This is a genomic window from Streptomyces sp. NPDC002886 (assembly GCF_042888445.1).
Lineage (GTDB): Bacteria > Actinomycetota > Actinomycetes > Streptomycetales > Streptomycetaceae > Streptomyces.
The window spans coordinates 869,573-924,335 of the sequence record NZ_JBIAPV010000003.1 but is presented as its reverse complement, the minus strand read 5'-3'; the positions used below and the strand labels follow the sequence as shown (position 1 = coordinate 924,335).

General features: G+C 71.3%; 56 protein-coding genes and 1 pseudogene (1 of these 57 only partly in view). 30 read left to right on the top strand and 27 right to left on the bottom strand.

The window, feature by feature from the left end; all coding sequences use genetic code 11:
* Positions 1 to 118 precede the first annotated feature (118 nt).
* Together ACFYYB_RS16515 and ACFYYB_RS16510 are read left to right on the top strand one after the other, a co-directional pair.
* The gene (locus ACFYYB_RS16515) at positions 119 to 742 is read left to right on the top strand and encodes a 2'-5' RNA ligase family protein (RefSeq protein ID WP_389435900.1); all 624 of its coding nucleotides are present in this window, start codon (positions 119 to 121) and stop codon (positions 740 to 742) included.
* Positions 743 to 887: 145 nt separating this feature from the next.
* Positions 888 to 1,889, top strand: a complete 1,002-nt coding sequence (locus ACFYYB_RS16510) for a YihY/virulence factor BrkB family protein (RefSeq protein WP_389435899.1) — start codon at positions 888 to 890, stop codon at positions 1,887 to 1,889.
* Here ACFYYB_RS16510 and ACFYYB_RS16505 read toward each other — a convergent pair.
* Complete coding sequence (locus ACFYYB_RS16505; protein ID WP_389435898.1) at positions 1,837 to 3,087, bottom strand: D-alanyl-D-alanine carboxypeptidase family protein; 1,251 nt, start codon at positions 3,085 to 3,087, stop codon at positions 1,837 to 1,839. The two genes, ACFYYB_RS16510 and ACFYYB_RS16505, sit on opposite strands and share 53 nt — an antisense overlap.
* A gap of 121 nt (positions 3,088 to 3,208) precedes the next feature.
* Between ACFYYB_RS16505 and ACFYYB_RS16500 the strand changes: the two genes are divergently transcribed.
* The 3 genes from ACFYYB_RS16500 to ACFYYB_RS16490 all read left to right on the top strand — a co-directional run bounded on the left by ACFYYB_RS16500 (position 3,209) and on the right by ACFYYB_RS16490 (position 6,586).
* Positions 3,209 to 3,469: an SCO4848 family membrane protein gene (locus tag ACFYYB_RS16500; RefSeq protein ID WP_389435897.1), complete on the top strand. Its 261-nt coding sequence runs from the start codon at positions 3,209 to 3,211 to the stop codon at positions 3,467 to 3,469.
* Positions 3,466 to 4,896 (top strand): metallophosphoesterase, encoded by a 1,431-nt coding sequence (locus ACFYYB_RS16495; protein WP_389435896.1) that lies wholly within the window; start codon positions 3,466 to 3,468, stop codon positions 4,894 to 4,896. Before ACFYYB_RS16500 ends, ACFYYB_RS16495 begins: the two co-directional genes overlap by 4 nt.
* Positions 4,897 to 5,029: 133 nt before the next feature.
* Positions 5,030 to 6,586: an ABC transporter substrate-binding protein gene (locus ACFYYB_RS16490; protein WP_389436228.1), complete on the top strand. Its 1,557-nt coding sequence runs from the start codon at positions 5,030 to 5,032 to the stop codon at positions 6,584 to 6,586.
* A 64-nt stretch (positions 6,587 to 6,650) separates the two neighbouring features.
* Here ACFYYB_RS16490 and ACFYYB_RS16485 read toward each other — a convergent pair whose 3' ends face one another.
* The 5 genes from ACFYYB_RS16485 to ACFYYB_RS16465 form a co-directional block, all read right to left on the bottom strand.
* Positions 6,651 to 7,409 (bottom strand): TetR family transcriptional regulator, encoded by a 759-nt coding sequence (locus ACFYYB_RS16485; RefSeq protein ID WP_389435895.1) that lies wholly within the window; start codon positions 7,407 to 7,409, stop codon positions 6,651 to 6,653.
* A gap of 10 nt (positions 7,410 to 7,419) precedes the next feature.
* The gene (locus tag ACFYYB_RS16480; protein WP_389436227.1) at positions 7,420 to 7,848 is read right to left on the bottom strand and encodes a thiol-disulfide oxidoreductase DCC family protein; all 429 of its coding nucleotides are present in this window, start codon (positions 7,846 to 7,848) and stop codon (positions 7,420 to 7,422) included.
* Entirely contained in the window at positions 7,845 to 8,249 is a 405-nt protein-coding gene (locus ACFYYB_RS16475) for a hypothetical protein (RefSeq protein WP_327304992.1), read from the bottom strand. Before ACFYYB_RS16475 ends, ACFYYB_RS16480 begins: the two co-directional genes overlap by 4 nt.
* A 119-nt stretch (positions 8,250 to 8,368) precedes the next feature.
* Complete coding sequence (locus ACFYYB_RS16470; protein WP_389435894.1) at positions 8,369 to 9,142, bottom strand: alpha/beta fold hydrolase; 774 nt, start codon at positions 9,140 to 9,142, stop codon at positions 8,369 to 8,371.
* A gap of 57 nt (positions 9,143 to 9,199) precedes the next feature.
* Entirely contained in the window at positions 9,200 to 9,796 is a 597-nt protein-coding gene (locus ACFYYB_RS16465) for a hypothetical protein (RefSeq protein WP_389435893.1), read from the bottom strand.
* 71 nt (positions 9,797 to 9,867) lie between these two features.
* On the opposite strand from ACFYYB_RS16465, the gene ACFYYB_RS16460 reads away from it, so the two are divergent.
* On the top strand, positions 9,868 to 10,011 hold the full coding sequence (locus ACFYYB_RS16460; RefSeq protein WP_389435892.1) for a hypothetical protein: 144 nt from the start codon (positions 9,868 to 9,870) through the stop codon (positions 10,009 to 10,011).
* 126 nt (positions 10,012 to 10,137) lie between these two features.
* Here ACFYYB_RS16460 and ACFYYB_RS16455 read toward each other — a convergent pair whose 3' ends face one another.
* From ACFYYB_RS16455 to ACFYYB_RS16435, 5 genes are all read right to left on the bottom strand, one after another.
* Positions 10,138 to 10,905, bottom strand: a complete 768-nt coding sequence (locus ACFYYB_RS16455) for a succinate dehydrogenase iron-sulfur subunit (protein ID WP_250744036.1) — start codon at positions 10,903 to 10,905, stop codon at positions 10,138 to 10,140.
* Positions 10,905 to 12,659 (bottom strand): succinate dehydrogenase flavoprotein subunit, encoded by a 1,755-nt coding sequence (gene sdhA, locus ACFYYB_RS16450; RefSeq protein WP_389435891.1) that lies wholly within the window; start codon positions 12,657 to 12,659, stop codon positions 10,905 to 10,907. The genes ACFYYB_RS16455 and sdhA overlap by 1 nt, the downstream gene beginning before the upstream one ends.
* A 23-nt stretch (positions 12,660 to 12,682) precedes the next feature.
* Positions 12,683 to 13,165 carry a succinate dehydrogenase hydrophobic membrane anchor subunit gene (locus tag ACFYYB_RS16445; RefSeq protein WP_250744034.1) on the bottom strand — a complete coding sequence of 161 codons (483 nt, stop codon included), beginning with the start codon at positions 13,163 to 13,165 and terminating at the stop codon, positions 12,683 to 12,685.
* Positions 13,166 to 13,170: 5 nt separating this feature from the next.
* On the bottom strand, positions 13,171 to 13,551 hold the full coding sequence (gene sdhC / locus ACFYYB_RS16440) for a succinate dehydrogenase, cytochrome b556 subunit (RefSeq protein ID WP_266880720.1): 381 nt from the start codon (positions 13,549 to 13,551) through the stop codon (positions 13,171 to 13,173).
* 152 nt (positions 13,552 to 13,703) lie between these two features.
* A complete protein-coding gene (locus ACFYYB_RS16435) occupies positions 13,704 to 14,345 on the bottom strand; it encodes a 2-oxo-4-hydroxy-4-carboxy-5-ureidoimidazoline decarboxylase (protein ID WP_389435890.1) in 642 nt (213 codons plus the stop codon).
* Positions 14,346 to 14,753: 408 nt separating this feature from the next.
* On the opposite strand from ACFYYB_RS16435, the gene ACFYYB_RS16430 reads away from it, so the two are divergent.
* Both ACFYYB_RS16430 and ACFYYB_RS16425 read left to right on the top strand, forming a co-directional pair.
* On the top strand, positions 14,754 to 15,527 hold the full coding sequence (locus ACFYYB_RS16430) for an RNA polymerase sigma factor (protein ID WP_389436226.1): 774 nt from the start codon (positions 14,754 to 14,756) through the stop codon (positions 15,525 to 15,527).
* Complete coding sequence (locus tag ACFYYB_RS16425; RefSeq protein WP_389435889.1) at positions 15,527 to 16,588, top strand: hypothetical protein; 1,062 nt, start codon at positions 15,527 to 15,529, stop codon at positions 16,586 to 16,588. The genes ACFYYB_RS16430 and ACFYYB_RS16425 overlap by 1 nt, the downstream gene beginning before the upstream one ends.
* A gap of 256 nt (positions 16,589 to 16,844) precedes the next feature.
* Here the strand turns inward: ACFYYB_RS16425 and ACFYYB_RS16420 are convergent, their stop codons facing one another.
* Complete coding sequence (locus tag ACFYYB_RS16420) at positions 16,845 to 17,723, bottom strand: peptidoglycan-binding protein (protein ID WP_389435888.1); 879 nt, start codon at positions 17,721 to 17,723, stop codon at positions 16,845 to 16,847.
* 178 nt (positions 17,724 to 17,901) lie between these two features.
* On the opposite strand from ACFYYB_RS16420, the gene ACFYYB_RS16415 reads away from it, so the two are divergent.
* Positions 17,902 to 19,485, top strand: coding sequence for a methylmalonyl-CoA mutase (locus ACFYYB_RS16415; protein ID WP_389435887.1), 1,584 nt, complete (start codon positions 17,902 to 17,904; stop codon positions 19,483 to 19,485).
* A gap of 89 nt (positions 19,486 to 19,574) precedes the next feature.
* The gene (gene leuE / locus ACFYYB_RS16410; protein WP_389435886.1) at positions 19,575 to 20,249 is read left to right on the top strand and encodes a leucine efflux protein LeuE; all 675 of its coding nucleotides are present in this window, start codon (positions 19,575 to 19,577) and stop codon (positions 20,247 to 20,249) included.
* A 45-nt stretch (positions 20,250 to 20,294) separates the two neighbouring features.
* Here leuE and ACFYYB_RS16405 read toward each other — a convergent pair whose 3' ends face one another.
* Together ACFYYB_RS16405 and ACFYYB_RS16400 are read right to left on the bottom strand one after the other, a co-directional pair.
* Positions 20,295 to 21,674 (bottom strand): polysialyltransferase family glycosyltransferase, encoded by a 1,380-nt coding sequence (locus ACFYYB_RS16405; protein WP_389435885.1) that lies wholly within the window; start codon positions 21,672 to 21,674, stop codon positions 20,295 to 20,297.
* Entirely contained in the window at positions 21,671 to 22,687 is a 1,017-nt protein-coding gene (locus ACFYYB_RS16400; protein WP_389436225.1) for a glycosyltransferase family 2 protein, read from the bottom strand. Before ACFYYB_RS16400 ends, ACFYYB_RS16405 begins: the two co-directional genes overlap by 4 nt.
* A 176-nt stretch (positions 22,688 to 22,863) precedes the next feature.
* Here ACFYYB_RS16400 and ACFYYB_RS16395 point away from each other — a divergent pair, with 176 nt between their 5' ends.
* The 13 genes and pseudogenes from ACFYYB_RS16395 to ACFYYB_RS16335 all read left to right on the top strand — a co-directional run bounded on the left by ACFYYB_RS16395 (position 22,864) and on the right by ACFYYB_RS16335 (position 37,140).
* Positions 22,864 to 24,297, top strand: coding sequence for a DUF6716 putative glycosyltransferase (locus ACFYYB_RS16395; protein WP_389435884.1), 1,434 nt, complete (start codon positions 22,864 to 22,866; stop codon positions 24,295 to 24,297).
* Positions 24,294 to 24,761: pseudogene (locus ACFYYB_RS16390) on the top strand (cytidylyltransferase domain-containing protein); the annotation flags it as partial. The gene ACFYYB_RS16395 and the pseudogene ACFYYB_RS16390, both read left to right, overlap by 4 nt.
* Positions 24,762 to 25,214: 453 nt before the next feature.
* Positions 25,215 to 26,123, top strand: a complete 909-nt coding sequence (locus ACFYYB_RS16385; protein ID WP_389436224.1) for an N-acetylneuraminate synthase family protein — start codon at positions 25,215 to 25,217, stop codon at positions 26,121 to 26,123.
* Positions 26,124 to 26,176: 53 nt separating this feature from the next.
* Positions 26,177 to 27,328 (top strand): hypothetical protein, encoded by a 1,152-nt coding sequence (locus tag ACFYYB_RS16380; RefSeq protein WP_389435883.1) that lies wholly within the window; start codon positions 26,177 to 26,179, stop codon positions 27,326 to 27,328.
* 149 nt (positions 27,329 to 27,477) lie between these two features.
* Positions 27,478 to 28,746: an amidohydrolase gene (locus ACFYYB_RS16375; protein WP_389436223.1), complete on the top strand. Its 1,269-nt coding sequence runs from the start codon at positions 27,478 to 27,480 to the stop codon at positions 28,744 to 28,746.
* 218 nt (positions 28,747 to 28,964) lie between these two features.
* Positions 28,965 to 30,023 (top strand): BMP family protein, encoded by a 1,059-nt coding sequence (locus ACFYYB_RS16370; RefSeq protein ID WP_389435882.1) that lies wholly within the window; start codon positions 28,965 to 28,967, stop codon positions 30,021 to 30,023.
* A 263-nt stretch (positions 30,024 to 30,286) separates the two neighbouring features.
* Positions 30,287 to 31,930, top strand: coding sequence for an ABC transporter ATP-binding protein (locus ACFYYB_RS16365; RefSeq protein ID WP_389436222.1), 1,644 nt, complete (start codon positions 30,287 to 30,289; stop codon positions 31,928 to 31,930).
* Positions 31,927 to 33,042, top strand: a complete 1,116-nt coding sequence (locus ACFYYB_RS16360; protein WP_389435881.1) for an ABC transporter permease — start codon at positions 31,927 to 31,929, stop codon at positions 33,040 to 33,042. Before ACFYYB_RS16365 ends, ACFYYB_RS16360 begins: the two co-directional genes overlap by 4 nt.
* On the top strand, positions 33,039 to 34,304 hold the full coding sequence (locus tag ACFYYB_RS16355; protein ID WP_389435880.1) for an ABC transporter permease: 1,266 nt from the start codon (positions 33,039 to 33,041) through the stop codon (positions 34,302 to 34,304). Before ACFYYB_RS16360 ends, ACFYYB_RS16355 begins: the two co-directional genes overlap by 4 nt.
* Complete coding sequence (locus tag ACFYYB_RS16350) at positions 34,301 to 34,693, top strand: cytidine deaminase (RefSeq protein WP_243333749.1); 393 nt, start codon at positions 34,301 to 34,303, stop codon at positions 34,691 to 34,693. The genes ACFYYB_RS16355 and ACFYYB_RS16350 overlap by 4 nt, the downstream gene beginning before the upstream one ends.
* Positions 34,694 to 34,788: 95 nt before the next feature.
* Entirely contained in the window at positions 34,789 to 36,066 is a 1,278-nt protein-coding gene (locus ACFYYB_RS16345; RefSeq protein ID WP_389435879.1) for a thymidine phosphorylase, read from the top strand.
* A gap of 96 nt (positions 36,067 to 36,162) precedes the next feature.
* The gene (locus tag ACFYYB_RS16340) at positions 36,163 to 36,759 is read left to right on the top strand and encodes a Uma2 family endonuclease (protein WP_389435878.1); all 597 of its coding nucleotides are present in this window, start codon (positions 36,163 to 36,165) and stop codon (positions 36,757 to 36,759) included.
* A 12-nt stretch (positions 36,760 to 36,771) separates the two neighbouring features.
* On the top strand, positions 36,772 to 37,140 hold the full coding sequence (locus ACFYYB_RS16335) for an STAS domain-containing protein (protein WP_389435877.1): 369 nt from the start codon (positions 36,772 to 36,774) through the stop codon (positions 37,138 to 37,140).
* On the opposite strand, the gene ACFYYB_RS16330 is transcribed toward ACFYYB_RS16335, so the two are convergent.
* The 4 genes from ACFYYB_RS16330 to ACFYYB_RS16315 form a co-directional block, all read right to left on the bottom strand.
* Positions 37,036 to 38,043, bottom strand: a complete 1,008-nt coding sequence (locus ACFYYB_RS16330; RefSeq protein ID WP_389435876.1) for a sigma-70 family RNA polymerase sigma factor — start codon at positions 38,041 to 38,043, stop codon at positions 37,036 to 37,038. The genes ACFYYB_RS16335 and ACFYYB_RS16330 overlap by 105 nt on opposite strands.
* A 103-nt stretch (positions 38,044 to 38,146) precedes the next feature.
* The gene (locus ACFYYB_RS16325; RefSeq protein ID WP_389435875.1) at positions 38,147 to 39,127 is read right to left on the bottom strand and encodes an RNA-binding protein; all 981 of its coding nucleotides are present in this window, start codon (positions 39,125 to 39,127) and stop codon (positions 38,147 to 38,149) included.
* Positions 39,120 to 39,740 (bottom strand): DUF402 domain-containing protein, encoded by a 621-nt coding sequence (locus ACFYYB_RS16320; protein ID WP_389435874.1) that lies wholly within the window; start codon positions 39,738 to 39,740, stop codon positions 39,120 to 39,122. The genes ACFYYB_RS16325 and ACFYYB_RS16320 overlap by 8 nt, the downstream gene beginning before the upstream one ends.
* A gap of 51 nt (positions 39,741 to 39,791) precedes the next feature.
* Complete coding sequence (locus ACFYYB_RS16315) at positions 39,792 to 41,072, bottom strand: MFS transporter (protein ID WP_389435873.1); 1,281 nt, start codon at positions 41,070 to 41,072, stop codon at positions 39,792 to 39,794.
* Between the two features lie 99 nt (positions 41,073 to 41,171).
* Here ACFYYB_RS16315 and ACFYYB_RS16310 point away from each other — a divergent pair, with 99 nt between their 5' ends.
* The gene (locus tag ACFYYB_RS16310) at positions 41,172 to 42,113 is read left to right on the top strand and encodes a LysR family transcriptional regulator (RefSeq protein WP_389435872.1); all 942 of its coding nucleotides are present in this window, start codon (positions 41,172 to 41,174) and stop codon (positions 42,111 to 42,113) included.
* On the opposite strand, the gene ACFYYB_RS16305 is transcribed toward ACFYYB_RS16310, so the two are convergent.
* Both ACFYYB_RS16305 and ACFYYB_RS16300 read right to left on the bottom strand, forming a co-directional pair.
* On the bottom strand, positions 42,049 to 43,212 hold the full coding sequence (locus tag ACFYYB_RS16305) for a LuxR C-terminal-related transcriptional regulator (protein WP_389435871.1): 1,164 nt from the start codon (positions 43,210 to 43,212) through the stop codon (positions 42,049 to 42,051). The genes ACFYYB_RS16310 and ACFYYB_RS16305 overlap by 65 nt on opposite strands.
* A 305-nt stretch (positions 43,213 to 43,517) precedes the next feature.
* A complete protein-coding gene (locus ACFYYB_RS16300) occupies positions 43,518 to 44,240 on the bottom strand; it encodes an alpha/beta hydrolase (RefSeq protein WP_389435870.1) in 723 nt (240 codons plus the stop codon).
* A gap of 114 nt (positions 44,241 to 44,354) precedes the next feature.
* Between ACFYYB_RS16300 and ACFYYB_RS16295 the strand changes: the two genes are divergently transcribed.
* From ACFYYB_RS16295 to ACFYYB_RS16285, 3 genes are all read left to right on the top strand, one after another.
* Positions 44,355 to 45,503, top strand: coding sequence for an adenosine deaminase (locus ACFYYB_RS16295; protein WP_327304966.1), 1,149 nt, complete (start codon positions 44,355 to 44,357; stop codon positions 45,501 to 45,503).
* Between the two features lie 139 nt (positions 45,504 to 45,642).
* The gene (locus ACFYYB_RS16290; RefSeq protein ID WP_389435869.1) at positions 45,643 to 45,915 is read left to right on the top strand and encodes a hypothetical protein; all 273 of its coding nucleotides are present in this window, start codon (positions 45,643 to 45,645) and stop codon (positions 45,913 to 45,915) included.
* A gap of 166 nt (positions 45,916 to 46,081) precedes the next feature.
* Positions 46,082 to 46,900, top strand: coding sequence for a sensor domain-containing protein (locus ACFYYB_RS16285; protein WP_389435868.1), 819 nt, complete (start codon positions 46,082 to 46,084; stop codon positions 46,898 to 46,900).
* 39 nt (positions 46,901 to 46,939) lie between these two features.
* Here the strand turns inward: ACFYYB_RS16285 and ACFYYB_RS16280 are convergent, their stop codons facing one another.
* The 7 genes from ACFYYB_RS16280 to ACFYYB_RS16250 all read right to left on the bottom strand — a co-directional run bounded on the left by ACFYYB_RS16280 (position 46,940) and on the right by ACFYYB_RS16250 (position 52,171).
* On the bottom strand, positions 46,940 to 47,152 hold the full coding sequence (locus ACFYYB_RS16280) for a PspC domain-containing protein (RefSeq protein ID WP_389435867.1): 213 nt from the start codon (positions 47,150 to 47,152) through the stop codon (positions 46,940 to 46,942).
* Between the two features lie 50 nt (positions 47,153 to 47,202).
* The gene (locus tag ACFYYB_RS16275) at positions 47,203 to 47,772 is read right to left on the bottom strand and encodes a VanZ family protein (RefSeq protein ID WP_389435866.1); all 570 of its coding nucleotides are present in this window, start codon (positions 47,770 to 47,772) and stop codon (positions 47,203 to 47,205) included.
* 50 nt (positions 47,773 to 47,822) lie between these two features.
* The gene (locus tag ACFYYB_RS16270; RefSeq protein WP_389435865.1) at positions 47,823 to 48,440 is read right to left on the bottom strand and encodes a PH domain-containing protein; all 618 of its coding nucleotides are present in this window, start codon (positions 48,438 to 48,440) and stop codon (positions 47,823 to 47,825) included.
* 25 nt (positions 48,441 to 48,465) lie between these two features.
* Positions 48,466 to 49,095, bottom strand: a complete 630-nt coding sequence (locus ACFYYB_RS16265; RefSeq protein ID WP_389435864.1) for a class F sortase — start codon at positions 49,093 to 49,095, stop codon at positions 48,466 to 48,468.
* Positions 49,096 to 49,177: 82 nt separating this feature from the next.
* Positions 49,178 to 50,110, bottom strand: a complete 933-nt coding sequence (locus tag ACFYYB_RS16260) for a hypothetical protein (protein ID WP_389435863.1) — start codon at positions 50,108 to 50,110, stop codon at positions 49,178 to 49,180.
* Between the two features lie 341 nt (positions 50,111 to 50,451).
* Positions 50,452 to 51,468, bottom strand: a complete 1,017-nt coding sequence (locus tag ACFYYB_RS16255) for a hypothetical protein (RefSeq protein WP_389435862.1) — start codon at positions 51,466 to 51,468, stop codon at positions 50,452 to 50,454.
* A 295-nt stretch (positions 51,469 to 51,763) separates the two neighbouring features.
* Positions 51,764 to 52,171: a hypothetical protein gene (locus tag ACFYYB_RS16250; RefSeq protein WP_389435861.1), complete on the bottom strand. Its 408-nt coding sequence runs from the start codon at positions 52,169 to 52,171 to the stop codon at positions 51,764 to 51,766.
* 158 nt (positions 52,172 to 52,329) lie between these two features.
* On the opposite strand from ACFYYB_RS16250, the gene deoC reads away from it, so the two are divergent.
* The 3 genes in view from deoC to ACFYYB_RS16235 are tightly spaced (at most 5 nt apart) and all read left to right on the top strand, a layout consistent with a single transcriptional unit that may run on beyond the window.
* Complete coding sequence (gene deoC / locus ACFYYB_RS16245; RefSeq protein ID WP_266912778.1) at positions 52,330 to 53,292, top strand: deoxyribose-phosphate aldolase; 963 nt, start codon at positions 52,330 to 52,332, stop codon at positions 53,290 to 53,292.
* 5 nt (positions 53,293 to 53,297) lie between these two features.
* On the top strand, positions 53,298 to 54,734 hold the full coding sequence (locus ACFYYB_RS16240) for an aldehyde dehydrogenase family protein (protein WP_389435860.1): 1,437 nt from the start codon (positions 53,298 to 53,300) through the stop codon (positions 54,732 to 54,734).
* On the top strand, positions 54,727 to 54,763 hold the 5' end (the start) of the coding sequence (locus ACFYYB_RS16235) for an aldehyde dehydrogenase family protein (RefSeq protein WP_389435859.1). It continues 872 nt past the right edge of the window; only the first 37 of its 909 coding nucleotides appear in the window; its start codon is at positions 54,727 to 54,729; the stop codon falls past the right edge of the window. Before ACFYYB_RS16240 ends, ACFYYB_RS16235 begins: the two co-directional genes overlap by 8 nt.

Below are 54,763 nucleotides of genomic sequence, written 5' to 3'. Positions count from 1 at the left end.
AGAGAAAGAGGGCCCTGGCGATCTGGGGGGTGCTGCCGCCACACTGGGGCGGCAGCACTCGTGCGACGCACACGCGGAGCACAGACCACGCACAGGACTACAGGCGGAGGAGAGCTACGTGGGGACCGTAACGCTCGGCGTTTCGATCGCGGTCCCGGAGCCGTACGGCAGCAGCCTTCAGGAGTTGCGCGCGGGCTTCGGGGACGCTGCCGCGCACGGCATTCCCACGCACGTCACCCTCGTACCGCCGACCGAGGTGGCCGCGGAGCGGCTGCCCGAGATCCGCGCCCACCTGGCCGAGGTCGCGGCCGCGGGCCGCTCCTTCGTGATGCGGCTGGCCGGCACGGGCACCTTCCGCCCCCTCTCGCCGGTCGTCTTCGTCCAGGTCGTCGAGGGCGGCCCCGGCTGCACCCGGCTGCAGGGCCAGGTCCGCGACCCGGACGGGCCGCTCAGCCGGGAGCTCTCCTTCCCGTACCACCCGCACGTCACGGTCGCCCACGGGATCTCCGAGGAGGCGATGGACCTGGCGTTCGGCGCCCTCGCCGACTACGAGGCGCAGTGGCTCTGCTCCGGGTTCGCCCTCTACGAGCAGGGCTCGGACGGGGTCTGGCGCAAGCTGCGCGAATATCCGTTCGGCAACGGGGCAAGCGGTGGAGCGAGCGCCGTCCCGGCGCAGCTCGGCTCGACCACGGACAACAGTGCGGCGGCCGCCGCGGGCGAGGCGACCGTACGCCGCTCCTGACGCAGGAACCGGAACCGGAAACCGATCCTTCGCAGGACCAGGGCATGGAACGGCCGAGCCGTCGGGCGAAAAGTCACAATCGACGACCGTAGTCCCCAAAAGCGGCAATCCCGGCTATTTACGACAGCTCATTTACGGTGACCGTATGGACTGGCTGACGAAACTCCCGCTGATCGGGCCCCTGGTGTCCGCCCTGATGCGGACCCACCTGTGGCGTTCGTACCAGCGGCTCGACCGCGTGCACTGGAGCAGGCTCGCCGCCGCCATCACCTTCATCAGCTTCTTGGCGCTCTTCCCGCTGATCACCGTGGCCGCCGCGATCGGCGCCGGACTGCTCACCCAGGACCAGCTCGACCGGCTCCAGAAGAATCTCGCCGAGCAGGTCCCCGGCATCTCCGACCAGCTCGACATCAACGCCCTCGTCGCGAACGCGAGCACCGTCGGCCTGATCGCCGCCGCCGTGCTCCTCTTCACCGGAATCGGCTGGATCACGTCGATGCGGGACTGCCTGCGCGCGGTGTGGGAGAAGGACGACGAGGACGAGGGCAACCCCTTCGTCCGCAAGGGCAAGGACGCGCTCGTCCTCATCGGCCTCGGCGGCGTCGGTCTCTGTTCGGCGGCCGCCTCGATCTTCGGCTCCAGCGCCGTCGGCAAGGCCGGGGACTGGCTGGGCGTACCGCGCGACGGCGCGGGCGGCGGGCTGCTGCGGGGCGGCGGCTTCCTCGTGGGCGTGGTGGCCGCCTTCCTGCTCCTGCTCTACGCCCTGACCCTGCTCCCGGGCGTCGAACCGCCCCGCCGCCGCCTGATCGAGGCGGCCCTCATCGGCGCGGCCGGCTTCGAACTGCTGAAGCTGCTGCTCAGCGGCTACATGCGGGAGGTCGCCACGAAGAGCATGTACGGGGCCTTCGGCGTGCCGATCGCGCTCTTGATCTGGATCAACCTCACGGCGAAGCTGCTGCTGTTCTGCGCGGCGTGGACCGCGAGCCGCGACGATGCCGACGGGGACGGCGTGGAGGACCCGGACCCGGGCCGGGAGCCCGCTCCGGAGCCGGGCGGCAGCGAGCCCGCCCCGAAGCCCGCCGGCTCGGCCACGCCTACGCCCGGCCGCGAGACCGGCGGCCGCGCCCCCGCGGCCAGCGCCGGTTGACGGCGTAGGCCCCGCCGGCCACCACGGCCAGCACCCCGCCCGCCACGCCGAAGGCGGTACCGATCCCGCCGCCGGAGCCCGCGCCGGACGCGGAGGGGTTGTTCTCGTGGGACTGGGCGGGGGAGCCGTGGGAGGTGGTGTCCGCGCTCTTCGGCGGCACCAGCTCGCCCACCGGCTTGACCTTCCCGCTCGCCGCGAAGCCCCAGTCGAGCAGGTCGGCGGTCTCCTCGTAGACGGAGTTGGCGCCGCCGCCGCCCGGGTTCATCACCGTGACCAGCAGCTTCTTGTTCCCCTGCTGGGCCGCGCCGGTGAAGGTGGAGCCCGCCATCGTGGTGTTGCCGTTCTTCACCCCGGCGATGCCCTTGTACGGGGAGAGGCCGCCGGCGCCGGTCATCAGCCGGTTGGTGTTCTGGATCTCGAAGGTCTCGCGCGGCTTCCCCGCCTCCTGCCGGCCGGGGAACTTCGCGCTGGCCGTGCCGCAGTACTCCCGGAAGTCCTGCTTCTGCAGGCCGGAGCGGGCGATGAGGGTGAGGTCGTAGGCGCTGGAGACCTGGCCCGGGGCGTCGTACCCGTCCGGGGACACCACGTGCGTGTCCAGGGCCTGGAGCTCCTCGGCGTGCGCCTGCATGTCCTTGACGGTCTTCTCGACGCCGCCGTTCATGGCCGAGAGCACGTGCACGGCGTCGTTCCCGGAGCGCAGGAACACCCCGAGCCACAGGTCGTGGACGCTGTACTCGGCGTCCTCCTTGATGCCCACGAGGCTGGAGCCGGCGCCGACCCCGTCGAGCTCCTGGTCGGTGACCTTGTGGACCTGGTCCTTGGGCAGACCCGGCAGCACGGTGTCGGCGAAGAGCATCTTCATGGTCGAGGCCGGCGGGAGCCGCCAGTGCGCGTTGTGCGCGGCGAGGATCTCGCCGGTCTCGGCGTCGGCCACGATCCACGAACGGCCCGTCAGGCTGGTCGGCAGGGCGGGCGCGCCGGGCAGCAGGTTGACCTGCGTACCGGGCTGCCCGAGCGCCGAGCCGCCGACCGTGGACATGGAGGCGGGCGGCGCCGGCGCCTTGGCCGGCTTGCCCTTCCCGTCCACCGGTGGCGTCGGAGTCGGTGCGGCGTGCGCGGGCGAGGCCAGCAGAGCCGGGACGAGCAGGGCGGGCAGCGCGGCGGAAAGGACCGTCAACGCGGTCTTCTTGGCAGACACGCAGGTGAAAGTACATCCCGATGCTGTGCTTAGCGTCACGGACCGGCCAACCCGCCGCAACCACCGCCGGGACAGCCCACCCCGGCGCGTCCGTCCCGGGGACGAAACCGATACTGGGCTCATGAGACTCAGCCGCGCCGCTTCCTGGTTCCTGCTCGCCTTCGGAGTGTGGAGCTGGTTCATCTGGGTGTCTTTCGTCCGGAACCTGTGGAAGGACGGCAGCGGTCTGGCCTTCGACGCCTCGGGGGACCCGACCGCGTACTTCTGGGTCCACCTTCTCCTGGCGGTGGCGTCCTTTCTCCTGGGGACGGCCGTCGGAGTGATCGGGTTGCTCGGGGTGCGGGCTCTGCGGCGCGAATCACGTACGGAGGAGGGCGCGTGACGATCGTTCTCATCGCGGCGGTGGCCCTGCTGGTCGTCACCCTCCTGGTCCTGGTGCACCGCTGGCTCTGGATCCGCCTGGTCCGCGACACCACCGCCCCCGGCGGCACGGTCCGCCGCGCGGGCACCGTCCTGGCCTTCGCGCTCCCGCTCCTCTCCGTGGCCGCGCTCGTGGCGGGCCGCGCGGGAGCCCCCTTCTGGCTGGAGCGCACGGTCGCCTGGCCCGGCTACCTCTGGCTGGCCGTCCTCCTGTACCTCTCCCTGGCGATGCTCGTGGCCGAGCCGATCCGAACGGTGTGGCTCCGCCGGTCGAACGCCCCCACGACCCGAGCCGCCGACGCGGGCGCGAACCTCTCGGGGTCCGGGGCGGAGCCCCACCGCGCGGCGGAGCCGCGTGGTCCGGTGCAGCGGGAAGGGGCGGGGAGGGGATCAGGGCCGCAGGCCACCCTCGCAGCCACGGCCGGGCGCGCGGCCACGGCCGAACACGCGGCACCGGCCGGGCAGCACGCCACGGCGGCGGACCTCACGGCGGCCGACCCGGCGCAGGTCGGCCCGGCGCAGGCCGGCTCCGCGAAGGCGGGCTCCGCCGAGTCCACCCGGGCGAGCCTCAGCCGCAGGCGCTTCGCGCGGATCGTCGCCGGCACGGCCGCCGCCGCCACGGCCGCCACCGTCGGCCAGGGCACGTACGGAGTCCTCCGCGGCCCCCGAGTGAAGCGGGTCCAGGTCCCCCTGGCGAAGCTTCCCCGCGCGGCCCACGGCTTCCGCATCGCCGTCGTCAGCGACATCCACCTCGGCCCGATCCTGGGCCACGCCCACACCGCCCGCATCGTCGACACGATCAACCGCACGCAGCCCGACCTGATCGCCGTCGTGGGCGACCTCGTCGACGGCAGCGTCGAGGACCTCGGCCCCGCCGCCGAACCGCTCCGCGGCCTCCGCTCGCGCCACGGCTCGTACTTCGTCACCGGCAACCACGAGTACTTCTCCGGCGCCCGGCAGTGGGTCGAGCACGTCCGCGAGCTCGGCCTCACCCCGCTGGAGAACGCCCGCCGCGAGCTCCCGTACTTCGACCTCGCCGGGGTCAACGACATCGCGGGCGAGAGCGAGGGGCAGGGCCCGGACTTCCAGGCGGCCCTCGGCGACCGGGACCGCGCCCGCACCGCCGTACTCCTCGCCCACCAGCCGATCGTGATCGACGAGGCCGTCCGCCACGGGGCGGACCTCCAGCTCTCGGGCCACACCCACGGAGGGCAGCTCTGGCCCGGCAACTACGTCGCCGAGCTCGCCAACCCCACCGTCGCCGGGCTGGAGCGCTACGGCGACACCCAGCTGTACGTCTCGCGCGGCGCGGGTGCCTGGGGTCCGCCGGTCCGGGTCGGCGCGCCGTCGGACATCACAGTCGTCGAACTCGCCTCATATCAGGCCTGAACCGCCCGAACCTCCAACGCCACGCGACAAATCGGCCTTCCCGAGGCCGAAATTCCATGATGGGATGTGACCGATAATCGGATAACTGGTCGCAGACTTCGGTGTGCGCCCGCGTGGGGTGGAGTGAAGGATGCTGCGGTCTGTCCGCTCGAAAGTCATCGCGGCCGGGCTGGTCCTCGGCGTGGCGGGGGTCGCCACGTGGCAGTTGCTGCCGGAGACCGCCGGTGGCGGCAAGCCGATCCGCGTCGGCACGAGCGACGTGGTCTCCTCCCTCGACCCCGCGGGCGCGTACGACGCCGGCTCCTGGGCCCTGTTCAGCAACGTCTACCAGTCGCTGCTGACCATCAAGCCCGGCGCGGACACCCCGGTGCCCGACGCGGCCTCCGCCTGCAACTTCATCGGCGACAAGCTGACCACGTACCAGTGCGAGCTGCGCCCGGACGTGAGATTCTCCTCCGGTCGCGCGATCACCGCCGAGGACGTCAAGTACTCCTTCGACCGGATCAAGGCGATCAACTCCGACCAGGGCCCGGCGCCGCTGTTCAACACCCTGGAATCGGTCAAGGCCGAGGGCCGCACCGTCACCTTCAGCCTCTCCGCCGGGGACGCCACCTTCCCGTTCAAGATCGCGACGGGCGCCGCCTCGATCGTGGACAAGGACAAGTATCCGGCCAAGGCCCTGCGCGAGGAGGAGAAGGTCGACGGTTCCGGCCCCTTCACCCTCGGCGACTACACGGCCGGCGCGAGCGCCGAGCTCAAGCCCAACGCCTCGTACAAGGGCCAGGGCAAGATCTCCAAGAGCGCGGTCACCGTGAAGTACTTCAAGGACTCCGCGCAGTTGGAGCAGGCCTGGACCGACCACGGGATCGAGGTCGCCCACCGCGACATGCCCCCGGCGGTCCTGGCCGACCTGAACCCGGGCCTGGAGGACACCCGGTACCAGGCTTCGGGCGGTACGGAGATCCGCAGCATGGTCTTCAACCTCCGGCCCGGCTCCCCGGTGGCCCAGCCCGCCGTCCGCCAGGCCGTCGCGGCGATCGTGGACCGGGCCAAGGTCGCGACCGAGGTCTACAAGGGCACCGTCACCCCGCTCTACTCGCTCGTCCCGGCGGGCATCGCCGCCCACAGCACGCCGTTCTTCGACGCCTGGCCCTCGCCGAACGGGTTCACCGCGAAGAAGCTGCTCAAGGACGCCGGCATCGCCACCCCCGTCGCGATCACCCTCGGGGTCAACGAGCGCGGCTCGAGCGTTCCGGAGGCTGAGGAGCTGAAGGCGCAGCTGGAGTCCACCGGGCTCTTCAAGCTGACCGTCAAGCCGGTCGAGAAGTGGACCGACTTCCAGAAGGCCTACGCGGCGGGCGAGTTCGACGCCTACACCATCGGCTGGATCGCCGACTTCCCGGACGCGGACAACTTCATCGCCCCGCTCGTCGGCGCCGGCAACTCGATGAACAGCGGCTACTCCGACAAGGGCGTCGACGCCCTCATCGCCCGTACCCAGTCCTTCTCCGACCGCGGGGCCGCCGCCAACGACTTCCGCGACCTGCAGAAGCTGGTCGCGCAGCAGGTCCCGATGATGCCGATCTGGCAGAAGAAGGACTACGTGATGTCCCGCGAGGCCGTCGCGGGCGCCCAGTACCTCTCGGACGGCACCGGCGTGTGGCGGCTGTGGGAACTCAGCTGGCTGTAGGCCCCTTCGGGGGCCCGCCTGCGGACCCCCCTGCCTCCGGGCCCCCTGTCTCCGGGCCCCCTGTCTACGGGCCGACCTCCGGGCCCTCCTCCGGCCCCGCGTCGGGGTCGGAGGCCCGCTTGCGGCCCGGACGGGACACGGCCGACTGGGCCATGCCCGGCAGGAAGTCCGTGAACAGCTCGTGCACCTCGCGCACCAGCGGCCGCAGCACCCGGAACCGGGCCAGGATGATGCCCCGGGTCGTGAGCTGCGCGCCGCGCTGTGCGAGCTTGCGGGTCTTCTCGCTGTCCGGGGAGCGGTCGAAGACCCAGTAGAGGACCAGGCCCATCTGCGAGAGCCACATCAGCTCCGGCAGTACGTCGGCCAGTTCGTCCGGCACCTTGGTCTTGGCCCCCGCCAGCACCTCGCGGTGCATGTCGATCGCCTGCTTGCGGGCCGGCTCCGACTCCGGGGAGAACGGGCTGAGCGGGCTCTCCGGGTCCGCGGCGTTCTTGAAGAACTGCGAGGCGAACTCGTGGTACGGCGCCGCGATGTCCAGCCAGCTGGTCAGAACGCCCGCGAGCCGCTTCTGCAGATCGGTCTCCCGGTCCAGGATCGGCCGGACCGCCGCCAGGTGGGCGGCGCCGATCCGGTCGTAGAAACCCTGGACCAGGTGTTCCTTGGACTCGAAGTAGTAGTAGGCGTTGCCGACCGATACTCCGGCCTCCTTGGCGATACCGCGCATCGTCGTCTTGTCGAAGCCGCGCTCCTGGAAGAGGCGGAGCGCGGTCTCGAGGATGAGCGTGCGGGTCTGCTCGCTCTTGGGAGCCTTCTGATCAGTCACGGTCCCGAGCCTATCGGGGCGCGGAACACTGGTCGTCACAGGCCGGTTCCCCTTCGTCCGCCGGGGACCCGTCCCGCAGCGCCTCGCGCCAGGTCGACGCGGTGTACATGGCGGCCCGGGCGAAGGGCCGGCCGGCCGGGGTGGCCAGCCAGTTCGCCTTCGGCCGGTGCTCGGCCAGCGCCCACAGGCAGACGATGAAGGCGTCCGTCCCCCTCCACACCTGTCCGGAGTCGCCGATGACGGTGATCTCCTTCAGCGTCGAGGCGTGGTCGAGCCGCGGGTACAGCCGCTGCGCCTCGAAGGAGGCTGCGGGGATGAGCCGGAGCGGTACGAGCCGGCGCTGGCCGAGCAGCCAGTGCCGGATGTGCACGCAGAGCGGGCAGTTCGCGTCGTAGAGCACCGTGAGGTGCCGGGTCCGGGTGGCTGCCACGGTGATCAGGCCCCGGCGGGCATGGTCCACCCCTGGGGGGCGACCGGCGGGGTCTGCTGGCGCTCCATGAGGCCCCGGCGGCGCATCTTGTTCAGCACCCAGACGTTCCCGAGGTGCATGACGCCGAGGACCAGGAGCACGACTCCGAGCTTGACCGACAGGGCTTCGAAGAGCCCGCGGGCCGCGACGATCTCGTCGGCCGAGCGCAGGTACAGGGTCACGAAGCCGATGTTGACGAGGTAGAAGCCGACCACCAGGAGCTGGTTGACGGCGTCCGCGAGCTTCTCGTTCCCCTGGAGGACGTCGCCGATGAAGACGCGGCCGTTGCGGCTGAGCGTGCGGGCCACCCAGACGGTGAGTCCGATGCTGATGAGCAGGTAGATGACGTACGCGACCACGGTGAGGTCCATTGCCCTCAGCCCCCTTGAACGTGTTCAACTGCTGACGGCACTGACTGTAGACCCATTTTTGAACAGGTTCAAGCGAATGGCGCGGAGGTCTCGGAGAGGGTCTCGGAGGCGCTCCCGGGTCAGCTCCCGGGAAGGGCCGCTTCGAAGAGGAAGTCCAGCAGCAACCGGGTGGTCTCCTCCGGGCGTTCCAGGGAGGGGAGGTGCCCGGCCCAGGGCAGCTCGACGTGGACGGCGCCGGGCACGAGGGAGGCGAGCTCGGCGGGGACCTCGCGGAAGTCGGGGATGTCGTGCGCGCCGCCCACGGCGAGGACGGGGGCGGTGATCGCGGCCGGCTCGAAGGCGGGCTCGGGGAGCTCGAGCTCCCAGTCGGCGTCCCGGGCGCCCCGCAGGTTCCCGAGCTGCATGGCCCGTACGAGGGCGTGCGCGGCCTCGTCGGCGTCCGGGCCGAGCCACTGGCGGGCATTGAGCCCGGCCGCGCCCTCCAGGTCGCCGGCGTCCAGCAGGGCGGCCTCGGCGGCGTTGAAGGCGAGCAGCGCGGGGCCGCGCCGCTGCGCGGGCCGGGCGGGGCAGAGCAGCGCCAGCGCGCTCACCAGCTCCGGGTGGAGCGCGGCCAGCGTCAGCGCGACCCGGCCGCCGTACGAGCTCCCGACGAACGCGGCCCGCCGGATCCCGAGGTGATCCAGCAGCTCCCGTACGTCCTCGTGGTCGCTGTACGGGGCATTGGCGGCGGGGGAGTCCCCGCAGGTCCGGAAGTCCGCCCGGACCACCCGGAATCCGGCGGCGAGCAGCGGCTTCCACTGCGGCTCCCACATCCGCCGGTCGCACACGGAGGAGTGCAGCAGGACGACGGCCGGAGCGTCGGCGGGACCGTCCACATCATGAGAAATGATCATCCAGTGATCATCGGAGACCGGCCGCCGCGGCGCCACCCGATTCCCGCCCGGCCGGGGTCACATGCTCAGTGCGCGCGCCTGGTTGATCTGGCTCATGACCCACATGTACGTGCCCGGGTCCACCGCGGGGATCATCGTCGAGTGGTGACGGCCGCCGCTGTTGACGGTGATCTGGATGTATCCCGTCGTGCGGCGCTCCTTCATCAGGAGGAAGAACAGCCCGAGCAGACAGAACAGGAAGAAGATGACGGCCAGCACGATCGCGTGCGCCGGGATCTTCTCCTCGGTCCGCGAGAAGTCCGTGGCGTTCCAGATCGCGCCCCTGAGCGGCATCGGGCCCGAGGGGGTGATGATCTGGTCGCCGGCGATCGTGATGTCGCCCAGGGAGAGCCCGGCGGCCGGGTACGGCGCCATCTCCATCGGAGGCATCTGGCCCGGAATGCCCGCTCCGCCGATGGTCGGCTGGTAGACCGGGGGCTGCGGATAGCCGTAACCGGGCTGGGCCGGGTCGGCCGGCGGGTAGCCGTAACCGGGCTGGGGCGGACCGGCCGCCGGGTAGCCGTAACTCGGAGTTCCGGGCCCCCACTTGTAGTCGTCCTGGCCGCCACCCTGGCCCGGGTCGCTCGCGTACGGATTCGGCTGCTGCTCACTCATGGGGCCGATAATTCCACAGGCTCCATCGGCTCAGTAGAGCGATTGTCACTGCCCGCCCCTAATCTCCGGGCATGGGAAGCGTGATGTTCGTCGACGAGACGACTGCCGGGGGCCGCCGTGACGGCTGGGGGATGGAAGTCGCCGAAGAGAAACTCGTGCTGCGCGAGTTGATCAGCAGGCTCGATCCTCAGCAAGGCGATGCTGCTCGCCGATGACACCGCCGTCACGGACCCGACGATCACCAGCCAGATCCGCGGGGGCTGACGGGTACGAACGCCGAAGGCCCCGCGTCCGGTGCGAACACCGGGCGCGGGGCCTTCGTACGAACGACTACGACGGGATCAGAAGCGGCGCGTGATCAGCGCACGCTTGACTTCCTGGATCGCCTTCGTGACCTCGATGCCGCGGGGGCACGCGTCGGTGCAGTTGAAGGTCGTGCGGCAACGCCACACGCCGTCCTTGTCGTTCAGGATCTCCAGGCGCTGCTCGCCCGCCTCGTCACGCGAGTCGAAGATGAAGCGGTGCGCGTTGACGATCGCCGCCGGGCCGAAGTACTGGCCGTCGTTCCAGAACACCGGGCACGAGGACGTGCACGCGGCGCACAGGATGCACTTGGTGGTGTCGTCGAAGCGCTCGCGGTCCTCGGCGGACTGCAGGCGCTCGCGCGTCGGCTCGTTGCCCTTGGTGACCAGGAACGGCATGACGTCCCGGTACGCCTGGAAGAAGGGCTCCATGTCGACGACGAGGTCCTTCATCACCGTCAGGCCCTTGATGGCCTCGACCGTGATCGGCTTCTCCGGGTTGATGTCCTTGATCAGCGTCTTGCAGGCGAGCCTGTTCTTGCCGTTGATCCGCATCGCGTCGGAGCCGCAGATGCCGTGCGCGCACGAGCGACGGAAGGTCAGCGTGCCGTCGAGGTCCCACTTGATCTTGTGGAGACCGTCGAGCACGCGCTCCTTCGGGTCGATCTCGATCTGGAAGTCCTGCCAGGTCGACTCGTCCGAGATCTCCGGGTTGAACCGGCGGATCCGGAACGTGACCGTGATGAACGGCGAAGCGGCGGCCGCCGCCTCCATCTGGTCCGTCTTGCTGAGGGTCGGGGTGGCCATCAGTACTTACGCTCCATCGGCTGGTAGCGGGTGACGACGACCGGCTTGTAGTCCAGGCGGACGGAGTCCTTGCCGTCGTCGCCGACCTCGCGGTACGCCATGGTGTGGCGCATGAAGTTGACGTCGTCGCGGTTGGGGTAGTCCTCGCGGTAGTGACCGCCGCGGGACTCCTTGCGCGCCAGCGCGGACACGGCCATGACCTCGGCCAGGTCGAGCAGGTTGCCCAGCTCGATGGCTTCCAGCAGGTCCGTGTTGAAGCGCTTGCCCTTGTCCTGGACGGACACGTTCAGGTACCGCTCGCGCAGCTCCGCGATCTTCTCGACCGCGGTCTTGATCGTCTGCTCGGTGCGGAACACCATCACGCAGGCGTCCATCGTCTCCTGGAGCTCCAGGCGCAGGTCCGCGACCCGCTCGTTGCCCGTGGAGTTGCGCAGCCGCTCGACCTGGTCGATGACCTGCTGCGCCGGGTTCTCGGGCAGCTCGACGTAGTCGTTGGCGTGGGCGTACGCGGCGGCCGCGATGCCCGAACGCTTGCCGAAGACGTTGATGTCCAGCAGCGAGTTCGTGCCCAGGCGGTTCGCGCCGTGCACGGAGACGCAGGCGACCTCGCCGGCCGCGTACAGGCCCGGAACGACGGTGGTGTTGTCCCGGAGGACCTCACCCTCGACGTTCGTCGGGATGCCGCCCATGGCGTAGTGCGCGGTGGGCTGGATCGGGATCGGGTCCGTGTACGGCTCGATGCCCAGGTAGGTGCGCGCGAACTCGGTGATGTCCGGGAGCTTCGCGTCGAGCTGCTCCGGCGGCAGGTGCGTCAGGTCCAGGTACACGTGGTCACCGGCGGGACCGCAGCCGCGGCCCTCACGGATCTCGGTGTAGATGGAGCGCGAGACGACGTCACGGGACGCGAGGTCCTTCATGACCGGCGCGTACTTCTCCATGAAGCGCTCGCCGTCCTTGTTGCGGAGGATGCCGCCCTCACCGCGGGCGCCCTCCGTCAGCAGGATGCCCATGCGCCAGATGCCGGTCGGGTGGAACTGGAAGAACTCCATGTCCTCCAGCGGCAGGCCGCGGCGGTAGCAGGCCGCCTGGCCGTCACCCGTGAGGGTGTGCGCGTTGGAGGTCACCTTGAAGAACTTGCCGGTGCCGCCGGAGGCGTAGATGACGGACTTCGCCTGGAACACGTGGATCTCGCCGGTGGCGAGCTCGTACGCGACCACGCCGGCCGACTTCTGGACGCCGTCCTCCTCGACCAGGAGCTGGTCCAGGACGTAGAACTCGTTGAAGAACTCCACGCCCTCCTTGACGCAGTTCTGGTAGAGGGTCTGGAGGATCATGTGACCGGTGCGGTCCGCGGCGTAGCAGGACCGGCGGACCGGAGCCTCACCGTGGTTGCGGGAGTGCCCGCCGAAGCGGCGCTGGTCGATGGTGCCGTCCGGGGTGCGGTTGAACGGCAGACCCATCTTCTCGAGGTCCAGGACCGCGTCGATGGCTTCCTTCGCCAGGATCTCGGCGGCGTCCTGGTCGACCAGGTAGTCACCGCCCTTGACCGTGTCGAAGGTGTGCCACTCCCAGTTGTCGTCCTCCACGTTGGCGAGCGCGGCGGCCATGCCGCCCTGCGCCGCGCCCGTGTGGGAGCGGGTGGGGTAGAGCTTGGTCAGCACGGCGGTGCGGCTGCGCTTCGTCGACTCGATGGCGGCGCGCATGCCTGCGCCGCCCGCACCGACGATGACGGTGTCGTACTTGTGGATCTTCATTGGTTTCGCCTCAGCCCCGTTGCCTAGCGGATGTTCGGGTCGAAGGTGAAGATCACCAGCGTGCCCAGAAGAATGGTGAACACCGTGGCGGTGTAGAGCAGGCCCTTGAGCCACAGACGCGTGTTGGCGCGCTCCGCGTAGTCGTTGATGACGGTACGCAGACCGTTCGCGCCGTGCAGCATCGCGAGCCACAGCATCAGCAGGTCCCAGCCCTGCCAGAACGGGGAGGCCCAGCGGCCGGCCACGAAGGCGAAGCCGATCTTGGAGACTCCGCCGTCGAGCACGAGCTGGATCAGCAGGTGGCCGAGGACCAGGACGACGAGCACGATGCCCGAGAGGCGCATGAAGAGCCACGCGACCATCTCGAAGTTGCCGCGGGTCGAGCGCGGGGTCTTGCTGGTGCGCTTGCGCGGGGCCTCGATGTACGGCGCCGGGTTGTCGACGTCGTAGAGGGACACGCCCTCCACGTCACCGATGCCCTTTTCGAAAGAAGTGTCAGATGACATGCGTGTCACTTCCCGAAGAGTTCGAGGTAAGCGTGTCCGAGGACGGGGTACAGGGCCCCGACCATCAGCACGACCCAGATGCCCACCACGGTCCAGAGCATCTGCTTCTGGTAGCGGGGGCCCTTGGACCAGAAGTCCACGGCGATGACACGGAGACCGTTGAGCGCGTGGAACAGGATTGCGGCGACGAGGCCGTACTCCAGCAGCGCGACGATCGGAGTCTTGTAGGTAGCCACGACATCGTCGTACGCCTCAGGAGAGACGCGGACGAGAGCGGTGTCGAGGACGTGTACGAACAGGAAGAAGAAGATGAGGACGCCGGTGACTCGATGAGCCACCCAGGACCACATTCCTTCCCGGCCGCGGTACAACGTTCCAGCCGGCACGGAAAACCCTCCGGAAGCGGGGCGGGGGCCAGCCGGCTTCTTTGTCGGTCGGGCCCGGCCGGGTACGGTCCTCCGGCCCCGGACATCGTAGCGACGCTTTGTCGGTTCCCTTGCGCGGGGGCCATCGGTGTGATCAAACAGGCACGGACGGACTATCCCACAGGGGCGAATAGACCGAATTCGGCCGCAGATACCCCATCCGTAGAGGTCAGCCAGTGTGTCAGGTCGGCGAGCCGGACCTGTGCGACGCGACGGAGCTCGTCCGCGGAGATCGCCCGCTCCTCGTCCACGTCCAGTTCCATCCGCCGCCGGATCGCGGCCAGCAGCTGGTCCGCCTGCTCCTCCGGGGTGGTCCCGTCGAGGCAGATCACGAAGGCGTGCCCGAAGGTCCGCTCGTACTCCCCGTGCGCCGCGTCGAGCGCGAGGAGCGCGGCGTACGCGGCCCCGTGCTCCAGCTCCGGCGGGAACTCGCAGGTCAGCGCCTCGGAGAGGTCGCCCTGGGAAAGGTCGTACGAAGCTTCGTCCGCGGCGGCGAGTAGCGCGCCGAAGTCGGGGTATGGGCGATGGGCGGCCACCCGATGGGCCCAGCGCCGGCTGCCACAGCAGTGCAGCAGGGCGGAGTGCGCGGCTTCGGGGGACAGGGCGTTGAAGCGCGCGAGCCCGGTTCCGCCGAAACGGCCGTCGTCGTGGAGGGGGTGGGAGCCGTGGGAAGGGTCGGAGCCTCCTCGGGCCTGTGCCGGAAGGTGGCTGGACAGCGTGGGGCTCCTCGTGGCGTGGCGCGGGTGTCCCGCCACGCTATCGACGCGGGGCCGGGTGTGTCGTACCCATTCCGGGTTTTCACCCGGAAGTGAGCCGAAAGGATGACGGGGGGCGCGTGCCGGTCCAGGTGTGGGGCCGCTCGGAGGCCCCGCGGGAGGCCGGGGCATGATGGCCGGGAGAACGGCGTCGGAGGCCGGAAGGACCCGGAAAAAAGGGGAGGGCGACCGAGGCCGCCACCCCCCACAGGAGAGGCCCCGGCCGCCATCCGTCGCGGACTCGTGCGACAAGCCCGCACCCCTCTCAGCGTCTTCGGTGCGTTTTGTGTCACACCTCGCTCCGCGCAGGGATGGTTGCACGTTGTACAACTCGTGGACGAAGGTGCTTGAAAGCCGTAACGTGCTGATTTGCGCCACACATACGGGACTGTGAACGGGTTGGGGATTTTGCTGGGGGACGACGCGGAGCTGACCACCGCGGTGCTCGCGGCACAAGACGGCGACGAGCTCGCGTTCCGTTCTGTGTACCGCGCCGTGCACCCGCGCCTGCTCGGATACGTCCGCACGCTCGTCGGGGACGGCGACGCCGAGGACGTCACCTCCGAAGCCTGGCTGCAGATCGCCCGCGACCTCGACTCCTTCACCGGCGACGCCGACCGCTTCCGCGGCTGGGCCGCCCGCATCGCCCGCAACCGGGCCCTCGACCACATCCGCATGCGCGGGCGCCGGCCCGCCGTCGGCGGGGACGAGACCGAGCTGACGGGCCACGCCGCCGAGTCCGACACCGCCGGCGAGGCCATGGAGTCCCTCTCCACCTGCCGCACGATGGAACTCATAGCCCAGCTCCCGCAGGACCAGGCCGAGGCCGTCGTCCTGCGGGTGGTCGTCGGCCTCGACGCCAAGAGCGCGGCCGAGACCCTGGGCAAGCGGCCCGGCGCGGTGCGCACCGCCGCGCACCGGGGCCTGAAGAAGCTGGCCGAGCTGCTCGACGGGGACGACTACTTCGACCCCGGTTCCGACGGCGGGCCGGGTTCCGGCTCCCCCGTCGCGGTCGGCTCCGGGCGGGCGCGCGGCCTCGGCGATAATGACGGGAGTCGCGCACGGGGCGCGGGGGGCGGACGGGACCTCGACGCCGTACCGGCGCAGCGGGTCCGCGCCGCGGATCTCATAGAACAAACCGGTGTGACGGATTCACGTTGGCGGACGCAGAAGGACATGTGATGGCCGACGAGCGCGACAGGTGGCTGGACGAAGCCGCGGCGGACGCACTGCTGCGCGGAGAACAGGCCGTACCTGGCGCCGAGCACCATGTCCGGGTCCGGGCCGAGCGGCTGCGCGCCGCCCTCGACGCACTCGCCGAGCCGCCGCCGCCCGCGGAGCCGGGCGGGCTCCCTGGAGAACTGCGCGGAGAGGCCGCCGCGGTGGCCGCGTTCAGCGCGCGCGGATCCGTACTGCGGGCGCGGGCGCAGACCCGTGCTCCGGACACCGCGCTGTTCGGCTCCGCGGACACGGTGGTCGAGCTCGGCGCGCCGTCCGGCCCGGCCGGACGCGGTTCCCGGCGCGGCCGGCCGGTCCGCTTCGCCCTCGCCGCCGCCGTGGCGAGCGTCGCCGTGGGCGGCCTCGCGGCCGCCGCGGGCACCGGACTGCTGGACCGGCCCGCCCGGCACACCGCCGGCGAGTTGCCCGCCGTCTCCGTGACGGCCGGATCCTCCCCGACCGCCCTGTCGGACGGCGCCTACGCCGCACCCCTCGCGCCCTCCCGCACCACCACGCCGCGGGGCGAGCCCCGCGGCGGCATCCCGAGCCCGGGCAACACCCCGGTCGGGGAAGGACCTACGGCGACGGGACCCGGCGGCGCCACCGGGGTGGCCGGCGACACCGGCGCCGAGCCGTCCCCGGCCGGCTCGCCCGCAGACAAGGGCGGCCGGGGCGACCGGTCCCGCCAGGGCGGCGCCGACGGCGCGACGACCGAGACCACGGGTGGTTCGGACCGCGAGGGCCGCACCGGTGCGGTGGAGCTCTGCCGGGACTTCCGGGCGGGGCGGCTCGACGATGCCCGCCGCGAGAAGCTCGTGCGCCTGGCCAAGGGGCTGCTGCGGGTCCCGCGCTACTGCGAGGTGGTCCTCGGCCTGACCACCGGCGGGGGATCGGGCGGAGGCAAGCCGGGGTCCGCGCCGGCCGATGGATCGCCCCCGGGCCCGGCTTCCCCGTCGCGCTCCCTGGGGCTGGTCCCGGCCGGGACGGCTCCGCCGGAGCGTCCGGAGGCGGGTCCGCGCCGCTGAGGACCGGGTAACGGACACTGGCCTGAAACGGTTCGCGCCCCGCCTGTAACACTTTTCGAACCGGCGGCGCAGTACATAACGAGCCGACTGGTCATCGGCCGCGCATGAGCCGGGGTTCCCCCCGTACCCCTGGGCTCTGCGCAACCGGCGCGGGCGGGATTCGTTCCCCCGATCCCGCCCGCGCCCTCAACTTCCGACCGGTGACACCGGGAGCGGACGTCACCACGCCGGCCCCCCGCAGGTCACCGCCCGCGGTTCACCAGTAGACGACGACCTTGTCGCCGACCTTCACCGCGTCGAACAGCGTCGCCAGCTTGGCCTTGTCCCGGACGTTCACGCAGCCGTGCGAGGCGCCGGCGTAACCGCGGGCGGCGAAGTCCGCCGAGTAGTGCACGGCCTGGCCCCGGCTGAAGAACATCGAGTACGGCATCGGCGTGTGGTAGATCGTCGACGTCCAGTCCTTGGCCTTCCACTCCACCTTGAACTCGCCCTCGCGGGTCGGGGTGTTCTCCGAACCGAAGCGCACGTCCAGCGTGGAGACGACCTTCCCGTCGATCATCCAGGCGAGGGTGCGGCTCTCCTTGCTGATGCACATCACCCGGCCCGTCATACAGCGCGCGTCGGGAGCGTCCGGCTCGTTGACGGTCGGCGGGCGCAGTTCGTCGGCGGTCGGCTTCTTGGTGGCGTTCTGGATCTTCTTCCAGGTGGGCTCGTCCACGCCGCCGGTGGCGGTCAGGCCGTTCTTCGACTGGAAGGTCTTCACGGCGGCGGTGGTCTTCGAACCGTAGAAACCGGTCGGAGCGACCGACATCAGCTTGAGCTGGCGCAGCCGGGCCTGCAGTTCGCGGACCAGCTCGCTGTCGTCGCCGTTCGCCATGATCTGCTTCACGGTCGGCGAGGCCGAAGGAGAGGGCGACGAGGACGGCGAGGAGGACGGGGACGCGGACGGCGAGGCGTCGCCCGGCTTTCCGTCCGTCGACGGCGAGGCGTCAGGAGTGGCGACCGCCGTGGGCGATGCGGGAGCGGAAGAGCCGGGTCCCGCGGACTCCGGGTTCTTCGGTCCGCATGCGGTCGCGGCGAGTGCGACGGCGGTGGCCAGGCCGAGTGCGCGGATTATTACCTTCTGGCGGTGCATAGCGGTCCCCCGATTTCTACGTGTGTATCTAGGTGATGCGACGTGGGCGTGGTCAGTTGCAGGGACGGCCGCGATGTTGCGCCATTGTGACCAGCGGTCGCGGAGCGGTCGCAGAGAGGTCGCTGCGGGGACGTTTTATCAGCCCCGGGCCCCTCGGATCCACGAAGGAGCGCGTCACATGGAGCGGCACACCGAGAGCGGGATCCCGATCGCGCCCGTCTACCGCCCGGGCGACCTCGCCGGCTGGGACCCCGGGACCGAACTGGGGGAGCCGGGGGAGTACCCGTACACCCGGGGCGTCCACCCGACCATGTACACCGGACGGCCCTGGACCATGCGCCAGTACGCCGGGTTCGGTACGGCCGCCGAGTCCAACGCGCGCTACCGCCGGCTCATCGAGGGCGGCGCCGCCGGGCTGTCCGTGGCCTTCGACCTGCCCACCCAGATGGGTCACGACTCCGACGCCCCGCTCGCGCACGGCGAGGTCGGGAAGGTGGGCGTCGCCATCGACTCGGTCGAGGACATGCGGGTGCTGTTCGAGGGGATCCCGCTCGACCGGGTGTCCACCTCGATGACGATCAACGCACCGGCCGCGCCGCTGCTCCTGCTCTACCAACTGGTGGCCGAGGAGCAGGGCATCGAGCCCGGCCTGCTGACCGGCACGGTCCAGAACGACGTGCTGAAGGAGTACGTCGCACGGGGGACCTACATCTTCCCGCCCGGCCCCTCCCTGAGGTTGACGGCCGACGTCTTCCGCTACTGCCGGGGCGAGCTCCCGAAGTTCAACACCATCTCCGTCTCCGGCTACCACATGGCCGAGGCCGGGGCCTCGCCCGCGCAGGAGATCGCCTTCACGCTGGCCGACGCGATCGCGTACGTACGGACCGCGCTGGCCGCCGGGATGGAGGTCGACGCCTTCGCGCCCCGGCTGTCGTTCTTCTTCGTCGCCCGCACCACCCTCCTGGAGGAGGTCGCGAAGTTCCGCGCGGCCCGGCGGATCTGGGCCCGCGTCATGCGCGAGGAGTTCGGGGCCCGGGACCCGAAGTCCCTGATGCTGCGCTTCCACACCCAGACCGCCGGAGTGCAGCTGACGGCGCAGCAGCCGGAGCTCAACCTGGTGCGCGTGGCCGTCCAGGGCCTGGCCGCCGTGCTGGGCGGCACCCAGTCGCTGCACACCAACGCCTTCGACGAGGCGATCGCGCTGCCCACCGAGAAGTCGGCCCGCCTCGCGCTGCGGACCCAGCAGGTGCTCGCGTACGAGACGGACGTGCCGCACACCGTCGACCCCTTCGCCGGGTCCTACGCGGTGGAGCGGATGACGGACGAGGTGGAGGCGGCGGCGCTCGAGCTGATGGCGCGGGTCGAGGCGATGGGCGGGGCGGTGGCCGCCATCGAGGCGGGCTTCCAGAAGGGGGAGATCGAGCGGAACGCGTACCGGATCGCCCGGGAGACCGAGAGCGGCGAGCGCGTGGTGGTCGGGGTCAACCGCTTCGCGCTGGACGAGGAGGAGCCGTACGAGCCGCTGCGGGTGGATCCGGCGATCGAGGACCGGCAGCGGGCCTCCCTGGCCGCGCTGCGCGCGGGGCGCGACGGGGCGGCCGTGGACGAGGCGCTCGCGGCGCTGCGGGAGGCGGCGGCGGGCACGGAGAACGTGCTCTACCCGATGAAGGAGGCGCTGCGGGCCCGGGCCACGGTGGGGGAGGTGTGCGGGGCGCTTCGGGAGGTGTGGGGGACGTATGTGCCGGCTGATTCCGGCTGGTGAGCGTGGCTGATTGCGATGTGGTCCCAGTCCGTCCCAGTCCGTGAAATCCACTGGCGCGACAGGTGTGTCCCCATGGGACACTCCTGCACATGCTGGGTGTCACAGATCTTCCGACGTACATCGCCGGCCTGGTGCTGATCATTTTGCTGCCGGGGCCGAACTCGCTCTACGTGCTCTCCGTCGCCGCGCGCGGCGGGGTCCGCCAGGGGTACCGGGCCGCCGCCGGCGTGTTCACCGGGGACGCCCTGCTCATGACCCTGGCCGCGGTCGGCGCCGGGGCGCTGCTGCAGACCAGCCCGATCGTGTTCGGCGTCGTCAAACTGCTCGGCGCCGGGTACCTGACCTGGCTGGCCATCGGCATGCTGCGCGGCGCGTGGACCATGTGGCGCGCCCGCCGAGAGCGGGCCACGGCCGGGGAGCCCGCCCCCGAGGCGAGCCCGGCCGCCGCCGCGGTGAAGGCCGGCGAGACGGAGCGGCCCTACCGGCGGGCGCTGCTGATCAGCGTGTTCAACCCGAAGGCCATCCTGTTCCTGATGTCCTTCTTCGTGCAGTTCGTGGACTCGGCCTACGCCTACCCGGCGCTGTCCTTCCTGCTGCTGGGCACGCTGATGCAGATCGGCAGCTTCCTCTACCTGACCACGCTGATCTTCGGCGGCAACCGGCTGGCGGCCGCCTTCCGGCGCCGCAAGCGGCTCGCGGCCGGGGCCAGCTCGGCGGCGGGCGTACTGTTCCTCGGCTTCGCGGCGAAGCTCGCCGTCAGCTGACCCGGCTGCTGGGCCGGCTGTTGGGCGGGCTGCCGAGCGGGCCGCTCAGCTGACCGCCCTGCGCAGCAGCCGGGCGACGCGGCGCGCGGCGCGGCTGCGGGGCAGGAAGGAGAACTGCGCCGGGATGCCGCCCGGCAGGCCCAGGGTGGTCAGCCGGCGGCGTGTGAAGTAGCGCCAGGTGTCCGCGGTCAGGTTCGCGGCGAGCCAGCCCTCGGCCTCCGTGCGGCGCTCCGCGAGGATCTTGGGCTGCATGGTGAAGCCCACCGCCGTGATCAGCCCGGCCAGCTCGGCCGCGACCCGTTCGGGCCCCGGCGGGGTCCAGGAGCGTACGGCCGCGGGATCCGCGAGGTCGGGCAGCAGGGCGTCGGCCAGCACGAGCGGGATCCGGTTGCTGTTCGGGTACGGGGCCAGGCGCGCGAGGACGGACCCCGTGCCGGTCCGGGCCACCGGGAGCCCGTACAGGGTGGCGGCGGTCAGCAGTCCCGTGGAGAAGCAGCCGACGACCAGCGCCGGGCGCAGCCGTTCGTAGAGGGTCTCGGCGAGCACCGGGGTGCTCAGTACGGTCAGCCGGACGCCGAGCCGCTCGGCCTCCTCCTCCGCCCGGCGGGCGTAGGCGGCGGGGGCGCTGGGGTGCGGTTTGAAGACCAGCTCGCGGTGGCCCAGCGCGTGCGCGCCCCGGACCATCTCCCCGTGCAGCTCCTCCTCCTCGGCGGCCGGCACCAGGTCGAGGGCGGAGAGGTACTGGCCCAGCAGGAGCGCGGGGGCGTCCGGGGCCTCGGAGTCCGCGCCGGCCGGCGCCGCGCTCGGCCGGGGCGTCCGCTCCGGCATCTCCACCGCTCCTTCGAGCTCGCCGATGACCTTGAGGAAGGCGGCGGCCGGGATCGCCTCGGCCCGTACGCCGAACTCGGTCAGCAGCAGCGGCTCCAGGCCCGGTACGAGGTCTAGGTGCAGCACCCGCCGTACGCGCATCCCGAGCCCGGGATCGAGGCGGAAGCGGGTGGGACCGTAGCTCATCAGCCCGTCGGCGTAGACCTCCATGGCCGCGCCGGGGAAGATCCGGCACAGGCTCTGGGCGGGCGGCACCTGGAGCGATTCCACGATCAGCTCGACGCGGTCGTCGCCCAGCCCCCAGGAGGAGCGCAGCAGGCGCTCCCACAGCGGGACGTCCTCGGGGCGCGGGCTCCAGGTGCTGGGGTGCATCGGGGCGATGACGGCGTTCCAGTCGAGGACCTCGTCGAAGCGGGTGCCCAGGGTGTCGAAGCCGGGCGCGGCGGTCAGGCCGGGGGCGATCTCCGCGGTGACGGAGTGGTTGCTGGTCAGCAGGATCCGGCGGCCGGCGGGCGGGAAGAGGCCCGCGTCGAGGGCGGCGGCGAGGGTGGCCGTTCCGTAGAGGGTGGAGGCCATGAAGATCTGGGTGACGTTCATGCCGTCACCCCGGCGGACGCGGCGGACGCGGTGGAGCTCGCGGGAGCCGATCCGGCCGCGGAGCGCTTGCGGAGCCGGCGCAGCAGGGCCGCGCGGTCGACGTCCATCGAGTCGAGCGTCTGGTCCAGGACCTGCTGGGGCATTCTGCCGAGCGCGGCCGTGCTCATCGAGCGGAGTTTTCTGGCCACGGCTGGTTCGAACCTTTCGATGGACCCGACATGGTGCGCGATAATCGCGCAGTATGTTCGGACGGCCTTCGGGAGGAAAAGCTCGGAATCCCGGTCGGTGGCCGTTTCTGTCAGAACTTGATCGAATGCCCGAATGAAATCGAGCTGACGCTCGTCGCCGATCTGTGTCAGCGAGGTGGAAACCCCGCGACGGTAGAAGATTCCGGGCAGACCGACCGGCGCGAAGGACTCCGCCTCCCGGTGCAGGCGCCAGATCCACGGCCGGTCCTCCGCCGTCCGCAGCCCGTCCGTGAAGTGCAGCAGCCCGCGGTCCAGCAGCCGGCGGTGGTACATCCCCGCCCAGGCGTACGGATAGTCCACCGAGGTCGCGCGGCTGACGGGCAGGATCCCGGTGCGCGGATCGGCCACCACGGAATCCGGGCCGTAGGGGACGCGCTGGACCACACGGGTCCGGTCCGTGCACTGGACGTGGTCGGTACGGACGAAATCGCAGCCCAGGGCCTCGATGGCGGCCAGGGTCCGGGCCAGGTGGCCCGGCGCCAGCCAGTCGTCCCCGTCCATGAAGGCGATGTACTCCCCGCGGGCCGCGTCCAGACCGGTGTTCCGGGCCGTCGCCAGGCCGCCGTTGCGCTCGTGTCTGAGGTGCACGGCCCCGGGCAGCTCGCGGGCCGCCCGCTCCAGGAGCGCGGGCGTCCCGTCCGTCGAACGGTCGTCGACGAGCAGGAACTCGAAATCTTCCCGGGCGTTGAGTTCGAGGCTTTTCAGGGCATCCGGCGCATACGTCTGCACGTTGAAGAACGGCACGACAACAGAGAGCTTGAGCACGAACGAGACATTAGGGCGCCGCTCGTCATTCACCGTGGCCCGCACGCGGATTCCACGTGAACGACGCACGGCAGGGACGTTAACCCGGACGCTTTCGCGCGGAATCGACGGGTTGTTAACCCGCTGTTGTGCATTCGTTGGGCCGATCACCGAAAAGCCGGAATAACTTCTGCCGGGTGCCAGCAAGCAACCGCGTGGCCCCACCGCCCGCCCTCCGTGTGGCCGTACTCGCCGATTCCGACACCCGCTGGAAATGGGGAGCGCTCACCGCCCGCCGCCTTTCCGCGGACCCGGACTCCGTCCACCTCACCGGCTACCTGCTCCGCGGCCGGGCCACGCCCACCGCGCGTCAGCTCGGCGAGGTCGGGGTCCGGGCGGACCGGCTCGCCGAAGTCACCTGCGCGGAGTTCCTCGCCGAACTGCGGGGGCCGGAGCGGGAGTCCGCCCACGACCGCGCTGACGACCGCACTGACGGCCGCGCTGACGGCCACGCGTACGACGTAGTCGTGCTCGCCCTGGTCGGCGGCGCCGTCCAGGCCGTCCTGCACGGGGCCCGGGCCCTGTGGCCGGAGCCGGGCGCGCGGCCGGTCTTCGTCACCGGGTACGTCGGAGTCGTCTACGAGAAGCTCGCCGACGGCCTGCTGCTGCGCCACGGGGCCGACCTGGTCCTGGCCAACTCCCGCCACGACGCGGAGCGGTTCCGCTCGGTCTACGAGGGCGTCGGCGCTGACGCCGGGGCCGTCGTGGAAACCGCCCTCCCCTTCCTGGCACCGGCCGACGCCGGCACGTACGCCCCGGTGGGCAGCGCCGCCCATCGCGTGGTCTTCGCGGTCCAGCCCTCCGTGCCGGACAGCCGCGCGGACCGCACGTACCTGCTGCGCCGCGCCGCGCAACACGCCCGGCTGCACCCCGGGCGCGAGGTGCTGGTCAAGCTGCGCAGCCGGCCGGGAGAGCACACCACGCACCTGGAGGAGCTTCCCTACCAGCGCCTCGCGCAGCAGCTGCCCGGCGGTCTCCCCTCCAACTGCCGTCTGGTGTACGGGAACATGGGAGAGATCCTGGACGGCACGGACCTGCTGGTCACCGTCTCCTCCACGGCGGCCCTGGAATCCCTCCACCGGGGCATCCCGACGGCCGTGCTGACCGACCTCGGCGTCCGCGAGACCCTCGGCAACCACCACTTCCTGGGCTCCGGCTGCATGGTCTCCTGGACCCAGCTCGACGCGGGCCTGCTCCCGAAGGCCGATCCGGACTGGCTGGCGGCCCAGGGCGTGGGCACGCCGGCGAACACCCCGGCCGGGACGCCCGGCGGGTACGACCCCTACACCGCCGCGCGGGCACGCCTCACGGAGCTGCTGGCCGAAGGCCCGCTCCCGGCCCCGGCGCCCCACTACTCCAAGGACACCGCACCGGGCTACCTGCCCGGGATCCTGGCCAGGCACCACCTCGGCCCCGACGGGCACCCGCTGCCCGGTGCGCCCCGCACCGCGGCCGGCGGGTCCCGGCTGCGCCGCCGGCTCCGCGCCCACCTGCGCGAGGCCGCCCGGGGCGCCTACCGCCACGGCGTGCAGCGCGTCGCGCCGGTGATCCGCCGCCTGGGGGAGCTGTGAGCACCCGCCCGGCCGGAGCCGCCGCGCCCGCCACCGCCCCGCCCGCCACCACCGCCGCCGACCCCGCGGGATCCCTCCGCGAGGCCCGCGCCGTGCCCAGGGTGCTCGCCGTGATCCCCGCACGCGGGGGGTCCAAGGGCGTGCCCGGGAAGAACCTGGCCGACGTCGGCGGGATGCCGCTCGTGGTCCGGGCCGTCCGCGCCTGCCTCGGCGCCACGACCGTCACCGACGTCCTGGTGTCCACCGACTCCGAGGCCATCGGCGACGCCGCCCGCGGGGCCGGCGCCGTGGTGCTGCGGCGCCCCGCCGGGATCTCCGGGGACACCGCCACCAGCGAGGCCGCCGTACTGCACGCCCTCGACTCCTTCGAGGAACTGCACTCCGTCACCGTCGACGTGGTCCTCCTCGTCCAGTGCACCAGCCCCTTCGTCACCGCCTCCGACGTGGAGTCCGTCGCCGCCGCCGTCGCGTCCGGCGCCGCCGACTCCGCGCTCACCGCGGCCCCCTTCCACGGCTTCCTCTGGCGGGCGGCCCCCGACGGCTCCGGGAGCGGGGTCAACCACGACATCGCGCACCGCCCCCGCCGCCAGGACCGGCCCCAGGACCTGCTGGAGACCGGCGCCGCCTACGCCATGGACGCCGCCGGCTTCCGGACCGCCCGCCACCGCTTCTTCGGGCGGACCCTCCCGGTCGCCACCGACCCGGCACGGGTGCTGGAGATCGACGATCCCCACGACCTGGCCCGCGCCCGCGCCCTCGTACCCGTACTCACCCCCGTGGCCACACCGGCCACCGCGCCCCTCCCCACCCCGTTCCCCACCCCGTTCCCCGCCTCGGCGGTCCACACCCCGGTGCCGGCGCCCGTGCCCGCACCCGCTCGTACTCGTACACCCCACGCTCCGAAGGACAGCCCTGCCATGACGGTCACCCCCGCCCCCCGCCTCCGGACCTTCGGCTCCCGCATCGCCGGCCCCGGCCACCCCGTCTACGTCGTCGGCGAGATCGGCATCAACCACAACGGCGAGCTCGGCAACGCCCTCGCCCTCATCGACGCCGCCGCCGAAGCCGGCTGCGACGCCGTGAAGTTCCAGAAGCGCACCCCCGAGATCTGCACCCCCCGCGACCAGTGGGACATCGAGCGCGACACCCCCTGGGGCCGGATGACCTACATCGACTACCGCCACCGCGTGGAGTTCGGCGAGGACGAGTACCGCGCCATCGACGAGCACTGCGCCAAGCGCGGCATCGACTGGTTCGCCTCCCCGTGGGACACCGAGGCCGTCGCCTTCCTGGAGAAGTTCGACGTCCCCGCCCACAAGGTCGCCTCCGCCTCGCTGACCGACGACGAACTGCTGCGCGCCCTGCGCGCCACCGGCCGCACCGTCGTCCTCTCCACCGGCATGTCCACCCCGAAGCAGATCCGGCACGCGGTGGAGGTGCTGGGCAGCGACAACATCCTGCTCTGCCACGCCACTTCCACGTACCCGGCCAAGGCCGAGGAGCTCAACCTGCGGGTGATCAACACCCTCCAGGAGGAGTACCCGAACGTCCCGATCGGCTACTCCGGCCACGAGACGGGCCTGCAGACCACCCTGGCCGCCGTCGCGCTGGGCGCCACCTTCGTCGAGCGCCACATCACCCTCGACCGCGCGATGTGGGGCTCCGACCAGGCCGCCTCCGTCGAGCCGGGCGGCCTGACCCGCCTGGTCCGCGACATCCGCACCATCGAGACCGCGCTCGGCGACGGCATCAAGCGGGTCTACGACTCCGAGCTCGGCCCGATGAAGAAGCTCCGCCGCGTCCAGGGCGAGCTCGCCTCGGTCTGACCTTTCACGCACCCCCCGCACCGTCCCCTCCACCCTCTGTCGAGGAGCACCTGGTGACCCCCTCAGCCCCCGCCCCGACCCTGGCCTTCGTCGAAAGCCCGGTCCAGCTGCTCAACGTCCTGGAGTGGGCGCACGCCCAGGGCGCCGGACGGCTCCTCGGAGTCGTCCCGCGTCAGCCGGCCCGCGGCGGCGGGAACGGGTCCGGGCCGGTCGCTTCCGCCGCCGGAGGCCTGCGGATCGTGGTGCTCCCGCCCACCGACCCCATGTCCCGGGGGCAGCTGCGCCGGATGGCGGGCCTGGCCCGGGACGAGGGGCACGAGGTGCGGTGGCAGGAGGCCCGCGGCGGCCGGTTCGCTCCGGTCAAGGCCTTCGCCGCGCTCGCGCGGGAGGTACGGGCGGCCCGGCGGGTGGTGATAGGGGATCCGTTCTCCCGCTACGTACAGCTCCTGCTCACGCTCGTCCGGGCCGAGGAGCTCGTCGTGGTCGACGACGGCACCGCGACCATGGAGTTCGTCGCCCAGACGGCCCGCGGCGAGCGCCTCGTGCGCTGGCACCGGGTCGGCGGCGGCGGGCTCCCGGGCCGGCTGCGCGAGCTGGCGTACGCGCCGGTCTCCGCGACGGCCCGGCGGCGGTTCACCCCGGGTCAGGGCGGCCACCGCCGCGTCGAGGTGTTCAGCTCGATGCCGGTCACCGCGCACAGCGGCATGACCTTGCGGCTCAACGACTTCGCGTGGACCCGGGCCCGCTTCGGCCCGCCGCTCCTGACCAAGGGCACCGATCTGGTCGGGACCTCGCTGGTGGAGACGGGTGTGGTCGACCCGGACCGCTACCTGGAGGCGGTGCGCGCCCTGACCCTGGAACACGGCGCCACCCGCTACTTCGCCCACCGCCGGGAATCCCCGGAGAAGCTGCGCCGGCTGAGCGAGGCGACCGGGCTGGAGATCGTACGTCCGGACCTGCCGCTGGAGCTGATCGCGAGGCGGGGTCCGGTCGGCCGGACGATCGTCAGCTTCCCCTCCACGGTCGTCCACACCCTGCCCTACGCGCTGATCGGCACCGGCGTGACCGTGGCCGTATGCGATGTCGATCCGAGCTGGCTCACCGCGTCGGCCTCCGAGCGGGCCCGCGGATTCCTCGCCGGGGTCACCGACACCGCCCGTGATGTGCACAGACTTCCTGCTCAGACGGCTCCGGCGGCCGGATGAGTGCACAGGTGAGCGCGCGAGTTTACCCGCGGCTTCATCCGGTCATGCGTCCAGAGGCCGGGTTTCTTTCCCCTAACGGCATGAACTTTTTGTGATCTCCAGCCAGTTGACCCATGGGTGGGCCTACCCTTAAACGGGTGAACCAGTTGATGTCCCGCGAGTCCCAGACCGCCCAGCCCGCCGCGCCCGACCGGCCCGAGCTGCCCGGCAAGCTTCCGGACCACCTGCGCGCCGAACTGATCGCCTTCCGCCGGGACTTGCACATGCATCCCGAGCTAGGACACCAGGAGTTCCGCACCACGGCGGCGATCAAGGTCCGGCTGGAGAAAGCGGGCCTGCGCCCGCGGGTGCTGAAGTCGGGCACCGGTCTCATCTGTGACGTCGGCACCTGGGACGGCGTACGTCCCATGCTGGCTCTGCGCGCGGACATCGACGCCCTGCCCATCCCGGACGCCAAGACGCACGTCCCGTACCGCTCTACCGTCCCGGACCGCGCCCACGCCTGCGGCCACGACGTGCACACCGCCGTGGTGCTCGGCGCCGGACTCGTCCTCGCCGAGCTCGACCGCAAGGGCGAGCTGCCCCGGCCGGTGAGGCTGCTCTTCCAGCCCGCCGAGGAGGTGCTGCCCGGCGGCGCCACCGAGGCCATCGAGTCCGGGGTGCTGGACGGAGTCGGCAAGATCATCGCCCTGCACTGCGACCCCCGGGTCGACGCCGGCCGGATCGGCCTGCGCACCGGGCCCATCACCTCGGCCTGCGACCGGCTGGAGGTCACCCTCGAAGGCCCCGGCGGGCACACCGCCCGTCCGCACCTGACCACCGACCTGGTGACGGCGGCCGCCCGGCTCGCCCTCGATCTGCCGGCCCTGCTGACCAAGCGCATGGACGCCCGCTCGGGCATGTCGGTGACCTGGGGCCGGATCGAGGCCGGGCACGCCTGCAACGTCATCCCGATGCACGCGGAGCTGTCCGGAACCGTTCGGTGCCTGGACCTGAACTCCTGGCACGAGGCCCCCGACCAGATCCACGCGATCATCGACGAGATCGCCTCGATGCACCGCGCCAAGTCGGAGATCACCTACGTGCGCGGGGTCCCCCCGGTCGTCAACGATCCGATGGTCACCGAACTGCTGCGCGAGGCGATGAGCGCCCGGCGCGGGGCCGACTCGGTCGAGGACACCGAGCAGAGCCTGGGCGGCGAGGACTTCTCCTGGTACCTGGAGCACGTCCCCGGAGCCATGGCGCGCCTGGGCGTCCGTACGCCGGGGGACGCCGCGAAGCGGGATCTGCACCGGGGCGATTTCGACGTGGACGAGGCCGCGATCGGGGTCGGCGTGGAGTTCTTCACGGCCGCCGCGCTGCTCGACGGACGCTCGCCCGAAGGGCGACGCGCCAGGCCCGCGGGGGCGGGCGGGTAGAAGTTCTTACAACATCGGCGATTGATCCGGCGGACGCGTCCGGCCCTTGGTACACATGGGTCGGACGCGTCGGCAGTTACTGATCGGTCACTGTCTGGTTCACGACGATCCGATAACGACTCATGAACGGGCCTTTAACTGACATCTACGCGCGTTACGATCTCGGCGAAACCAGCGCCGGTCGTGGCGCTTCGGTCAGGTTTTGAAGGAGCCTCCCCTTGCGCCGGATCACCAGGATCGCCACCGTGGGCCTCGCGTCCGCCGCGCTGGCCCTCTCGGCCACCGCCTGTGGCGGTAAGAAGTCCTCGGACTCCTCGTCCGATTCCTCTTCCTCCGCGGAGAAGTCCGCCGCCATCGCGTACGACATCGGTGGCCGCGGCGACCAGTCGTTCAACGACGCCGCCTACGAGGGCCTCCACAAGGCCGAGACGGACCTCAAGATCAAGGGCGCCCAGGCGGAGCCCACCGACGGCGAGGGCGAGGCCGACAAGGTCCAGCGCCTCACCGAGCTGGCCCGCAAGGGCAACAACCCGGTCATCGGCGTCGGCTTCGCCTACGCGCCGGCCATCAAGAAGGTCGCCGAGAAGTTCCCGAACACCACGTTCGGCATCATCGACGACACCTCGGTGCAGGCGAAGAACATCGCCAACCTCGTCTTCAACGAGGAGCAGGGCTCCTACCTGGCCGGCGTCGCCGCCGCCAAGGCGTCCAAGACCGGCACGGTCGGCTTCATCGGCGGTGTCGAGGTTCCGCTGATCAAGAAGTTCGAGGCGGGCTTCGCCCAGGGCGTCAAGGACACCAACCCGAACGCCAAGGTGCTCACCCAGTACCTGACCCAGCCGCCGAACTTCGACGGCTTCGCCAAGCCCGACCTGGGCAAGGCCGCGGCCGAGGGCCAGCTCGACAAGGGCGCCGACGTGATCTACTCGGCCGCCGGTCTGGCCGGCTCGGGTGCCATCGAGGCCGCCTCCGCCAAGGGCAAGTGGTCCATCGGCGTCGACTCGGACCAGTACAACCAGGCCGGTCTGGCGAAGTACAAGGACTTCATCCTGACCTCGGTCACCAAGGACGTCTCCGACTCGGTCTACAACCTGATCAAGTCGGTCCAGGACGGCAAGCCCGAGTCGGGCGAGGTCCGCTACGGCCTGGACAAGGACGGCGTCGGCCTGGCCGACTCCAACCCGAAGTACAAGGAGATGACCGACCTCGTCGCCGCGGTCGACAAGGCGAAGGCCGACATCATCGCCAAGAAGATCACGGTCAAGACCGCGCCGTAAGGCGTCGTCCGACCTGCGTCACGCGTGAACCCGGGGTCCGGGCAGCGGTCACCATCGCTCCCGGGCTCCGGCCCGTGTCACGTGCTTTCATGTGATCTTGTGGCCGGTTGGCCGCAAGTTTTCACTTTCGACAGTGCTACGCGCGTAGAAGCATCGTGGACGCGATACTTTCTCCCCCCGCCCTGTCCCCTCCCTGCCTTCAGCTCCTTCCGCGCCAAGGAGAGTGCGTCATCAACGCGTCCAGCCCGCCCCCCGCCGTAGAACTGCACGGCATCACCAAGCGTTTCCCCGGCGTCGTCGCCAACAAGGACATCGCGATCACCGTCCGCAAGGGCACGGTCCACGCCCTCGTCGGCGAGAACGGCGCCGGCAAGTCGACGCTGATGAAGATCCTCTACGGCATGCAGAAGCCGGACGAGGGCACCATCGCCATCGACGGGGAGCAGGTCTCCTTCGGCAGCCCCGGCGACGCCATCGCCCGCGGCATCGGCATGGTGCACCAGCACTTCATGCTCGCCGACAACCTCACCGTCCTGGAGAACGTGGTTCTCGGCGGCGAGAAGCTCTACGGCATCGGCGCGAAGGCCCGCAAGAAGATCAAGGAGATCTCGGACGCGTACGGCCTCGGCGTGCGCCCCGACGCCCTGGTCGAGGACCTCGGTGTCGCCGACCGCCAGCGCGTGGAGATCCTCAAGGTCCTCTACCGCGGCGCGCAGATCCTCATCCTCGACGAGCCGACCGCGGTGCTCGTGCCGCAGGAGGTCGACGCGCTCTTCGACAACCTGCGCGAGCTCAAGTCCGAGGGCCTGACCGTCATCTTCATCTCGCACAAGCTGGGCGAGGTCCTGAAGGTCGCCGACGACATCACCGTCATCCGGCGCGGCACCACGGTCGGCACCGCCGACCCGCGCACCACCACGACCAAGCAGCTCGCCGAGCTCATGGTCGGCTCCGAGCTGCCCTCGCCGGAGACCCGCGAGTCCACGGTGACCACCGTCCCGATGCTCCAGGTCGAGCGGCTGACCGTCGCCGAGGGCGGCGTGCCCGTCGCCACGGAGGACACCGCGCGGACCCCGGGCCTGTCGGACGCCAACCTGCGCGAGGCGCCGGTCGCCGGACGCCTGCTGCTCGACGGGATCAGCTTCACGATCCACAAGGGCGAGATCCTGGGCATCGCGGGCGTCGAGGGCAACGGCCAGACCGAGCTCATCGAGGCCCTGATGGGCATGATGACCCCCGACGCGGGCGTCATCACCCTCGACGGCAAGGACATCACCAAGTCCCCGGTGCGCAAGCGCCGCGAGGGCGGCATCGGCTACATCCCCGAGGACCGCCACCGGCACGGTCTGCTGCTGGAGTCCTCCCTCTGGGAGAACCGCATCCTCGGTCACGTCACCGAAGCCCCCAACTCCAAGCGCGGCATCATCGACCCGAAGGCCGCCCGCAAGGACACCGAGCGGATCGTGCGCGAGTACGACGTCCGCACGCCCGGCATCGAGGTCACCGCGGCCTCGCTCTCCGGCGGCAACCAGCAGAAGCTGATCGTCGGCCGCGAGATGAGCCACAACCCGAAGTTCCTCATCGCCGCCCACCCCACCCGCGGTGTGGACGTCGGTGCGCAGGCGCAGATCTGGGACGCGATCCGCGAGGCCCGCCGCGAAGGCCTGGCGGTCCTGCTGATCTCCGCCGACCTGGACGAGCTCATCGGCCTGTCCGACACCCTGCGCGTGATCTACCGCGGCCGCCTGGTCGCGGACGCCGACCCCGCGACCGTGACCCCCGAGGAACTCGGCACCGCCATGACGGGTGCTGCATCCGGACACCTCGACGCCACAGACGCCACCGACAACAACTCCGCCGCCGGCACGGATGCCCGTACCGACTCCCCGGAGGACGAGGCCCGATGAAGAAACTCGACAAGGACCGGCTGCTCCTCGGCTTCGCCGGGCCCGCGCTCGCGCTGGTCACCGCCTTCCTGCTGACCATGATCGTGCTGGCGGCGACGGGTGTGGACCCGATCGAACCGCTGCGGCTCATGGTGGACAACGCGGGCTACGAGGACGTCCAGGTCCTCATCGTCAACCAGGCCGGTACGTACTACCTGGCGGCCCTGGCCGTGGCCATCGGCTTCCGGATGAACCTCTTCAACATCGGCGTCGACGGCCAGTACCGCCTCGCCGCGATGCTGTCGGCGGTCGTCGGCGCGGCGGTCTCGCTGCCCGGACCGCTGCACATCCTGCTGATCGTGATCGTCGCCATGCTGGTCGGTGCCTTCTGGGCCGGTATCGCGGGCGTCCTGAAGGCCCGGCGCGGAGTCAGCGAGGTCGTCTCCACGATCATGCTGAACGCGATCGCCACCAGCTTGATCGCCTGGCTGATCCTGCCGAAGAACCTCGGCGTCCAGCCCGAGGGCTCCAACGACCTGACCACCGGCGAGATCGCGAAGTCGGGCTGGTTCCCGGCGATCTCGCTGGGTGACGGCCTGGAGATCTACGGCTTCACGTTCATCGCCTTCGCGCTGGGCATCGTCTACTGGTTCGTCCTGGGCCGCACCCGCTTCGGGTTCGACCTGCGCGCCACCGGCGCCAGCGAGTCCGCCGCCCAGGCCTCCGGTGTCGACGCCAAGAAGATGATCATCACCTCGATGCTCATCTCCGGCGCCGTCGCCGGCCTCGCCGGCATGCCGGTGCTGCTGGGCGAGAGCCACACGTACAGCCTGTCCTTCCCGGTCGGTGTCGGCTTCACCGGCATCACCATCGCGCTGCTCGGCCGCAATCACCCGGTCGGCATCTTCTTCGCCGCGTTCCTGATGGCCTTCATCGACAAGGCCTCGGCCTCGCTCGACACGGCCGGGTACGCGAAGGAGATCGGCACGATCATGAAGGGCCTGATCGTGATCGCGGTCGTCGTCTCCTACGAGCTCGTCCGCCGTTACGGGATCCGACGCCAGCAGCAGAAGGTCGGCGAGGAGCTGGCCGCGGGCCACGCCATCACGACCGACAAGGAGGTCTCGGCGTGAGCACCAGCACCGTTTCCGCGACCAGCGCCGCACCCAAGAAGCAGGGCGGACGCACCAAGCTCACCCTCCCGTGGATCATGCTGATCCTCGCGGGCGGCCTCGCGCTCGTCTCGCTGGTCCGCGTGATCAGCGGCGCGAACGACCTGACCTCCATCGGCCAGGTCTCCGGAGCGCTCTCCCTCGCCGTGCCGATCGGCCTCGCCGGACTCGGCGGCCTGTGGGCCGAGCGCGCGGGCGTCGTCAACATCGGCCTCGAAGGCATGATGATCCTCGGCACCTGGTTCGGTGCCTGGGCCGGCTACCAGTGGGGCCCCTGGACCGGCGTCGTCGCCGGCCTGATCGGCGGCGCCATCGGCGGCCTGCTGCACGCGATCATCACGGTCACCTTCAACGTGAACCACATCGTCTCCGGTGTGGCCATCAACATCCTGGCGCTGGGCTTCACCCAGTACCTGTCGAACTTCACGTTCGCCGAGGCGCCCGGCGGCTCCTCCAAGCAGTCCCCGCGCGTCGAACCGATCTACGAGATCACCGTGCCGGGGTTGTCGGACTGGATGGCGACCCTCCAGGGCAAGCACTGGTTCTTCCTCTCCGACATCGCGGGCGTGGTCGGCGGCCTGGTCACCGGCCTGTCGCTGCTGACCGTCGTCGCGCTGCTGCTGATCCCCGGCACCTGGTGGGTGCTGTGGCGCACCACCTTCGGCCTGCGGCTGCGCTCCTGCGGCGAGAACCCCGTCGCCGCCGAATCGCTCGGCGTCAACGTCTACAAGTACAAGTACATCGCCGTGATCGTCTCGGGCGCCCTCGCGGGCCTGGGCGGCGCGTTCCTGTCGATCGTGGCCAGCCCGATCTACCAGGAGGGCCAGACCGGCGGCCGCGGCTACATCGGTCTCGCCGCGATGATCTTCGGCAACTGGATGCCGGGCGGCATGGCGCTGGGCGCCGGCCTGTTCGGCTTCACCGACAGCCTCAAGCTGCGCGGCGGCGCCGAGAACGTCCACGCGATGCTGCTGCTCATCGCGATCCTGCTCGTCCTGGTCGTGGCCTGGCAGCTCTACAAGAAGCGCTACGTCCCGGCCGGCATCTCGGCGGTCTTCGCCGTGCTGCTGTTCCTCTGGTACGCGCTCACGGACCAGGTGCCCAGCCAGTTCGTGGACGCCGCCCCGTACCTGACCACGCTGCTCGTGCTCGCGCTGTCCGCGCAGCGCCTGCGGATGCCCAAGGCGGACGGCATGCCGTACCGCAAGGGCCAGGGCAAGTGACGGCCGCTCCCGACTGGGAGGCCCTGCGCGAGGCCGCCCGGGAGGCGATGTCCCGGGCGTACGCCCCGTACTCGGGCTTCCCGGTCGGCGTCGCGGCGCTGGTCGACGACGGCCGCACCGTCGTCGGCTGCAACGTGGAGAACGCCAGCTACGGGCTCGGCCTGTGCGCCGAATGCGGTCTGGTGTCCTCCCTCCAGGCCACGGGCGGCGGCCGCCTCACGCACTTCACGTGCGTGGACGGCAAGGGCGAGATCCTCGTCCCCTGCGGCCGCTGCCGCCAGCTCCTCTTCGAGTTCGGCGGCGCCGAGCTCCAGGTGGAGACGCCGGAGGGCGTCCTGCCGCTCTCCGCGATGCTGCCGCAGGCCTTCGGGCCGGACCATCTGAGATAGCCGTACCGACGGCCCTCCGCCCTGCCGGGCGGGGGGCCGCCGTTTTCCCCTCATCTCCCTCTCCTCTCTCTATGCGCGTAGAAGGAAGCACTTCCATGGACGTCATCTCCGTCATCCGCACCAAGCGCGACCGCGGTGAACTGAGCCCCGAGCAGATCGACTGGGTCATCGACGCGTACACGCGCGGCGTGGTCGCCGACGAGCAGATGTCGGCGCTGGCGATGGCCATCCTGCTCAACGGCATGAACCGCACCGAGATCGCCCGCTGGACCGCCGCGATGATCGCCAGCGGCGAGCGGATGAACTTCGACTCCCTCTCCCGCCCCACCGCGGACAAGCACTCCACCGGCGGCGTCGGCGACAAGATCACCCTGCCGCTGGCCCCGCTCGTCGCCGCCTGCGGCGCGGCCGTACCGCAGCTCTCGGGCCGCGGCCTCGGCCACACCGGCGGCACCCTGGACAAGCTGGAGTCCATCCCCGGCTGGCGCGCCCTGCTCTCCAACGAGGAGATGCTGCACGTCCTGGACACCACCGGCGCCGTCATCTGCGCGGCCGGCGACGGCCTGGCCCCGGCCGACAAGAAGCTCTACGCGCTGCGCGACGTGACCGGCACCGTCGAGGCGATCCCGCTCATCGCCTCCTCGATCATGTCCAAGAAGATCGCCGAGGGCACCGGCTCGCTCGTCCTGGACGTGAAGGTCGGCACCGGCGCCTTCATGAAGAACATCGAGGACGCGCGCGAGCTGGCCCGCACCATGGTGGGCCTGGGCACGGACAGCGGCGTCAAGACGGTCGCCCTGCTCACCGACATGTCCACCCCGCTCGGCCTGACCGCCGGCAACGCCCTGGAGATCCGCGAGTCCGTCGAGGTTCTGGCGGGCGGCGGCCCCTCGGACGTCGTCGAGCTGACCCTGGCCCTGGCCCGGGAAATGCTGGACGCCGCGGGCATCAAGGACGCCGACCCGGCGAAGGCCCTGGCCGACGGCCGGGCGATGGACGTGTGGCGCCGGATGATCGCCGCACAGGGCGGCGACCCGGACGCGGCGCTGCCCGTCGCGCGCGAGCAGCACGTGGTCACGGCCCCGTCCTCGGGCGTCCTGACCCGCCTTGACGCGTACGGGGTGGGCGTCGGCGCCTGGCGCCTGGGCGCCGGCCGCGCGCGCAAGGAGGACCCGGTCCAGGCGGGCGCGGGCATCGAGCTGCACGCGAAGCCGGGCGACACGGTCGTCGCGGGCCAGCCCCTGATGACCCTGCACACGGACACCCCGGAGAAGTTCGACTACGCCCTCGCGGCGCTGGACGGCACCTTCGACATCGCGGCGGCGGGCACGGCCTTCTCCGCCACGCCGATCGTGCTGGACCGCATCGCCTGACCTGCGGCTTCTCATGCGGGTGAACGGGACTGGTAGACCCTTGCCGGTCCCGTTCGGCATGCTGGGATCGGTGACGAACCGATTGAGGAGCACACCATGAGCGCACTCGCAGTCGAGCATCAGCCTCCGAGCGATGACGACTGGGACCTGCTTGTCCGTTTCTGGGAGGAGACGGACTGGCAGGAAGGCTTGACGGTGGAGATCATTAAGGGGATCGTCACCGTGGCACCACCGCCTACCGGCAACCACAGCTTGATCGCGGCCAAACTGATGGCCTGTTTGCAGCCCGGTATCCCTATGGACTGGGGACTTCACCAGACGCTTGGGGTCGTTGTCCCATCAAAGTCCGGGCTCTACATCCCCGATCTGCTGGTTGCGCCTGACGCCGTCGTGAAGGGGGCGCCCTTCATCCCGGCAGCGGCGGCCGAACTCGTCGTCGAGATCACGTCCCCCTACAACGCCAAGCATGATCGAGTCGACAAGGCCGTCGGATACGCTCGGGCCGGCGTGCCGTTCTATCTGCTCATCGATGCGTTTGCGCCCCTGGGCCCCACGCTCACCTTGCACGGTGAGCCGAGGGGAGACCTGTACCGGGTCCTGCAGGTCGCAAAGTTCGGCGAGGTGTTCCACCTGCCCGCCCCCTTCGACGTGGACATCGACACCTCGCTCTTTCCCACGCCTGAGGATTCCTGACCCCGGCTGTCGATGAGTTCCACCGGCCCGTGCAGTCACCCTCTCGTGGAGAAGACCAGACTTGTACTGCCCGGCACCGGACCGACCCTGCGGGATACCGCTCTGCTCTGCGACCGGCTCACCCGGCTGTACGAAGCCGGCGCCCCGGCCGTGGAGTGCGACGTCGGCGCTGTCACTGCCCCGACCCTCGCCGCCGTCGAGGCCCTGGCCCGGCTGCGGCTCACCGCAGCGGGCCGGCCCCTCCGGGTGACCGGGGCCGCGCCCCCGCTCCGCGCGCTACTGCACCTCGTAGGACTCGTCGAGCTGCTCGGGGAGCCCGAAGAGCGGGAACCACCGGGGGGTGTCCAGGAAGGCGTTGAGCCCGACGATCTTCCCGTCTGACACCTCCAGCACCTGGAGCGCCCACGGGGTCCAGCCCGGCTGACCGTCCTCCCGCGGCCGGTACTGGCCGAAGGCGGGCATGCCGTTCGCCGTGGTCGGGACCAGCCGCGAGCCCTTGCAGCCGATGCCCTGGTTCAGGTGCCAGGCCGCGATGTCCTCGTGGCCCTGGAGCCACAGGTCGAACGGCGGCATCGACAGCACCGCGTCCTCGTGGAGCAGGGCGGTCAGCCGGGAGATGTCGTACGCCTCGAAGGCGGACAGGTACTGCTCCAGCAGCTTGGCCTGGTCCGCGTCCAGCGGGTCCGCGGACTCGCTCTCCCGGATGCGGGTCGCGGACAGCGTGGCGCGGGCCCGCTGCAGGGCGCTGTTCACCGAGGCGACGGTGGTGTCCAGCAGGGTGGCGACCTCGTCGGCCTTCCAGGCCAGCACCTCGCGCAGGATCAGGACGGCCCGCTGCTTGGCCGGCAGGTGCTGGAGCGCGGCGACGAACGCGAGCCGTACGGACTCCTTCGCCAGCGCCATCTCCGCCGGATCGGCGGTCTGCGGCAGTACCCGACCGTCGGGCACCGGCTCCAGCCAAGTCACCTCGGGCCGCTCGTTGAGCACGGCGGACGCCTGGTGCTGCGGGGCGCTCAGGTCCATCGGCCGGGCCCTCTTGTTCCCCGCGTTCAGGAGGTCCAGACAGACGTTGGTGGCGATCCGGTACAGCCAGGACCGCAGGGATGACCTGCCCTCGAACTTCGCGAAGCTCCGCCAGGCACGGATGTACGTGTCCTGCACCGCGTCCTCGGCGTCGAAGGCCGAGCCGAGCATGCGGTAGCAGTAACCGGTGAGCTCCACGCGGTAGCGGTCGAGCGCCGCGTCGAGGTCGAGGTCGGGTGCGAGGTCGGTGGCTTCGGTCATGTCCCTTGATCCCCTTGGTAGTTCCCGGTCCTTCGGACGCTACCCGAGGGGTCTGACAACCGCAGCCCGGCACGCGGCGCGGCCCGCGCGGCGGACCGTTCCGCTACAGCTGCCACCGGGCCCGCACGACTCCGTCCGCGTCCGGCAGCACGCCCGTGAACAGGGGATCGTGGTCGTCCGCGAAGACCGGCAGCAGGGTGGCGGCCCGGGCCCCGGCGAGCACCCGTGCCAGCTCCGTCCGGTCGTCGTCGTCGGCGTGCCCGCTGGAGATCCGGCCGTCCGCGTCCTCCCACACGCACTCCAGCAGGAACTCCTCCGGCAGCCCTGCGATCAGCCCGGCGGTGTCGGTGGACAGCGGAGGCCATACGTACACCCGCGCGCGCGGCGCGAGGGCGGCCCGGATCGCGTCGAGCCGGACCTCGTCGTCCAAGGGACCCACGAGGTGCCAGCGGGAGGCGTTCGCGGCGGGGTTCTCCTCGATCAGCCCCGCTTCGCCGCGCGCCGCGCTCGCCCGCACCCGCTCCCAGAACACGTCGTCGGCGGGGCGCAGCTCGTACTCCTCGTCCTGCGCGGGATCATAGGGCGATGCCCCGATCGGCTCGGCGAAGAGCCCGAGGGCGTGGGTGCGGGCCACGGCGCCTTCGCAGGGCGTGCGGACGCCGACGTACACGTACTGGTCCCAGCCGACCTCCACGGTCATGGCGTCCTCCGCCTCCAGCCGGCACCAGAGACCGCCGTCGCCGTTCATCATGCGCACGAGCTCCAGCGCCACCGGCACCGTCACGGGTGCGCCGTCGTAGAACCCGTCGAACCCGTCCGCGAACGGCCCGAGCGGCCCGGCCCGGTCGATCGCCCCCTCCGGGTCCAATCTCCCGAACCCCCCGCCGACCTGCGGATCCCGGACGGCGAACCGCTCGATCCGGCTCTCCTCGGCGAAGGCCGCGACGGCCGCCAGGTACGCGGCGTCGACCGGCCCGTTGTCGCCGTTGGTGTCCTGCGTCCCCCGGTAGGTGCCGTCGGGGGCCCGGTCGGCGGGATCGTACTTGGTCACCCGGTACACGTGGGGCAGCGGGACGTCAGGCATCCGCGTCACCCCCGGCCGGACCGAGGGGCAGCTCCGGGAGCTCCGGGACGGGCCACGACGCCGGCGGGCGGAAATCGCACCAAGTGCCGTCGAAGGGGTAGGACGCCGAGTCGATGAGCCGCGTGACGCGGACGCCCTCCGCGCGGATGGCGGCGGCCTCGGCGGCCGTCCAGTACACCGGGTGGCCCGTCTTCGCGGCGAAGGACTCCTCGTCCTTCCACTCCCACGCGCGGTCCGGGGTCACCGTGATGTCGAGTTCCTGGTCGGTCACGTGCACGTCCGCGCCGTCCGGGGTGCTGGCACGGGATTCGAGGTTCACGTACCAGCTGCGGAACTCCTGGCCCCTCGTGAAGTTCCACCACACCGCGTGCCCCGCCCCGGCCGGCTGCAGGATCAGCGCGCCCCCGTGCCGCCACCGGTCGGCCCGCAGCGGGTACGAGCCCTCCGGCGGCAGGTCCCGCAGGTGGGTGCCGGTCGGGATGGCGGCGCGCCAGAGCGGGGTCCCCGGGGCCACCCACAGCAGCAGGCCGGCGTCGTCCGACTCGACCGCCCGGGCCGGGACGATCATGCTGACCGTACGGCCGAGTATGAGGTGAATGTTGACTGTCGACATGATCGGCGATCATGTCATCCACCGGTTGCGAGCTGCTTGCGCCGGCAGCCCTCAACTGGCCGGCAGCCCCGCGATCCGGGCGCTGCGGGCCGCGTGGGACCCGTACAGGGTGATCGTGACGACCCCGGCCACCGCGAGCAGCGCGAGGGTGACCGTGGCCGCCCAGCCCGCCGAGTGATAGGCGAGGGCGCCCAGCGTGCCGCCGGCGCTGGAGCCGACGTAGTACGCCGACTGGTACAGCGCCGAAGCCTGCGCGCGGCCCGTCTTCGCCGTCCGGCTCACCGCCGAGGAGGCCACCGCGTGTCCGGCGAAGAAGCCCGCCGTGATCAGGACCAGGCCCAGCAGGATCGCCGTGAGGGACTCCGCCAGGGACAGGAACAGGCCCGCCGCCGTCGTGGTCACCGCCAGGTACAGCGCGCCGCGCCGGCCCAGCCGGGCCACCAGCTGCCCGGCCGCCGCCGAAGAGACCGTACCGACCAGGTAGACCAGGAAGATCGAGCCGATGAGGCCCTGCCCGAGCGAGAACGGCTCGTCCACCAGGCGGTAGCCGATGACCGTGTACACCGCCCCGAACACGGTCATGAACAGCGCCCCGATCCCGTACAGCCGCAGCAGCAGCGGATCGCGCAGGTGCCCGGAGACGGTACGTCCCACCGCGCGCGGGTTCAGCGAGGCCGGCCGGAAGAACCGGGCCCGGGGGAGGAGGACGAGGAACGCCGCCGCGCAGGCCAGCGACATCAGGCCGACGGTGAGCAGCCCGCCGCGCCAGCCCCAGGCCTGGGCCGCCCAGCCGGTGACGAGGCGGCCGCTCATGCCGCCGATGGAGTTGCCCGCCACGAACAGGCCGATCGCGGCGACCAGTGCCTTCGGCTTCACCTCTTCCGCCAGGTACGCCATCGCGGAAGCCGGGATGCCGGCGATCGCCGCGCCCTGGACGGCGCGCAGTGCGATCAGCCACTCCAGGTTCGGCGCGAAGGGCACCAGCAGGCCGACGCCGACCGCGATCACCATCGAGGAGGTCATCATCCGGGTCCGGCCGAAGCGCTCCGACAGCGCGCTGAGCGGCAGGACGAACAGGGCGAGGGCGCCGGTGGCCGCGGAGACCGTCCAGCTGGCCTGACCCGCCGTCACGCCGAAGCCCTCGGAGATGGCGGGCAGCAGCGCCTGGGTGGAGTAGAGGAGGGCGAAGGTGGCCAGTCCGGCGGCGAAGAGCGCCAGGCTGAGGCGGCGGTAGCCGGGACGGCCGGGCTCGTGCGCCTCGGGTGCGGAGGCGGGCAACGACGGGGTGGAGGCACCCGGGATGACGGATGCCCCGGTATGAGCGGGAGGCATGCTCACGACCGTAGGCCCGTGCTTTTCATGCGTCCAATGCACGGATTCGCGATAATCAATCCATCCGTGCATCAGCGCAGGTCAGATGGGTGGCTATCGATGAGTCGTTACGAAGAAGACATGGCCGTGACACATGCGCTGGCCCCGCGCCTCGCGTACTTCGCCGCCGTCGCCCGGCACGAGCACGTCACCCGCGCCGCGCACGAACTGGGCGTCCCCCAGTCCACCCTGTCGCGGGCCATGGTCCGCCTCGAACAGGACCTGGGCGTCACGCTGTTCGCCCGCAAGGGCCGTACGGTGGCGCTCACCACCGCCGGCCGCACCTTCCTCGCCTCGGCGGAACGCTCGCTGGCCGAGATCGCCCGCGCCGCCGGCTCCGTACAGCAGGACGCCGACCCGTCCTTCGGCAAGGTCGCCTTCGGCTTCCTGCACACCCTGGGCCCCGAGACCGTGCCCGGCCTGATCCGGGCCTTCCGGGCCGACCACCCCGGCGTACGGTTCTCGCTCGTCCAGAACTACGGCGAGGCCATGCTGGAGAAGCTGCGCGCCGGCGAGCTCGACCTCTGCCTGACCTCGCCGCTGCCCGACGCCCCGGACCTGGTGGCCCGGCGGCTCGACGAGCAGCGGCTGCGCCTGGTGGTCCCCGACGACCACCGGCTCGCCGCGCGCAAGCGGATCCGCCTCGCGGAGGCCGCCGAGGAAACCTTCGTCACCCTGGAGCCCGGCTACGGACTGCGCCGCATCACCGACGACCTCTGCGCGGAGGCCGGCTTCGCGCCCCGGGTCGCCTTCGAGGGGGAGGAGGCCGAGACCCTGCGCGGGCTCGTCGCCGCCGGTCTCGGTGTGGCGCTGCTGCCGCCGCCCGCGGTGGCCCGGCCCGGGGTCGTCGAGCTGACGGTCACCGCTCCGCGCGCGGTCCGCGAGATCGGGGTGGCCTGGCGCGACGGGCACCCGGACACGCCTCCGGTGGCGGAGTTCAAGAAGTTCCTGCTGTCCCGTCGGGGGCGGCTGATTCCGGAACTCCAGCCGGAGGGCGCGTGAGCGGGGCCGAGGCATCCGCAGGTGCGGCGGATGCCGCGGACGCGGCGGATGCCGCCGAGGCCGCCGCCGTCGCCGACAGCAGGAACCCGGCCTGGAAACGGGACTTGGCCCCCACCGCCCGCATGATCTCGGCGATGTGGCGCTGACAGGTCCGCTCCGACATGCCCAGCCGACGGGCGATGACCTTGTCCTCCAGCCCCTCCGCCAGCAGCCGCACGATGGTCTGGCGCAACTCGTCGGAGATGGAACGGGCCTGCTCCGGCCCGATGGTGGTGCTGAAGGGCTCGGCCTCCGACCAGCAGCGCTCGAAGGTCTGCACCATGAAATGGACGACATTGGGCTCGCGCACCACCAGCGCGGCCTTGATGTCGTCCTGCACCTCCATCAGCCCGGTGTGCCGGTCGACGAGGATCATCCGCATCAGCCCGTCGCCGACGGTACGGACCTGCGAGCCGAGCGCGGTCACCCGCTCGACGTAGGCCGCCGTCGGGCGGGAGTAGCGGGCGGTGTGCTGGTAGAGGGTGCGCATCCGTACGCCCCGGGTCAGCATCGCCTCGTCCCGTACCACCGCTCCCTCCAGGGTCGCGGTGCTGCGGCCGCCGCCCGGGTGGCAGGTCAGCACCTCGGTGGCGGCCGAGGCGACGAGTTCCCCGATCAGGTCCTGCAGCGCGGCCGGGTCGGTGACCAGCTCCAGGGCGTTCGCCCCGCCCCGGTCGCGCAGGTCGGTGCCCGCCTCGTAGGAGGGGAGCAGCTCCTCCAGCCGTTCGCGCAGCCGGTCCATCTCGTCGTGGGTCTCGCGCACCCGCAGGGCCAGCGGGGCCAGCGTGCGGGCCACCGCGGCTCGCGGGGACACGGCGCTCCAGCGCACCGGCGCGGGCTCGGCGCCGTCCCCGGTGCCGTCCGCGCCGCCGTCGGGGGCAGCGGCCGGGAGGGAGCGGGGCTGGATCAGGTGGGCCGCGGCGAGTTCGGCGAGGCCGGCGCCGACGGACTCGCCGAGCGACTCGGCGGCTTCCGTCTCGGAGAAGGCGTACCGCTCGGCCGCGTACGCGTAGAGACGCCGCGCCACGGAGCTCAGTTGGTCCGTTTCATCCGATGGCATATACATATTCGTCCCGGACTGTGCCGATTCGTTAACCCCTCGTGTTCCCGCAAGGCACCAAAACGATGCCCTCCGATCTTCGTGAGGATAGGCCTAACCGGCACAGTGGTACCACGGCGTTCTCGGGGGAGGGCGCGGGCACCCCTTGGGTCCGCGCTTCGCCGTCGTGGCACCGCGCCCTCGCGCGGGCGCGTGCCTCAAGGTGGTCGCGCCGGGCCCGCCCGTGTCGTCCGACCGGGAGGGGCCGGTGCGGCCGGCGCGGACGTCCGCGCGCGACCACCGCCACATCCGGCGCCCGGCCGCCTTCAGCCGCGTCGCAGGGACCGGCCGTAGCCCGAGGCGAGCGGCATCCGCAGGCCCAGCGGCGGGGGAGCCGCCAGCGCGTCGGTGACCGGCCGCGAGTACGGCCCGCTGAAGACGGAGCCGAGCACGAAGTCCACGGACAGGGCCACGACTTCGTCCTGGTGCTCGCGCAGTCCGTGCCCGTCGGAGTGCACCTCGAAGCGGCACGTCGTACGGTTCGCCTTCTTCGCCCGCGTGGCCAGCCGGTACGACAACTCCGGGTCGCTGCGCGCGTCGTTGGTGCCGTGCACGATCAGGACCCGGCGCCCCGAAAGCTGCTTCACCGGTTCGGGGGAGTCCTCGGCGGACTGCCGGGGCAGCGAAGGGGCGAGCGCCAGAACGGAGTTGACCGCCTCGTGGCCGGCCGCGGCGAGCGCCGCCCGGCCGCCCGCGTCGTACCCGGCCAGGCACACCGGGACGTCCCCGTACATCCGGACCACCTCGTCCGCGGCCCACTCGGCGTCCCCTTCGCGGGTTCCCGCGCCGTGGATGACCTGGTGCGTGACCAGCCCGTCCGCCGCGCCCGCACGGGCCAGGGCCCGAGCCAGCGGACGCACCGGACCGGGGGACAATCTGGACGCTCCGGGGAGAAGGAGCACCACACCACTGACCGTTGAGACCGAGCCGGTCGCGCCGGCCGCCCGCCCCAGGCGGGCTCCGCGCGCCGGCGGCGCATCATGTGCCATGACGGAACAGTCTCAGACGCCGAGGTGTACGCCACCCGTCCGCGCGGTCACTGTTACATATCGGGGGTGGACTCCGTCTCACCGCTCTACGCGCGTAGGAGCTAGAGTGCCCAGATGACGAGCGAGACCCCCAACCTGCCCACCCCGGATCAGATCCGCCGCTCCCCGAAGGTGCTCCTGCACGACCACCTCGACGGTGGCCTGCGCCCCGGGACCATCATCGAGCTGGCCCGCGAGGTCGGCTACGAGAACCTTCCCGAGAGCGACGCCGACAAGCTCGGCATCTGGTTCCGGGAAGCCGCCGACTCCGGTTCCCTCCCGCGCTACCTGGAGACGTTCGCCCACACCTGCGCGGTCATGCAGACGAAGGCGGCCCTCTTCCGGGTGGCCGCCGAGTGCGCCGAGGACCTCGCCGAGGACGGCGTCGTCTACGCGGAGATCCGCTACGCGCCCGAGCAGCACCTGGAAGCCGGGCTGACCCTCGAAGAGGTCGTCGAGACGGTCAACGAGGGCTTCCGCGAGGGTGAGCGCCGCGCGAAGGCCAACGGCCACCGGATCCGCGTCGGCGCGCTGCTGACCGCGATGCGGCACGCGGCCCGCGCGCTGGAGATCGCGGAGCTGGCCAACCGCTACCGCGACAACGGCGTCGTCGGCTTCGACATCGCCGGTGCGGAGGCCGGGTTCCCTCCCACCCGCCACCTCGACGCCTTCGAGTACCTCAAGCGCGAGAACAACCACTTCACCATCCACGCGGGCGAGGCCTTCGGTCTGCCGTCGATCTGGCAGGCCCTGCAGTGGTGCGGCGCCGACCGGCTCGGCCACGGCGTGAAGATCATCGATGACATCGAGGTCGCCGCCGACGGTTCCGTGACGCTGGGCCGCCTGGCCTCGTACGTCCGGGACAAGCGGATCCCGCTGGAGATGTGCCCGACGTCGAACCTGCAGACGGGCGCGGCGGTCTCCTACGCCGAACACCCGATCGGCCTGCTGCGGAAACTGCACTTCAGGCTGACCGTCAACACCGACAACCGGCTGATGAGCGGCACCAGCATGAGCCGCGAGTTCGAGCACCTGGTCGACACCTTTGGCTACTCGCTCGAGGACATGCAGTGGTTCACCGTCAATGCGATGAAGTCCGCGTTCATTCCTTTCGATGAACGACTGGCCATGATCAACGACGTGATCAAGCCCGGTTATGCGGAGCTGAAGTCGGAATGGCTGTTCCGTCAGACCGCTTCCACCAGCGGTTCCGTCTCGGCCTAGGCCAGAGCGTGACGGACTGAAAGCGCCCGGGAGGAGCAATTCCCGGGCGCTTTCTCGTATTTGATGATGTTTGCGGGAGGGGGTTTGAAGTGACTAGTTTGCGGAGCCGCTCATTTCCCCGTCGCAAGGACGATTCTTCATGAAGCAGTCAGCTGCCAAGACCCTCGGTGTTGCCGCTCTCGGTGCCGCCTTTGCCGCCGTCGCCGCCGGTACCGCCTCGGCCGCCGTCCCCGCAGTCGGTCTCAGTGACGCGCTGGGCACCGTCACGGGGGCGGTCCAGGGCGCGACCAGCCAGCAGCACGTGACCGCCGAGGACGGCCAGCAGGCCCCCGAGGCGACCGACCCGGCCGCCGCGCTCGGCACGGTGACCGGCCTGCTCGGCGGTCTGCCGACCAGCGGCCTCGGCGCCTGATCCACTCCGGATCTCCGCTCGGATCCGTACGCGACCCGTACGCGATTCGTACGCACGCCCACGCGGCGCACACCTCTTCGAGCAGGTGTGTGCCGCGTCGCGGCATGTGCCAGGATCACCGCCAACTGCCCGTCAAACACCTGGGTATGAGGTTGCGACCATGCGCATGAAGGCACGAACGGCCACGGCCGTGCTACTCCCCGCCCTGCTGTCCGTGACGGTGGGCTGCGGGAGCACCAACACCCCCGCCTCCGGCAAGGGGCCGGACCCGAAGGGCTCCGCGAGCGCGCCCGGGCAGGCGGGGTCGTCCGGCGCGTCCGCCGCGGCCGGAGCCTCGGGCTCGGCGGGCACCGGCGGAGCCGGTGAGACGGGCGCCACGGCCGCCGCGGGCGGTACGGCCGGCCCCCGGCGGGGCGCCGGCCGGCTGGAGCGCGCCGCCCTGGAACAGGGCGACCTGACCGGCTACCAGATCTCCGCGAACGGCAAGAACCCGAACGCCCCCGACGGCCAGCCACAGGCGGACCGCAAGGCCTGCCAGCCGCTCGCCGACATCATGGGCGACAAGCCCGACCCGGCGGCGCGCGAGACCGTCAACCGGGGCATCGGCTCCCAGAAGCAGCTGGGCCTGGCCGTCTCCGCCTCCGTCAGCTCCTACGCCGAATCCGACGCCAAGGCGCTGATCGCCCGGCTGAAGGACGCCGTGGCCGCCTGTGCGGGCGGCTTCACCGCCACCGTCGAGAAGCAGACCGGCACCTACCGCGACGTGAAGGCGGCCGACTACAAGACGGGCGGCGACGAGAGCGTCAGCTGGACCACGACCGCTGCCGCCGAGGGCGTCACCGCCCAGGTGCACCTGGTCGTCGTGCGCCAGGGGGACACCGTCATGCGCCTCATGGCGCTCAACGTCACGGGCGGCCGCCAGACCCCCCAGGTCCCGCACGAGGTCGCGGACAAGCAGCTCCAGAAGGTCCGCGCCGCGCGCTGAATTCCCGCTGTTCGCGTGGTGCCCGCTCCGGCCGGCCGATTACCAGCCGGCGGCGGCGGAAGAGGTGCTCGACTTCTCGTTGGGCAGGAGCACCCACAGCGCCAGGTAAAGCAGGAACTGCGGTCCGGGCAGCAGGCACGAGACGACGAAGATGATCCGCATCGTGTTCGCGGACATTCCGAATCGGCGCGCCAGACCGGCACAGACTCCGCCGATCCATCGTCCGTCACGGGGGCGGGCAAGGGCGCTCATGGTCTCTCCTCGGTCGTTGTGCGGTCCGCGGAATGTTTTTCCGCGATGCCTCAATACTCCCGCTGAACAGAGGACAGAACGTCGGTCCAGGGGCCGAGCCCGACCCTGGTAATTCTCGGGGTCCTCCCCTGAGAACGCCGCAGGCGGAGCCTCAGGGCCGGCATCACGGCCACGTGCGCGAGCATCACGCCGAGGGTGTTCAGCAGCACCGAATCCACGTCGACCACCTGACCCGGGACCGCCATCTGGAACATCTCGATGCCGACCGAGACCAGCGCGCCCGCGGCGGCCGTCCGGGCCAGCGAGGACCACGTGGCCAGCGGCGAAAGCTCCACACGGCCGCTGACCAGCGGCAGCAGCACGCCGAGCGGGGCCAGCAGCGCCAGCCCGCCGCCGATCCGGCGGGTGGCCTCCAGGGGCCCGAGGGAGAGGTCCGCCCTGATCCCCTCCAGCGGGGTCAGATTGGCGGCCGCCGCCCAGGGCACGTCCAGCGGGCGCAGCATCAGCCAGCCGACGAGGAGGAGGTGGGCGACCAGCAGGACCCCGGCGAGGAGCCGGATCCACTGCTGTACCGCGGCGCTGCCGCTGCCCTTGACACGGTTGCCCTTGAGACGGTGCACGCCAGTGGAGACGCGGGTTCCGGCGTCCGCGGTTCCGGGGAAACCGCCGGTCAGCCCGTGGCGAGCAGCACAATCAGGATGAGCGCGCCGAACACCGCGGGCGCGATGATCTCGTACGACCAGGAGACCTTCACGGAGCCCTGGGCGCCGGGCCGCGAGGCGCCGCGCTCCTGCAGTTCCCGCAGATCCTCCACGATCTGGTCGGCGGAGGCGCGGCGGACCTCCTCGTCCGGAGCCTTGGCCTGGCCGTTGCCCAGGCCGAGCCGGCCCGCCTGACGGCGGTTGGCCTTCTTGCGCTCCCGCAGGGAGACCGGAATGGACCACAGCTGGTACGTCGCCCCCTCCGCCAGCACCTCGGCGGAGAACCGGGCGCGCACGGTGTCGACGGCGGCCCAGGGCAGCTCGATGACCCGGAAGGGGTTGCGCACGCGCAGCCGGTCGGCGCCGGCGAAGACGGCCGGACGGACCGTGAACGCGACGATCAGCGGGGTCACGCACAGGGCGACGGCGAGGGCGATCCACGGGATGTTCCCCGCGCCCCGCACCACGGCGTCCCCGCAGAGCCACGCGAGCAGCGCCAGCAGCACCACCCCGGTGACGGTGGCCATCGGGGAGCGGTAGACCCGGTCGTCGTACGCCGGCTCTTCGGTGGGCTGATCGCTGCTCATGCGGCCGATTGTGCCTCAAGCCGTCTCAGCCCACGAGATCGGCATACAGGATGATGTTGTCGGGCCGGTGACCGTCGGTGATTTCACCGCCGCAGGTGATCACGCGCAGCTCGGGGCGGGCGGTGTTCCCGTAGACCTTCTCGGTGGGGAAGCGCTTCTTGTCCACCTGCTCCAGCTCGCGGACCCGGAAGACGGCGGTGCTGCCGTCCTCGCGGGAGACGGTCACCTCGTCGCCGGCGCGGACGCGGGAGACGTCCTTGAGCACGGCCGGGCCGCGGACGGTGTCGAAGTGGCCGATCAGCACGGCGGGCCCGGTCTCACCGGGGGTGACGCCCTTGTCGTACCAGCCGATCTTGTCCCCGTCGGCCACGGAGGGCACCTCGACGGTGCCGTCGGCGGCCAGGCCGAGCGACAGCAGGGGCGAGGCGTCGACCCCGGCCGCGGGGATCCGTACGCGTACGGGCGCCGAAGCGGCCATCGGGGCGGCCGTCGCCGGGGCCGCCGGAGCGGAGGTCGGGGCGACGGCGGGCGGCGCGGAGGCCGTGGCCACGGCCGGGGCGGAGGGCGCGGCGGCGGGCGAGGCGCCGCCGCAACCGGTCAGCACGGAGGCGAGGAGGGCGGCGGCGATCAGCGGGCCGGCGGTGCGACGGTTCAAGGGAGGCTCCGGTGAAACGGGCCGCGGCGGGCCACCTGGGGTGGCCCGCCGGAGGCGAGTAGGGATCCGAACGGGGTGTGGGTCAGCCCTGGGTGCGGCGGCGCAGGAACAGGCCGGCGCCGAGCGCGCCGACGACCGCGATCAGACCGGCTCCGGCCGCCACCGTGGTGCTGTTGTCGGTGTCGGTGACGGTCTCGACCGGCAGTTCGGCACCCGCGGCCACCGGGCCCTTGGGGACGACGACGGTCTGCGGGGCCGGCTTCGGCTTCGCCGGGGTGGTGGAGGGCTTCGGCTTGGGCGTGACGGGCGGCGTGTCGTTGGCGAACTCGTAGTTCGGCTTGCACCCCTTGGGGAACGCGGGGAACGAGGTCCGGCCGATCGGCGTGGAGCCGCCCTGGGTCTTCCACTCGAAGACGGGTGTGGCGCTGCTGGGGTTCACGATCCGGGCCATGATGCCCGCGGACTTGGGCAGCGAGGGCTCCTTGCGGCTCAGGGTGGCCCAGGGGGCGTCGCCCGAGGCGGACCTGAGCGAGGCCACCGGGCCGTACTCGGCGACGCGCAGCTCGGCTATGACGCCGGCGCCCATGTCCACCTGCTTGAGCCCCGAGCGGCAGTCGACGCCGGGCCGGCCCTTCGGCAGGGGGAAGGACTTCTCGGTGCCGCCGTCCTTGGCCACGACGAGGAGCGGGGTGGCCGACTCCAGGTGGGTGAGGGCGAAGAGCGTGCCCTGGATCTTCTCCTTGGTGTGCGACCGGTCGAGGGACACCAGCGGCTTCGGCCTGGTCGCTCCGTCCTCCACGATGTGGATCACGGCGCGGGGCCCCTCCTTCGCCGTGTTGCTCACGAACGCGATCAGGTTGTCGCCGATGTCGATCTTCTCGACCGGGGACGCGGCCGCCTTCGTCGAGCCGGCCGCGTGCGGTGCCGACGCCGCGAAGGCGGCGCCCGCGGCGGGCGCGAGCAGCGCGCCGGCGAGGGCGGCGGTGACGATCGAGGTGCGGAGGGCGGTACGCATAACGACTCCTGAAGCGTGGGTGAGGAGAGTGGAGGAGAGTCGCATGCCGCGTTGAGTCTGTTCGGTCGGTTTCACCGGGTCAGGTGTGGCGGGCTGCTGAGAAAAAATGTACGGATCTTGTGCGGGTGAACGATCCCCTCCGTGTCATGGCCGCGTAACAGCAAACGGGCTGTCGGATTCCGAAAGGGCCGGAGCAGGGGATGCCCCGCCGCCACCCGCGTGACCTGCGCGTCTGGCGCCCGGGGAAGCTCCGGGACAGGACCCGGGGAACGGCCTGCGGCGGGCCACCGAGGGTGGCCCGCCGCAGGCGAGTCGGGATCCGGACAGGCGGGGATCAGCTGTCAGCCCTGGGCGCGGCGGCGCCGCAGCACCACGCTCGCGCCGAGCGCGCCGAAGGCCGCGATCAGAGCGGCGCCGGCCGCCACCGTGGTGGCGCTGTTGGTGTCCCCGGTCGTGGAGGCCGCGGCGACCGGGGCGACCGGGGCGGGCGCGGCCGCCGGGACGACGGCGCCGGCGGCGACTCCGCCCTTGGGCACCACGGAGGTCTGGCCGACGGTCTGCGTCTTGGGGCCGGTCGGCGTGGTGGCGCTCGGCTTGGCGGAGGGCCCGGTCGACGGCTTGGTCTCCGGCTGCGGCTTCTGGGTCGCCGGCTGGAAGGTGAAGTCGAAGGTGCAGCCCTTCGGCAGCGCGGGGAAGGTCGCGTGGCCGTACGGCGTGGAGCCGCCCTGGGTCTTCCACTCGAAGACCGGCTTGGCGGAGCTCGGGTTCAGGATGCGGGCGACGATGCCGGCGCCCTTCGGCAGGGAGGGGTTGGCGCGGGTCAGCGAGGTGTGCCCGCCCTCGCCCTCCTCGGCGAACTCCAGCTGCGCGACCGGACCGTTCGGGCCCGTCATCAGCAGGGCCACCGCGCCCGCCCCTATGGACTGCCTGACCGGCTCGGACAGGCACTCCGGGCCCTGGCCCTTCGGGAACGGGTGGGTGGTCGTCTTGCCGTCCTTGGTCACCGACAGGAGCGGGTGGTGCACGTCCTCCTCGACGAACCGGAGCCGCAGGCCGTCGACCGTGGCCGTGGGGTGCTTGACGTCCACCACGGCCAGGACGCGGCCCATGTAGCTGTCACCCTGCTTCCAGTCCTTCGGGACGGCGCGGACCCAGGCCTCGGGGCCCTCGGACTTGTTCCGCAGCACCGCGACCACGCCCTCGGAGATCAGGACGGGCGTACCGGCGTAGCGGTCGGGGACGGTGGACGAGGCGGCGGCGGGACGCGCCGGCGTGGCGGCGAAGGCGGACCCGGTGGGAGCGAGCAGGGCCCCGGCGAGGACGGCGGCGGCGAGGGCGGTGCGGGCGGCGGAACGCATGAAGACTCCTGGAAACGGAATTCGGAAAGGGAAGGTGTGCCGCACTCCGCGTTGCTCCGGTCGGGCTTTCGTCCGGTGATGCCGGCGGGCTGCTGAGAAAGAATCTACGGATCATGTGTGGGTGGAATATCCACCTCTCGTCATGGCCGTGTAACTGCCACCGGAGTCACCAAATCCCCTTCCGTGCCTAGCAGTTGTCCGGACCCGGGGAAGCCCTGGAAACGCCGAACGCCGGGCCGCCACGAGCGCGGCCCGGCGAGGTGCGGGGAGAGGCGGGGAGAGGCGTCGTGCCGGGTCAGCCGTGGTGCGGCGTGATCTCGTAGGCGGGCTTGCACCCCTGGGGCAGCACGGGGAAGGAGGTGCTTCCGAGCGGGGTGTGCACGCCGCCCTGGGGGTTCGACCACTCGTAGCGGGGGTGCGCGCCGCTCGGGTCCACGATGCGGGTGTCCCGGCCCTCCGGATCGGTACGGGTCAGCGTCAGCGACCAGGTCCGGGACGGGTCGGCGGAGTGCGCGAAGGCCTTGGGGCCCTCCGGGGACATGGTCAGGTCGGCGACGCCGCCCTCCCCGATGTCGACCCGCTTGACCGGCGAGACGCATGGGGAGGCCGGGGCCGACGCCGCGAGGGAAGAACCGGCGGCCGGGAGGAGCAATCCGCCCGCGAGGGCGGCGCAGGCGAGGGACGTGTGGAGGGCGGAACGCATGGCGACTCCTGAGGCGTGGGGGGAAAGGATCTTGCGCGTGTGAACGATCTGTTCCCCCTTCGGGCGGCGTCACCGCAAAACGGCGTGTCCGATTCCGAATGAATCGGGGGGAGGGGGTGACAGGCCGCTACGCGCGTAGATATGCTCATGTGGTGACCATGCCCACCACCCTCACCGCATTCGCTGACGTGACGACGTCCGACAGTGCGCTGCGCCGCTTCCTGCACGGGCTGCCCGGCGTCGACGCTGTCGGCCTGGAGGCCCGCGCGGCCTCCCTCGGCACCCGCTCGATCAAGACGACGGCCAAGGCGTACGCCATCGACCTCGCCATCTCGATGATCGACCTGACGACGCTGGAAGGCGCGGATACCCCGGGCAAGGTCCGGGCGCTCTCCGCCAAGGCCGCCAACCCCGATCCGACCGACCGCACCACGCCCATGACGGCCGCCGTCTGCGTGTACCCGGACATGGTGGCCACGGCCAAGGCCGCCCTGAACGGCGCCGACGTCAAGGTCGCCTCCGTCGCCACCGCCTTCCCGGCCGGCCGCGCGGCCCTGCCCGTCAAGCTCGCCGACACGGCCGACGCCGTGGCCGCCGGCGCCGACGAGATCGACATGGTCATCGACCGTGGAGCCTTCCTCGCCGGCCACTACCTCGACACCTACGAGCTGATCCGCTCCGTCAAGGCGGCCTGCGTCCGCCCCGACGGCAGCGCGGCCCGCCTCAAGGTGATCTTCGAGACCGGCGAGCTGTCCACGTACGACAACATCCGCCGCGCCTCCTGGATCGGCATGATGGCCGGGGCGGACTTCATCAAGACCTCGACCGGCAAGGTCGGCGTCAACGCCACCCCCGCGAACACGCTCCTCATGCTCGAAGCCGTCCGTGACTTCAAGGCGCAGACTGGAATCCAGATCGGCGTGAAGCCGGCCGGCGGCATCCGGACCACCAAGGACGCGATCAAGTTCCTGGTCCTGGTCAACGAGACCGTGGGCGAGGACTGGCTGTCCAACCACTGGTTCCGCTTCGGAGCCTCCAGCCTGCTCAACGACCTGTTGATGCAGCGCCAGAAGCTGAGCACCGGCCGCTACTCCGGTCCCGACTACGTGACGGTGGACTGATCACCATGGCATCGCTTTTCGAGTACGCACCCGCTCCCGAGTCGCGCTCGGTCGTCGACATCGCTCCCTCCTACGGGCTGTTCATCGACGGCGAGTTCACCGACGCGGCGGACGGCAAGGTCTTCAAGACCGTCTCCCCGGCCTCCGAAGAGGTCCTCTCCGAGATCGCGCAGGCCGGCGCCGCCGATGTGGACCGCGCCGTGAAGGCCGCCCGCAAGGCCTTCGAGAAGTGGTCCGCGCTGCCCGGCTCCGAGCGCGCCAAGTACCTCTTCCGCATCGCCCGGATCATCCAGGAGCGCAGCCGCGAGCTGGCCGTCCTGGAGACTCTCGACAACGGCAAGCCGATCCGGGAGACCCGCGACGCGGACCTCCCGCTCGTCGCCGCGCACTTCTTCTACTACGCGGGCTGGGCCGACAAGCTCGACCACGCGGGCTACGGTGCCAACCCGCGCCCCCTCGGCGTGGCCGGCCAGGTCATCCCGTGGAACTTCCCGCTGATGATGCTCGCGTGGAAGATCGCCCCGGCGCTCGCCACCGGCAACACGGTCGTGCTCAAGCCGGCCCAGACGACCCCGCTCTCCGCGCTCTTCTTCGCGGACATCTGCCGCCAGGCGGGCCTGCCCAAGGGCGTCGTCAACATCCTCACCGGGTACGGGGACGCCGGCGCGGCCCTCGTCGAGCACCCGGACGTGAACAAGGTCGCCTTCACCGGCTCCACCGCCGTCGGCAAGGCCATCGCGCGCCAGGTCGCCGGCACCTCCAAGAAGCTCACCCTGGAGCTGGGCGGCAAGGGCGCCAACATCGTCTTCGACGACGCCCCCATCGACCAGGCCGTCGAGGGCATCGTCAGCGGCATCTTCTTCAACCAGGGCCAGGTCTGCTGCGCGGGCTCGCGCCTGCTGGTCCAGGAGTCGATCCACGACGAGCTGATCGACTCGCTCAAGCGCCGGCTGACCACGCTGCGCCTGGGCGACCCGCTCGACAAGAACACCGACATCGGTGCGATCAACTCCGCGGAGCAGCTCGCCCGGATCACCGCCCTCGCGGACACCGGCGAGGCGGAGGGCGCCGAGCGCTGGTCGGCGCCGTGCGAACTGCCGAACGCCGGCTACTGGTTCGCCCCGACGCTCTTCACGAACGTCTCCCAGTCGCACACCGTCGCCCGCGACGAGATCTTCGGCCCGGTGCTGTCCGTGCTGACCTTCCGCACGCCCGACGAGGCCGTGGCCAAGGCGAACAACAGCCAGTACGGCCTGTCCGCCGGCATCTGGACGGAGAAGGGCAGCCGCATCCTCGCGGTCGCCAACAAGCTCCGCGCGGGCGTCGTCTGGGCCAACACGTTCAACAAGTTCGACCCGACCTCGCCCTTCGGCGGCTACAAGGAATCGGGCTTCGGGCGCGAAGGCGGCCGTCACGGCCTGGAGGGCTACCTCGATGTCTGAGTCTGCTGCGTCTTCTACGGCGCGTCTGA

What these genes read in the sequence shown, in the direction of transcription:
- ACFYYB_RS16510 (WP_389435899.1), top strand. Translation starts at nt 888, where the DNA reads ATGGACTGGCTGACGAAACTCCCGCTGATCGGGCCCCTGGTGTCCGCC.
- ACFYYB_RS16500 (WP_389435897.1), top strand. Translation starts at nt 3,209, where the DNA reads ATGAGACTCAGCCGCGCCGCTTCCTGGTTCCTGCTCGCCTTCGGAGTG.
- ACFYYB_RS16475 (WP_327304992.1), bottom strand. Translation starts at nt 8,249, where the DNA reads ATGGACCTCACCGTGGTCGCGTACGTCATCTACCTGCTCATCAGCATC.
- ACFYYB_RS16470 (WP_389435894.1), bottom strand. Translation starts at nt 9,142, where the DNA reads ATGATCATTTCTCATGATGTGGACGGTCCCGCCGACGCTCCGGCCGTC.
- ACFYYB_RS16465 (WP_389435893.1), bottom strand. Translation starts at nt 9,796, where the DNA reads ATGAGTGAGCAGCAGCCGAATCCGTACGCGAGCGACCCGGGCCAGGGT.
- ACFYYB_RS16460 (WP_389435892.1), top strand. Translation starts at nt 9,868, where the DNA reads ATGGGAAGCGTGATGTTCGTCGACGAGACGACTGCCGGGGGCCGCCGT.
- ACFYYB_RS16455 (WP_250744036.1), bottom strand. Translation starts at nt 10,905, where the DNA reads ATGGCCACCCCGACCCTCAGCAAGACGGACCAGATGGAGGCGGCGGCC.
- sdhA (WP_389435891.1), bottom strand. Translation starts at nt 12,659, where the DNA reads ATGAAGATCCACAAGTACGACACCGTCATCGTCGGTGCGGGCGGCGCA.
- ACFYYB_RS16445 (WP_250744034.1), bottom strand. Translation starts at nt 13,165, where the DNA reads ATGTCATCTGACACTTCTTTCGAAAAGGGCATCGGTGACGTGGAGGGC.
- ACFYYB_RS16425 (WP_389435889.1), top strand. Translation starts at nt 15,527, where the DNA reads ATGGCCGACGAGCGCGACAGGTGGCTGGACGAAGCCGCGGCGGACGCA.
- ACFYYB_RS16420 (WP_389435888.1), bottom strand. Translation starts at nt 17,723, where the DNA reads ATGCACCGCCAGAAGGTAATAATCCGCGCACTCGGCCTGGCCACCGCC.
- ACFYYB_RS16415 (WP_389435887.1), top strand. Translation starts at nt 17,902, where the DNA reads ATGGAGCGGCACACCGAGAGCGGGATCCCGATCGCGCCCGTCTACCGC.
- leuE (WP_389435886.1), top strand. Translation starts at nt 19,575, where the DNA reads ATGCTGGGTGTCACAGATCTTCCGACGTACATCGCCGGCCTGGTGCTG.
- ACFYYB_RS16405 (WP_389435885.1), bottom strand. Translation starts at nt 21,674, where the DNA reads ATGAACGTCACCCAGATCTTCATGGCCTCCACCCTCTACGGAACGGCC.
- ACFYYB_RS16385 (WP_389436224.1), top strand. Translation starts at nt 25,215, where the DNA reads ATGACGGTCACCCCCGCCCCCCGCCTCCGGACCTTCGGCTCCCGCATC.
- ACFYYB_RS16375 (WP_389436223.1), top strand. Translation starts at nt 27,478, where the DNA reads ATGTCCCGCGAGTCCCAGACCGCCCAGCCCGCCGCGCCCGACCGGCCC.
- ACFYYB_RS16360 (WP_389435881.1), top strand. Translation starts at nt 31,927, where the DNA reads ATGAAGAAACTCGACAAGGACCGGCTGCTCCTCGGCTTCGCCGGGCCC.
- ACFYYB_RS16345 (WP_389435879.1), top strand. Translation starts at nt 34,789, where the DNA reads ATGGACGTCATCTCCGTCATCCGCACCAAGCGCGACCGCGGTGAACTG.
- ACFYYB_RS16340 (WP_389435878.1), top strand. Translation starts at nt 36,163, where the DNA reads ATGAGCGCACTCGCAGTCGAGCATCAGCCTCCGAGCGATGACGACTGG.
- ACFYYB_RS16335 (WP_389435877.1), top strand. Translation starts at nt 36,772, where the DNA reads ATGAGTTCCACCGGCCCGTGCAGTCACCCTCTCGTGGAGAAGACCAGA.
- ACFYYB_RS16330 (WP_389435876.1), bottom strand. Translation starts at nt 38,043, where the DNA reads ATGACCGAAGCCACCGACCTCGCACCCGACCTCGACCTCGACGCGGCG.
- ACFYYB_RS16325 (WP_389435875.1), bottom strand. Translation starts at nt 39,127, where the DNA reads ATGCCTGACGTCCCGCTGCCCCACGTGTACCGGGTGACCAAGTACGAT.
- ACFYYB_RS16320 (WP_389435874.1), bottom strand. Translation starts at nt 39,740, where the DNA reads ATGTCGACAGTCAACATTCACCTCATACTCGGCCGTACGGTCAGCATG.
- ACFYYB_RS16315 (WP_389435873.1), bottom strand. Translation starts at nt 41,072, where the DNA reads ATGCCTCCCGCTCATACCGGGGCATCCGTCATCCCGGGTGCCTCCACC.
- ACFYYB_RS16310 (WP_389435872.1), top strand. Translation starts at nt 41,172, where the DNA reads ATGAGTCGTTACGAAGAAGACATGGCCGTGACACATGCGCTGGCCCCG.
- ACFYYB_RS16305 (WP_389435871.1), bottom strand. Translation starts at nt 43,212, where the DNA reads ATGCCATCGGATGAAACGGACCAACTGAGCTCCGTGGCGCGGCGTCTC.
- ACFYYB_RS16300 (WP_389435870.1), bottom strand. Translation starts at nt 44,240, where the DNA reads ATGGCACATGATGCGCCGCCGGCGCGCGGAGCCCGCCTGGGGCGGGCG.
- ACFYYB_RS16295 (WP_327304966.1), top strand. Translation starts at nt 44,355, where the DNA reads ATGACGAGCGAGACCCCCAACCTGCCCACCCCGGATCAGATCCGCCGC.
- ACFYYB_RS16290 (WP_389435869.1), top strand. Translation starts at nt 45,643, where the DNA reads ATGAAGCAGTCAGCTGCCAAGACCCTCGGTGTTGCCGCTCTCGGTGCC.
- ACFYYB_RS16285 (WP_389435868.1), top strand. Translation starts at nt 46,082, where the DNA reads ATGAAGGCACGAACGGCCACGGCCGTGCTACTCCCCGCCCTGCTGTCC.
- ACFYYB_RS16280 (WP_389435867.1), bottom strand. Translation starts at nt 47,152, where the DNA reads ATGAGCGCCCTTGCCCGCCCCCGTGACGGACGATGGATCGGCGGAGTC.
- ACFYYB_RS16270 (WP_389435865.1), bottom strand. Translation starts at nt 48,440, where the DNA reads ATGAGCAGCGATCAGCCCACCGAAGAGCCGGCGTACGACGACCGGGTC.
- ACFYYB_RS16260 (WP_389435863.1), bottom strand. Translation starts at nt 50,110, where the DNA reads ATGCGTACCGCCCTCCGCACCTCGATCGTCACCGCCGCCCTCGCCGGC.
- ACFYYB_RS16255 (WP_389435862.1), bottom strand. Translation starts at nt 51,468, where the DNA reads ATGCGTTCCGCCGCCCGCACCGCCCTCGCCGCCGCCGTCCTCGCCGGG.
- ACFYYB_RS16250 (WP_389435861.1), bottom strand. Translation starts at nt 52,171, where the DNA reads ATGCGTTCCGCCCTCCACACGTCCCTCGCCTGCGCCGCCCTCGCGGGC.
- deoC (WP_266912778.1), top strand. Translation starts at nt 52,330, where the DNA reads ATGCCCACCACCCTCACCGCATTCGCTGACGTGACGACGTCCGACAGT.
- ACFYYB_RS16240 (WP_389435860.1), top strand. Translation starts at nt 53,298, where the DNA reads ATGGCATCGCTTTTCGAGTACGCACCCGCTCCCGAGTCGCGCTCGGTC.